Here is a 55688-nt window from a genome sequence, read left to right on the forward strand (position 1 = left end):
CACGGCGCGGGGGCGGGGCCGGCGGGTGGAACGTCAGGCGGAGGCCGCGGGCGCGGCCGTCGCCTCGATGAGGTCGGCGGCCCTGCGCAGGCCGTCGCGGCGGCGGATCTCCTCGCCGGCCTCGGCCAGGCGGGCCCGCAGCGCGGTGTCGCCGAGCAGCCGGTCCAGGGCCGCGACCAGTTCCTGGTCGGCGAAGGCGTAGGTGGACAGGCGCACGCCGTACCCCAGCTCGTCGATGCGCTGGGCGTTGTCGTACTGGTCCCAGAACAGCGGGAGCAGGATCATCGGCTTGCCGAAGTGCAGCGCCTCGGTGGTGGTGTTGTTGCCGCCGTGCGTGATCACCAGGTCGACCAACGGAATGATCTTGGTCTGCGGCACGAACTCCGCGCCCCACATGTTGCCGCCCAGCTTGATCTCCTCGTGCAGCGGGCCCATGGAGACGATGTACCGGTGCGGCGTGGTGGCCAGCACGTCGATCACCCGCTGCATCAGCTCGACGTCGGCCGAGCCCAGCGAGCCGAGGGAGAAGTAGACCAGCGCCCCCTCCCCGCCGGCCAGGGAGGCCGGCACCTCGAACGCCTCGTCGGTCTCGCGCACCGAGGAGTCCAGGCGGTGCCAGGACGGGCCGAGCGGGCGCGCGCCGGTGTAGTCGGCGATCTCGGGGAAGACGTAGAGGTTCAGATCGCCCTCGTGGATGAACTCGAGCTCGGGCAGCGCGGGGGCGCCCTGCTCCACGACCCACTCGTTGAACGCCGCCCAGACGTCGCGGTGGGTGCGGTCGTACTCGGCGCGGAACGCCTCCCACTCGGCGCGGTCGCCGGAGGGCAGGCCGCTGAACACCGGCGGCACGTCCTCGCCCTTCACCTCCAGCGGGTTGCACGAGACGATGCGCACGAACGGCTTGCCGGCCGTCAGCAGCGCGGGGAAGGTGATGACGTTGTCCTCGACGATGACGTCGGGCCGCACCCGCTCGATGATCGCCTTGAGCTGCGGCTCGCAGTACTTCACGCCGTCGATGAGGGCGTCCCAGATCGGCTTGGTGACCGTCTCGAGCTGTTCGCGGGTGGACTTGCGGTACTCGGGCGCGGTGTCGCGGATGAAGTCCTTCCAGAACTGGCCCGCGTCCTGCTCCTCCTCCGCCGGCGGGGCCAGGTCGACCAGATCCTCCTCGAAGCCGAGCGCGGTCAGCTTGCCCTTCCACGACGCCTCGGCCGCGAACACCACGCGGTGGCCGCGGCGGCGCAGGATGTCTCCGATGCCGACGCAGTTGTTCGTCGGCCCGTAGGCGCTCTCCGGCATGAACAGAATGGTGGCCATCGGTACTCCATCGGTTTTGAAGACTGATTCAAATGCTTGACGGGTAGGTGGGTCAACAGCCGGGTTTTCATGGTCTGAAGGCGGTGCTGGGCTTTAGACTCCAAGTTCAACAACGGGGCACAGGGAGGCTGGTATGAGCTCGCGCAAGAGCCGTGCGGACCGGCGGGTCGACCTCATCGAGGCCGCCCGCCGGGCGATCCTGCGTCACGGCACCCAGGGGGTCCATCTCAACCACGTCGCCGAGGAGGCCGGGCTGACGTCGGGCGCGGTGCTCTACCACTACCCCGACCTGAGCGAGCTGCTGGTGGAGGCCCACCACGCCGGCATGGAGCGCTTCTACGAGCTGCGCGTCAAGCGCGTCGCCCAGTGCACCGACCCCGCGCAGAAGCTCATGGTCACCATCCGCTCCGGGCTGCCGGTGGGGCCGGACGACCCGGGGGTGCGGCTGCTCAACGAGCTGGGCGGCGCGGCGGCGCGCAACAGGGTGTACGCCGTGCTGCTGACCACCCTGTACGACCGCCAGGTGGCGATGTACCAGTCGATCCTGGACACCGGGGGGGCGCTCGGGGTGTTCACCCTGGTCGGCGACTCGCTGACGATCGCGAGGAACCTCGTCGCACTCGAGGACGCCTACGGCTACCGCATCACCGCGCGCCATCCGGTCATCGGCCCCGCCGAGGCGGCCGAGCTCATCATGAGCTACGCCAGGACCGTCACCGGCAACGAGCTGGCGCCCGCCGCTCCCTGACGCCCGCGGCGGCCTGCCGTCGTCGAGTCCCGCGAAGAGCGCGCTTCCGTGGCCGGGACGTAGGCCCCGCCACGGGCTGACGTGGGTCACCTGGTTCATCGGGCGATCAGCACGGCGTCGTCCGGCGACCAGCCGAGACCCACCTCGGCGCCGGCCCGCACCTGGCTCGGGCCCTGCGCCGCGACCAGGATGGGCCGGTCGTGGCCGGGCACCCGCACCGCGATGTGCGACACGCCCCCGTAGAAGCTCACGTCCGCCACCACCCCGGTGAGGATGCCGTTCTCACCCAGGCGGACCGACTCCGGACGCACGCCGAGCAGCGCCGGCGCGCCCGCGGCGAAGCCGCCCCGCGCGGGCAGCGTGCCGAGGCCCGCGACCGACAGGCCGTCGCCGGCGACCGTGCCCTCGAAGAGGTTGTTGGCGCCGATGAACCCCGCGACGAACGGCGTCGCCGGGCGCTCGTACAGCCGCACCGGCGCGTCCACCTGCTGGACGCGGCCGTCCTGCATGACGGCGATGCGGTCGGCCAGCGACATCGCCTCCTCCTGGTCGTGGGTGACCACGACGAAGGTGATGCCGACCTCGTGCTGCAGGCGCTTGAGCTCCAGCTGCATCTCGGCGCGCACCTTCTTGTCCAGCGCGGACAGCGGCTCGTCCAGCAGGAGCAGGCGGGGACGCTTGACGATGGCCCGGGCGAGCGCGACCCGCTGCCGCTGGCCCCCCGAGAGCTGGTGGGGCCGGCGGGCGGCCTGCTCGGTGAGGCCGACGGTGGCGAGCACCTCCGCCACCCGGGTCCTGACCTCGGCGCGGGGCAGCTTCTCGCGCTCCAGCCCGTAGGCGATGTTCCTGGCGACGCTCATGTGCGGGAACAGCGCGTAGGACTGGAACATCAGGTTGACCGGTCGGCGGTGGGCCGGCAGCGCCAGCAGGTCGGCGCCGTCCAGCGTGACGGCGCCGGCGTCCGGCGACTCGAACCCGGCCAGGATGCGCAGCAGCGTGGTCTTTCCGCACCCGCTCGGGCCGAGCAGGGCGAAGAACTCGCCCTGGCGGATGTCCAGTGACACCTCGTCGAGGGCGGTGACCGCGCCGAACCGCCGGGAGACGCCCTCGATGCCCACCAGCGTCCGCGGCACGGCAGGGGCGTCGGATACAGCGCTCATGAGAGGGACTCCGTCAGTCGGGTCATCCGCTGGGCGACGATGACCACGGTGAAGCTCACCGCGAGCAGGATCGTCGCCAGCGCGTTGATCTCAGGGGTGACCCCGAAGCGCACCATCGAGTAGATCACGATGGGCAGGGTCGGCTCGGTCGGGGCCGCGGTGAAGAACGCGATCACGAACTCGTCGATGGACAGCGTGAACGCCAGCAGCGCCCCGGCGGCGATGCCCGGCGCCAGGGTGGGCAGGGTGATGCGCGTGAACGTGGTCAGCGGCGAGGCGCCGAGGTCGCGGGAGGCCTCCTCCAGCGAGGTGTCGGCGTGGGTGAGCCGGGTGCGAACGACCGCGGCGACGAAGGCCATGCCGAACACGGTGTGGGCGAGGATCACCGAGTGCAGGCCGAGGGTCATCCGCACGGTGGAGTAGAACACCAGCAGCCCGATGGCCAGCACCAGGTCGGGCAGCACGGCCGGCAGCAGCCCGAGGGCGTCCAGCAGCCGCGAGCGGGTGTGACGGGCCATCCCCACCGCGAGCAGGGTGCCGAGCACCGTGGACAGCACCGTGGTGCCGGCCGCGACGATCAGCGTGTTGACCAGCCCCTGCCGGACCGTCGCGTCCGCGGCCAGCTCGCCGTACCACTTCAGGCTGACGCCCTGGAAGACGTACGGCGACTTGCCGGAGTTGAACGACATCACCACCAGCACGACGATCGGCGTGTAGAGGAACACGTAGGTGGCCCAGAAGGGCACGTAGATCAGGCGGCGCCTAGGCACGACGGCCCTCCGTCCCGCCGTACGCGCGCGAGGCCCACGCCTGCAGGAACAGCAGCAGGACGAGCACCGCGATCACCGCCAGGGCGAGGGTGGAGCCGAACGGCCAGTCGCGCGCCTTGAGGAACTGGTCCCTGATCAGGTTGCCCACCATGATCGAGCGCCCGCCGCCGAGGATCTCGGGGATCACGAAGTTGCCCAGGCACGGCACGAACACGAAGACGCACCCGGTCAGCACACCGGGCACGGTGAGCGGCAGCGTCACCGACCAGAACGTGCGCGCGGGCCGCGCCCCGAGGTTGGCCGACGCCTCGCGCAGTTGCGGGTCCAGCCGTTCGATCGCCGCGTAGAGCGGCAGGATCATCAGCGGCAGGTAGGAGTACAGCAGTCCGGTGACGATCGTGCCCTGGTTGTAGAGCAGCCGCAGGGGCTCGTCGATGAGGCCGATGCCGGTGAGGGCCTTGTTCACCAGGCCGGGCCCGCTGAGCAGGATCACCCAGGCGTAGACGCGGATGAGGAAGTTGGTCCAGAACGGCAGGACGATGGCGACCAGCGCCAGCGTCTTCCAGCGGCGCGGCAGCCCGGCGATCACGTACGCCGTGGGGTAGCCGATCAGCAGCGCCGCCAGCGTCGTCAGCGTCGCGGTCTTCACCGAGCCGACGACGATGTCGAAGTAGAGGGGGTCGAACAGGCGGGCGAAGTTCTCGGCCGTCGCCTCGTACACCACCCCGCCGAACCGCCCGCGCCGGAACACCGTGTAGCTCAGGATCAGTGCCAGCGGGACGAGCAGCAGGACGATCAGGTAGCCGAGGCCGGGGCCGAGGAACGCCAGGCGCGCGGCGGCCCCGCCGAGGGCGCGCGAACGGCGCGGCGCCCGCCCTGTGGAGGGGCGGGGCGCCGCGCCGGGACGCGCGATGTCGTGCTCGGTGGTCAACGCGAAACCGTCACTGGTTGGCGGAGATCTCGGTGGCGAGACGGGTGTACTTGGTCGACGCCTCGCCGAGGTCGACGATCGACTCGCCCTTCAGCAGCTCCGCCGGGGTCATCTGCAGCGGCGCATTGTCCTGCATGAGCTTCTTGTCGTTCTTGGCGACCAGGTCCATGGCGGCCTTGTTCGGCACCTTGTAGAGGATGTTCTCGGCCACCCAGCTGTGGACGAGCGGGTCGAGGATGAAGTTGATGAACGCGTGGGCGGCCTCCTTGTTCTTGGAGGTCTTCATGATCACCATGGTGTCCGACCAGAGGTCGCTTCCCTCCTTGGGCACCACGAACTTGATCTTCGGGTTGGTGGTCGGGCACCAGCCGTCCCACGCCTCCACCAGCGCGGCCTCACCCTTGTCGAGCTTGGCGCCGAAGGTCGTGTCGTCGTAGAGCATGCCGGCCTGCTTGGCCTTCAGGAGCATGTCCTTGGCCTGGGCGAGCTGCTTGTCGTCGGTGGTGTTGATGGAGGCGCCCATGGCCTTCAGGGCGGGGAGCGCCAGCCAGCGCTCGGTGGTCATCATCGTGACCTTGCCCTTGAGGTCGGGAGCCGGGTTCAAAAGATCGTTCCAACTCGTGGGCGGGGTCTTCACCATGTCGGTGCGGTAGCAGATGCCCGTCGTGCCCCAGGTGTAGGGCACCGAGAACTTGGTGCCCTTGTCGAAGGAGAGCTGGGAGGCCTCGGGGTAGAGGTTGGCCAGGTTCGGGATCAGCTCGGGGTGCAGCGGTTCGAGCAGGCCCTGCTCGTTGAGCGCCTGCGCGTACTGGCCCGAGACGAACGCCACGTCGACGCCGCTGTCGGCGCCGGCCGTCAGCTTGGCCATCGCCGTCTCGTTGGTGTCGTGGATCGCGATCTTGAGCGGGAACTTCAGCTTCTGCTCCACCTGCTGGGGCAGGTCCTTCGGGCTGTAGCCGTCCCAAATGGTGATGGTGAGCGACTGCTTGCTCAGATCGGCGTTGGGGTTGAGCTCGTCGGCCGCCGCGCTCGGCGCGGCGCCGTCGGCGCTCGTCGAGCTGCCACCGCCACACGCCGCGAGGGCGAGCACAAGACCGGCGGCGACCGCCGCAGCCGGAAGATGACGGGTGTACCGGGTTCGGGACACGGCCGCTACTCCTTAGGTTCTCAAGGTTCTGTGGTACGAGAAAGACCGCGGTGCCTGACCTTCGCACGGCAGACCAAAGCAGGAGTGTTGCAGCGAATATCAACATGAGCAAGACTTTCCCGGACATTGTTAGCTCGTAGTTTGGTTGCCGAGTTGAATCCGAGTTCAACAGAACCTGACGGCCCGCCGTCGCCGGAGAGAACGCCCGTCGCCGGGGACGGCGCCACGGCGGCGCTCGTCGCGGCCCTGTCGCGGGACGACGACCCGCCCGGCGGCCAGGCGGTTGTGCGCTTCCATCCCCTGCCGCCGGTGCGGGCCACGGCGCGCGAGCGCGGGTTCGACGTCGACCAGACCAACAACTCGGTGGTCGTGGACGAACGGGTGGTGGTCAAGTGGCTCACCCCGCCCCCGCCGCTCCCCCAGCCCGCGCCCCAGATGTTCGCCCACCTCACCTCGGTCGGCTTCACCGCGACCGCCCTGCCCTACGCGGCGCTGACCGGGCGCTCCGCCGGCGGGGCCGAGACGCTGGTCGCCCTGGTCACCGCCTACCTGCCCGAGGCCGCCGACGGGTGGGAGTGGTGCGTGGAGGAGGCGGTGGCCGGGCGCACCGCCTTCGCCGCCGACCTCGGCCGGCTGGCCGCCGGCCTGCACGCCGCGATGGCGACCCCCTCCCCCGCCTTCCCCGAGCCGGTCCGGGTCGCGGACGGCGACGCGGACGGCGGGTGGGCGGCCCGAGCCCGCGACGCCCTGGCGCGGGCGCTCGAGCTGACCTGCGGCGAGGACGGCGCCTGGCTGGCCCGGCACGCCTCCGAGCTGGCCGCCGGCCTGCGCGGGCCCGGCCGGGCGGCCGGCACCCCGCTCATCCGCATCCACGGCGACCTGCACGTCGGACAGACGCTGCGCTGGCGCGAGGGGTACGCCGTCATCGACTTCGACGGCAACCCGACCGTGACCGGCGCCGACCCGTTCCAACCGGCCGCCCGCGACCTGGCCCAGCTCGGGACGAGCCTGGAACACGTGGCCCAGGTGGCGATCCTGCGGCGCGGCGCCGACCCGGCGCAGGCACTGGCCTGGGCCGCCGAGGCGCGCGCCGTCCTGCTGACCGCCTACCGTGAGGGCCTGGCCGCCCACGGCAGGCCGGAACTGCTGGAGGAGTCGCTGCTCGGCCCGTTCGAGATCGAGCAGGAGTGCCGCGAGCTGATCTACGCCGCCCTGCACCTCCCCCGCTGGCGCTACGCCCCCATGGGCGTCCTGCGCGCCCGCTTCCCGCACCGCACCGAGGAGACCGCGTGAACCCCGAACTGTTCCTGGCCGACCTGGAAGCCAAGCCCGCCGCGCTCGCGGCGCTGGCCGCCACGCTGGAGGAACGCGACCCGTTCGAGGACATCCCGCGGGAGGTGCGGCGGGTGGTCTTCCTCGGCATGGGCAGCTCGCGCTACGCCGCCGGGGTCGCGGCGCTGCGGCTGCGCGCCGCCGGGGTGGACGCGGTCGCCGAGTACGCCTCGGCCGCGCTCGGGCACCCGCCGTCGCGCGACACGCTGGTCGTCGCCATCTCGGCGACCGGTGGCAGCCGCGAGACCCTGGACGCCCTCGCCCGCCATCGCGGGCGCTCCACCGTCCTGGCCCTCACCAACACCGCGGGCTCCCCGGTGACCGAGGGGGCCGACCTGGTGGTGGACATGGCGGCGGGCGAGGAGCGCGGCGGGGTCTCCTGCCGCACCTTCCAGCACACGCTGGCGCTGCTGCTCGCGCTCCAGGCCAGGCTGACCGGGGTCAAGGCCGACGTCCCCGGCCTGGTGCGCCGGGCCGCGGAGGCGAACGCCGACCTGCTGGACCGCCGCGGCGTCTGGCTGGCCGACGCGCTGACCCTGCTCGACGGGCCGCACGGCGTCTACGCCATCGCCCCCGCCGAGCGGCTGTCCTCGGCCGAGCAGTCGGCGCTGATGGTCCGCGAGGGGCCGCGCAGGCCGGCCGACGCGTGCGAGACCGGCGACTGGGCCCACGTGGACGTGTACCTCACCAAGACCCTCGACTACCGGGCCATCCTGTTCCCCGGCTCGCGTTACGACGGCCAGGCCATGGAGTGGGTGCGGCAGCGGGGCTCGGCCGTGCTCGCCGTCGGCGGCGCGACGGAGGGCGCGGTGAAGGGGGCGCTGGAGGGGGCGCGCACGCTCAGGTACGCGGGCGACGAGGACGCCGACGTGGCCCTGCTCACCGAGACCCTCGTCGCCGAACTGGTCGCCGCGACCTGGTGGTCCGGCTCGGCCGCCTGACACCCCGGCCGCTTGGCCGCTGATGCGGTGACCCACCTACGTCCACCGGGAGCGGCTCTTCATCCCGCCGTGTGCTGGAGATGAAAGGCGCCGGGTCGGCGGGTCGCGGTGCGGCGATGCCGGCGCCCGCTGCGGCGCCCGAGCCGGTGAACGTTCCTGGACGGCGCACTAACTGGTGCGGCCGTAGGCCGACCTGAGGGTCAGGACGTACTCGACGAGCGTGATCAGGGTGGACTTCACGGCGTCCCGCGAGCGGGCGTCGGTCCGGACGATCGGGATGTGCGGGGCGAGCGTGAGCGCCTCGCGCACCTCCTGCTCGACGTGCGGGTAGTGCCCGTCCCAGCCGTTGACGCCCACCACGAACGGCAGCCCGGCCTCTTCGAAGTAGTCGATCGCCGGGAAGCAGTCGGCCAGACGGCGGGTGTCGACCAGCACGACCGCGCCGATGGCGCCGCGCACCAGGTCGTCCCACATGAACCAGAACCGGTGCTGACCCGGCGTGCCGAACAGGTACAGAATGAGGTCCTGGTCCAGCGAGAGCCGGCCGAAGTCCATCGCCACCGTGGTCGTGGTCTTGTGCGGGGTCAGACCCAGGTCGTCGATGCCCGCGCTGGCGTCGGTCATGACCGCCTCGGTGGTCAGCGGGAGGATCTCCGACACCGCTCCAACGAAGGTGGTCTTGCCGACGCCGAACCCGCCCGCGACGACGATCTTCGTCGACGTCAGCGCCGGGCCGCGGCTAGAGCCTGCGAAGTCCACTGAGAACCCTTTCAAGCAGGTTGTGGTCTGGTTGTCCCTGGTTGAGCCGCGGCAGATGCAGGCGTACCAGACCTTCGTCGGCCATGTCCGCGATCAGCACGCGGGCCACGCCGAGCGGCACCCGCAGCAGCGCGGAGATCTCGGCGACCGAACGCACGGAGTGGCAGAGCACGATGATCGCTTCTTGCTCGGGAGTGAGCAGGGACAAATCATCGCCCATTATGGGGGCCGATGAGACCAGAGTTTCCATCGCGAGGTGGTAGCTCGGCTCGGCACGGCCCCCGGTGACGGCGTACGGACGGAAGAGGGGCTCGTCCTCGGTCCCGTCACCCTCGAGCATCACCGGATCCTGGAGGTCTGCAACTCGGCGCGCAGCGCGGGCGTCAGCACCTGCCCGGCGCGCTCCACCAGCAGCGTCATCTGGTAGGCCACCAGGCCCATGTCACAGTCGGGGGAGGCCAGCACGGCCAGGCAGGAGCCGTCGCTGATCGCCATGACCAGCATGATGCCGTACTGCATCTCGACGACGGTCTGGGTCACACCGCCGCCGTCGAACACGCGGGACGCGCCCACCGTCAGGCTCAGCAGGCCGGCGGCCACCGCGGCGAGCTGGTCGGCCCGGTCCGGCGGGAACCCCTCGGAGTTGGCCAGCCGCAGTCCGTCGGCCGAGACGACGACCGCGTGCGCCACGCCCGGTGTCCCGCTGACGAACTCGGTGATCAGCCAGTCGAACCTGCGTGCCTCGTGACTCAGGTCGATCACGAGCCCTCCTCATCAGTACCGCGTCAAAGTGGTCAGGGGTTGTCGTTGTCGGTGGTGCGGGACGCCTCGGTGATGTCGGCGCGGCCGCGCTGGATGCCCTGCTGGAACCGCGACATCCTGGCGCGCACCTGGTCGGCGGACACCTGCGGCGACGGGAGCGGAGGCGCGGCCGCCGAAGCGGACGGACCGGCGACCGATCCCGGGACAAGGTTGGCCTTCGGCGTCCGCTTCGGCAAGCCCGCGGCGGTGACGCCGCCGAGGGAGGGCTCCTTCGCCGCGTCGGCGGCCTGCCATCCGGAGTCGGCCGTGGAACCCCATGCCGCCGCGCCCGCGGCGGGCGGCTCGGTCTCACGCAGCCCGGCCTCACGGAGCACGGCCTCCCGGCGCCCGGGCTCGCGCGCCTCGGGCTCCCACGTCCCGGACTCCTGCTCGGCGTAGCCGAGCGGTTCCTCGACGTCCTCGGGGCGAGCCGTCTCCGCGCCCGCCGCCTGGCCGGCCGGCGCCTGACCCCGGGCGGCGGCGATCTCGTGCGGGTCGGGACGGCGGAACCACGCCGACTCGAGGGCGGCGAAGATCGGCAGGAACTCGTCGCCATGCTCCAGCAGCGACTCGGCGGGCACCGGCGGCGCCGTCCGCGGACCGGCCGGAGCAGACGAGCCGGAGGGGCTGGAGGGGCTGGACGGGCCGGTGCGCGGGCCGGACGGGCCGGCGGGGCCGGTGTCCGGCTCCAGAGGGCCGGTGCGCGGGCCCGCCGGGCCCGCGTGCGCGCCGGAGGCGCCGGCGCCCGTCCGCAACCCGGAGGCATCAGCGGGCGGGAGGCCGGGCGAGAAGGGCGCGGTCGGCGGGTCGGCCTGGGTGTACCGGCCGGGCGCGCGCACGGGCAGCCCGGTGGACGGACCGGCCGGCCTCCCGAACGGACCCGCGGAACCGGCGGGACCGGTCGCCGGACCGGCGGACGTGCCCGCGGCGCCGGTGGACGGACCGGCCGAGGCGGCGAAGGGGCCGGAGGAATCGGTGGACGGGCCCGCGTGCTCGGCGGAGCCCGCGGGTTCGGTGGGCCACACGGGCGGCGTGACGGGTCCGGACGGCCCAGAGGGCCCCGTGGAGGGGCCCACGGGACCGAACGCCGCCTCGTCGCCCCTGCCGGCGCCGAAGGCGCCTTCGTCGCCGCGCACGGCCCCGAAGAGCGGTTCGTCGTCCCGCGCGCCCTGCCCGCGTCCGGGGCCGGCGGGGACCGGGCCGGCGCCTCCGGGGGCGGCGGCGGGCGCGGGACCGCCGAAGGCGCTCAGGCGCGACCCGGACGCCGGGGTGTCGCCGCCCACCGGCGCCGCGCCCGCGCCGGTGCGGAACGGCTGGAACGGGCTCTGCGAGGAGTACGGCCCGGTGCCGTTCGGCGGCGGCGTGGGCCCGCCACCGCTCGGCGGCGGCGTGGCGCCGTTCGTGAGCGGGCCGGCGCCGGCGGCGGGCTGGGCGCCGCGCCCGTTGAAGGCGGCGAACGGCTCGCCACCGCCATAGGCGCCGTTGGCGGCCAGGTCGGAGCCGCCGAACGCGGGCGAGGGGGTCTCCTGCGCCGCGCCGCGCTGCGGGAGCACCGGCCCGCGCCCGGCGGCCACCGAGATGAGCTGCGGCGGGAACAGGACCATGGCGATGAGCCCGGCGGCGTCGCCGCGCCGGAGCTGCACGCGGATGTCGTGGCGCAAGGCCAGGCGGCCGACCACGAACAGGCCCATGCGGCGTGACACCGAGACGTCCACGACCGGCGGGTCGGCCAGCTTGCGGTTGGTCTCGGTGATCTCCTCGACGGTCATGCCGATGCCGGAGTCGCTGACGGCCAGCAGCGCGCCGCCGCCCTCGATCATGCTGCTGGACACCACCACGCGGGTGTTGCCCGGCGAGAAGGCCAGGGCGTTCTCGACCAGCTCGGCGACCAGGTGGACCACGTCGTTGGCCGCGTGCCCGGCGATGGCCGCGTTGCGGTGGACCTTGACGCTGACGCGCTCGTAGTCCTCCACCTCCGACAGCGACGCGCGGACCACGTCCACCAGCTTGGCGGGCTGGCTGCGCTTGCGCGCGGCCTCGTGCCCGGCCAGGACCAGCAGGTTCTCACTGTTGCGCCGCATGCGGGTGGCCAGGTGGTCCAGCTTGAACAGGTCGGCCAGGCGCGAGCCGTCCTGCTCGCCGCGCTCCAGGCCGTCGATGAGGGAGATCTGCCGCTCGACGAGCGTCTGGATCCGACGCGAGAGGTTGACGAACATCGCGTTGACGTTGCCGCGGAGCTGGGACTCCTCGGCGGCCAGCCGCAGGGCCTGCCGGTGGACCTCGTCGAAGGCGGACGCCACCTCGCCGATCTCGTCGTTGGTCCCCACCACGATCGGCTGGACGTCCGAGGCCTCGGCGACGTCGCCGCTCTCGCGCATGCGCCGCACGACGGCCGGCAGGCGGAACCCGGCGATCTCCAGCGCCTCCGAGCGCAGGCGCCGCAGCGGGCGGACCAGCGAGCGGGCGATGAGCACCGTGGTGGCCAGCACCAGCAGGATCAGGGCGAGGATGAGCACCCCGGCGATGATCGCGTTGCGGCGCTCGGCCGACTCCAGCGCGGAGGCGCGGGCCGCGACCGTGGCGGCCACCTGGTTCTCCACCCGCTGGAACAGGTCGATGGTCTTGGTGCTGTCGTCGAACCACTGCTTGACCGCCGCGGGCCCGCGCGCCCCGTTCGCCTGCACCGGCAGGTTCCGCGAGGCCAGGGCGATCGCCCACGACTTGGTCAGCTCGGCCCTGATCGCCTGCTCGCCCACGAGCGTGGACGACAGCAGCCGGCCGTTGTCGGCCCCGGCCTCACCGCTGAAGGTGGCGACGGCGCTCTTCTGCCGCGACCGGGCGGCGATGAAGTCCTCCAGCTTGTCCGCGGTGAACCGCTGGCCGCGCGCCAGGGTGCCGATGAGCGTGCCGCGCTGCTGGGAGGCCTCTTCCTTGGCGTGGGCGAGGGCGCTCAGGCCACGCAGGTCGCCGACGAGCTGCGGGTCCTCGCTGCTCTGGATGATCTCGTCGTGCAGCCGCAGCAGCGAGGACACGATGTCGGTGTACTTGGCCGCCTGACCGCCCTTGCGGATGACCGGCATGGTGTCCAGGCGGTTCTTGACCTGCTGGGCGTCCTGGACGGCGCGCACGCCGTACTCGGAGTCGATGGTGCCGAGGTCGCCGCGCACCTTGGAGATCGCCGCGTCGACGGCGCCGCGCTGGTCGAGCAGGGCGGCGCGCTGCTGGCGGGTGGTCTGGAACCAGACCGACCTGTCGCGTTCCAACCCCAGTTGCAGGCTGAGTTCGCGCAGATGGGCGGCGATCGTGGCCTCGGCGGCGTTGCGCTGGTAGGCGGCGACGCCGTCGATCGAGGACACGACGCGCAGACCCGCCAGCAGGACGCCGACGAGCGTGGGCACCAGGATGAGCGCCGTCAGGCGCGCGGGCACCCGCCAGTTGCGCGGCGCGAGGCGCCCCGGCCCACGACGGGCACGCTGACCATGCTGGCTGTGCTGGCCGTACTGGCCGCCGGGGCCGCTCTGGCCTGCCTGCCCGCCCCCGTGCCTGCGCCGCTTGGCGCCCGTGCCGGCCTCCGGGTGGGCCCCCGGGTGTGCCGTCTTGGTCTCGGGATCCATCATGCTCACCGCGCCACCCCCTGCGCTCTTCCATGCATGGATGACGGCATGGCTGATAAGGACATAACCGGGACAATTCGACCACAAGGTCACCATTGCCGAGGACCGAACCGGCACACCCAACGTAATTGTTATGAATCGGGGAGCGATCTTGGTCGGCTGACCTGCGGGTTCAGCGCAGGGCGGCGAGCACGTGCTCGCGCACCTGCACCCGCTGCGCGGCGTCCATGATGGGCTGCCCCGATCGGTCGACCACGTAGAAGACGTCCACCGCTTCCGCGCCCAGAGTCTCCACGCGAGCCGCCCTCACGTCAAGGTTGCACTCGCCGAAGGCGCGCCCGATGCGCCACAGCAGTCCCGGACGGTCGTGCGCCCGCACCTCGACGACCGTGGCCGTCTGCGAGGCGTCGTCGACCAGGCTGACCCGCGGCGGGGCCACCGGAACCCGCGCCGGGCGCACCGACCGGGTGCGCCGCGCCAGCCTCTGCTCGATGTCCAGCCGCCCGGCCAGCACCAGGCGCAGATCGGCCTCCAGGGTGGCGGGGTCGGGCGGCGTGCCGTACTCGGGGATGACCGCGAACTCGATCACCGCCGTGGAGGACGCCGACGCGGCCGAGGCCGAGCGCACGACCATGCGGTGCGCCGCCAGCACGCCGGCCGCCCGCCAGAGCAGGCCCGGCCGGTCCGGCGCGACCACGGTGACCGCGCCGCCGTTGACGCGCACCGCGCCGCCGCCGTGCCTGGCCAGCGACGCCTGCTGCGCCGACAGCGAGGGCGCGGGCGCCGGAGGGCTGCCCGACAGGGCCGACCGCACCTTGCGCACCAGTTCGGAGACCAGGGACGCCTTCCAGGTGTTCCAGGCCGCCGGCCCGGTGGCGTTGCCGTCGGCGACCGCGAGGGCGGCCAGCAGCTCCAGCACCTCGCGGGTGCCGACCGCCTCGGCGACCCGCGAGATCGTCACCGGGTCGTCGAGGTCACGGCGGGTGGCGGTCTCGGGCAGCAGCAGGTGGTGCCGCACCACGGTGGCCAGGGTGTCGACGTCCGCGGGAACCAGGCCCATGCGGGCGCCGATGTCCCTGGCGACGATCTCGCCGGTGGTCGAGTGGTCGCCCGGCCAGCCCTTGCCGATGTCGTGCAGCAGGGCGGAGATCAGCAGCAGGTCGGGCCGGGACACCTCGCGGGTGAACGACGCCGCGCCCGTGGCCGCCTCGATGAGGTGCCGGTCGACGGTGAAGCGGTGGACGGGGTTGCGCTGCGGGCGGTGCCGCACCCGCTCCCAGTCGGGGATGAGCCGGACGATGACGCCGGCCTGGTCGAGCTCCTCCCACACCGGCACGGCCGCGCGCCCGGCGCCGAGCAGCGCGACCAGCGCGTCGCGGGCCTCGTCGGGCCAGGGCACCGGCAGCGGCGGCGACTGGGCCGCGAGCACCGAGACGGTGGCGGGGGCGATCGGCAGCCCGGCCTCGGCCGCGGCGGCCGCCGCCCTGAGCACCAGGATGGGGTCGTTCTTGGGGTTGATCCCGCGCGCGAGGACGACCTCCCCGCCGTGCTCGACCACGCCGTCTGCCAGCGGGCGGCGCCCGCGCGGAGCCGGCCCGGACAGCAGGCGGTCCACGGTGCGCCAGGTGGCGTCGAAGGCGTGGGAGATCGTGCGGCCCGCCTCGGCCATGCGGCGCATCAGGGCCTCGGCGTCCAGCAGGCCGAGCGCCCCGGCCACGGCGTCCTGCTCCTGCAGCACCAGGCGGTCGGCGCCGCGGGCGGTGACCAGGTGCAGCCCGTGGCGCACGTCCAGGAGGAACTCGTAGGCCTCGCGGACCCGCGGGCCGGGCGCGGAGGCCACCCACGCGGCGGCCACGGCCTGCATGGCCTGCACGTCGCGCAGTCCCCCGCGGGAGTCCCTGAGGTCGGGTTCGAGCAGGAAGGCCAGCTCGCCGGAGGACTCGGCGCGCTTGTCGGCCGACTCGTGCAGTTCGGCCAGCCTGCGGCGGGAGTCGGAGCGCCACTCGGCCAGCACGGCCTCGCGGGCGGCCCGCGTCAGCTCGGGGTCGCCGGCGATGTGCCGGGCCTGGATCAGCCCGAGCACCGCCTTGAGGTCTTCGCGGGCCACCTTGGTGGCCTCCTCGACGGTGCGCACCGAGTGGTCCAGCCCGAGGCCGGAGTCCCAGATCGGGTACCAGAGACGATCGGCGATGCGGCCGATGTCGTCCTGCCCGTTGTGCAGCAGCACCAGGTCGAGGTCACTGCCGGGGGCCAACTCGGCGCGGCCCAGGCTTCCGACGGCCACCAGCGCGATGCCGGTGCCCGTCAGGGCCGCGCCGGCCCCCGCGGACGGTGCGCCGGTCCCCCCGAGGGAGATGCCGGCGCCGCGTTCGTCTCCGGAGGAGAACCCGCTCTTGGCCCCCCCGAGCCCGATCCGGCCTTCGCGTCCTCCGTGCGGCTGTGGATACGCCGTGCGGAAGAGGTCGGCCAGCCAGCGGTCGATGTCCGCGGCCCGCTCCTTGCGGGCCGCGGCATATGAGCGAGCGTCGCCTCTCATCATCCGGTTAGAGGGCCTCCGGTCCGCGTTCTCCCGTTCTGACCCTGATCACGGTCTCCACGGGCACGGACCAGACCTTGCCGTCGCCGATCTTGCCCGTCTGCGCCGCCTTGACGATGACGTCGATGACGTCCTCGGCGTCCTCCTCCTCGGTGAGGACCTCGACGCGCACCTTGGGCACCAGGTCGACCTGGTACTCGGCGCCGCGGTAGACCTCGGTGTGGCCGCGCTGCCGGCCGTAACCGCTGGTCTCGCTGACGGTCATGCCCTTGACCCCGAACTGCTCGAGAGCGGCCTTGACGTCGTCGAGCTTGAAGGGCTTGATCACCGCTGTGATGAGCCTCATGCGTCTACCTTCTTCGCCACTGATGGGACTGGGCCGTTCACCTTGGCGGCGACGCCGGAGGCGTGAACGGAGCCGAGGTCGTAGCCGGTCTCGGCGTGGGTGGTGATGTCGATGCCGGTGACCTCGTCCTCTTCAGTGACCCTGAAGCCCATCGTCTTGTCAATGATCTTGCCGATGATCCAGGCGAGAATGAAGGAGTAGAGGCCCACGACGACCGGGCCCAGGATCTGGCGGCCGAGCTGGGTGAACCCTCCGCCGTAGAACAGACCCTTGGCCTGCGGGTCCAGGAAGGGGTAGGCGGCGAGGAAGCCCAGGGAGATGGCGCCGAGCGCGCCGCCGACCAGGTGGACGCCGACCACGTCGAGCGAGTCGTCGTAGCCGAGCTTGTACTTCAGGCCCACGGCGTAGGCGCAGACCGCGCCGGCGATGGCGCCGATGACGATCGCCGCCCAGGGGTCGACGAAACCACAGGCCGGGGTGATGGCGACCAGACCGGCGACGGCGCCGGAGGCCACGCCCAGCGTGGTGGAGTGCCCGTCACGGAGCTTCTCGACCAGGATCCACGCACCGGCGGCGACCGCCGTCGCGACCTGGGTGTTCATGAAGGCCAGGCCCGCGGTGCCGTCGACGGCCAGCTCGGAGCCGGCGTTGAAGCCGAACCAGCCGAACCACAGCAGGCCGACGCCCAGCAGCACCAGGGTCAGGTTGTGCGGACGCATCGGGTCCTTGCGCCAGCCGCTGCGCTTGCCGATCACCAGGGCGAGCGCGAGACCCGCCGCACCGGCGTTGACGTGGACCACCGTGCCGCCGGCGAAGTCCTCGATGCCGAGCTGGGTCAGCCAGCCGCCGCCCCAGACCCAGTGGGCCACCGGGAAGTACACGATCGTCGCCCACACGATGGAGAAGACGACCCAGGCGCCGAACTTGGCCCGGTCGGCGATCGCACCGCTGATCAGAGCGACGGTGATGATGGCGAAGGTGAGCTGGAAGGCGGAGAACACCAGGCTCGGCATGCCGGTGCCGTCGTCCTTGGTGGCGGTGTCGACCAGGCTCTGCAGCCCGACGTCCTTGAGCCCGCCGACGAACTTGTTGAGGAAGTCGTTGCCGTTCGTGCCGAACGCCAGCGAGTGACCGTAGATGACCCAGGCGATGGTTACCGTGATGATGCTGACGAACGACATCATCATCATGTTCAGGACGCTCTTGGCCCTGGTCATGCCCCCGTAGAAGAACGCGAGGCCCGGAGTCATCAGCAGCACCAACGCGGTGGCCGCGAGCATCCAGGCTGTGGTGCCGCTATCGATCTTCATTCGATGCGACCCTCCCTTACAAATGGCGTGTGGCCGTTTTCTCCCGCAGTGGGCGCTCCAGGGCTTCATTGACCGGCTGCACACTGACGTTGGGCGAAAGCGTGTTCTTCTGCCGTTTCAGGTCTGGACCTGGCGTGTTTCACGTACGTGAAACTCACGACATCGATGTTTCGGCCACGTTTCGGAGGGTCGCCAGAACGACATCGGCGCGTCCCAAAAGGACGCGCCGATGCGGGTGTTCCAGAAAAGCGCTAGGCGGCCGCCTGGGCCATCTTGCGCAGGCGGGCCAAGGCGTCGCGCTCGATGCGCCGCGCGCGGTCGCGGCCGATGCCGTACCGCTCGCCGACCTCGGTGAGGGTGTGCTCACGCCCGTCGACCAGGCCGTAACGCCAGCGCAACATCTCGCGAGTGCGGCCTTCCAGGCCCTGCAGCCAGTCGTCCAGGCGCTCGCGCTCGAGGGTGTCCATCGCCTGCTGCTCGGGGTCGGCCCAGGTGTCGTCGGCGATCATGTCGCCGAGCTCCGTCTCGTCCTCGTCCCCCACGCCGAGCTGCAGCGACACCGGGTCGGAGGCCCAGCGGCGCAGCTCGCGCACCCGCTCGATCGGCAGGTCGAGGACCTCGGCGAGGTCGGCGTCGGTCGGCTCGGCGTCCAGCTCGGCCATCATGTCGCGGCGCACGCGCATCAGGCGGGTCATCTGCTCACCGGCGTGGGTGGGCAGGCGTACCGGCCTGGCCTGCTCGTGGATGGCGCGGCCGACCGACTGGCGGATCCACCAGGTGGCGTAGGTCGAGAACTTGTATCCCCGGCGGTAGTCGAACTTCTCCACGGCCCTGACCAGGCCCAGGTTCCCCTCCTGGACCAGGTCGATCAGCGGCATCCCCCTGCCGGAGTACTTGCGCGCGACGGCCACCACGAGCCGGAGGTTGGCCTGGATGAACTCGTCCTTGGCCCGCTGCCCCGAGACCGCGAGCCGTTCGAGCTCCTCGTCGAGGGCGCCGGCGATCTTGGGCTCCGGCTCCCCGCTGTCGAGCAGTTGCTCGGCGAACAGCCCCGCCTCGATGCGCTTGGCCAGCTCGACCTCCTGGTCCGCGCTGAGCAGTGGCACCCGCCCGATCTCGGCCAGGTAGGTGCCGAGAAGGTCCCTCTCAGCGGCCTGCTGGTCCTGCGTCCGAATCCCCGTCGGCCTTGCCATCCTGATGGCACCTCGTCTCGCCGCGCCCGCCCTGGTGTGCGGGTGAGCCCGTCGTGCCGGCCGTCCAGTGACCGGTGCGACGCGCTTCCCCCTCTTTGCCGGATCAACGTTCAGTCCAAGGCAAAGATTCCCTAAAGAGATACGACCGGAGAATGGTTTCCGGGCTCCTCCTCAAGGATGACTTCGCATCTGAGAGACACACGGATGCCCGGATAACCGACCGTCAAACAGCGACAAATGGGATCATTCGCGTAGCGCGGAGATGGCGTCGGCCAGCATCGGCCCGACGTCGCCGAGAACGTGGCCGCCCTCGACGACCACCCTGCGGCCGCCGGAGACGACCGAGTGGACGTCGCAGGCCGAAGCGCCGAAGACGACGGTCTCGGCGGGGCAGCCGCTGCCCGCGCCCGCGGTGCGCACCGAGTCCAGCCGCACCGACACCAGGTCGGCCCAGGCGCCGGGGGTGATGAAGCCCGCGTCGGGGTGGCCGAGCGAGGCCTGCCCGACCATCGTGGCCGATCTGAGCAGGTCGGCGGCCGTCCAGTGGCCCCGCTCGCCCGTCGTCAGGCGCTCCCCCAGCTCGACGGCCCGGGCCTCCTCCAGCAGGTCGATCATGGCGTTGCTGTCGCTGCCGAGGGTGACCGGCGACCCCGCGTCGTGCAGCCGGCGGGCCGGGCCGATGCCGTCGGCCAGGTCGCGCTCGGTGGTCGGGCACACGCACACGTGGGTGGAGGACCCGCCGAGCAGGGCCACGTCGACGTCCGACAGGTGGGTGGCGTGGACGGCCGTCGTGCGGGGGCCGAGGACGCCGTGCTCGTACAGCACCTGGACCGGCGTGGCGCAGTAGGTCTCGACGCAGTGACGGTTTTCGGTGCGCCGCTCGGAGACCTGGACGTGCACGGGAGCGGCCCTGCGGTGGCCGAACTCGGCGACCACGGGCATCCGCTCGGGCGGGCAGGCGCGCACCGAGTGCACGGCCCCGCCGACCACCACGTCGCCGCTGCCCGCGTACTCGCCGGCCAGGGCGTCCACCCGTTCGGCCCAGCGGTCCACGTCGCGGTCGCCGAAGCGCAGCTGCGGGCCGCTCGGCGTCGCTCCCATGCCGCCGGTCAGGTAGCAGGCGTCCAGGAGGGTGATGCGCAGGCCGGCCTCCCTCGCGGCCCGGATGAGAGCGTGGCCCATCGCGTTGGGGTCGGCGTACGGCCGTCCGCCCACGCCGTGGTGCAGGTAGTGGAACTCGCCGACGCAGGTGATGCCGGCCAGCGCCATCTCGGCGAAGGTCGCCCTGGCCAGGTCGAGGTAGGTGTCGGGGTCGAGCCGCGCCGCCACCGCGTGCATGCGCTCGCGCCAGGCCTGGAAGCTCTCGGTGCCGCCCTGGGCCTGGCCGCGCAGGGCGCGGTGGAAGGCGTGGGAGTGGGCGTTGGCCAGGCCGGGCACCGTCAGGCCGGTGAGGCGCACGACTCCCCGGGGCGCAGAGACGCCGCGCGAGACCTCGCAGATGCGGCTGCCCTCCACCTGGACCAGGACCCCGGCGACCACCTCGCCGGGATGCAACCAGGCCAGCTCGCACCAGTAGCTAAGGTCGGACACTCCCCCCATCTGTCCAGGAAAAAGTCAACGTATGTCCCGATATATGAATCAATTCATTTGCGTCATATGAAATGTCGGGAAGGGGGATGCCGGGAAGAGATGACGCTCAGGCGACCGGTCCCGCGGAGGGGCGTATGTCGATCTCGGTGATATGCGCGTCCCCGCCCGCCGTCACGGCCGCGACGACGGCCCGCGCCACCGACTCGGGCACCAGATAGCGCTCGGGCTCGAACGCGCCGCCCTCCTGCTCGCGCACGTCCCGCTGCATGTCGGTGTTCACCCGCCCCGGGTACACCGAGGTGATGCGCACGCCGTGCGGCTCCTCCTCCTGCCGCAGCGCGTCGGCGAGGGCGCGCAGCGCGAACTTGCTGGCGGCGTAGGCGGCCCAGCCGGGGTTGGCCCGCCGGCCGGCCCCGGAGTTGATCAGCACCACGTGCCCGCGGGCGGCCCGCAGCGCCGGCAGCAGCAGGCGTGTCAGCTCGGCGACGGCGATCACGTTGACCTCCATCGTCTCGCGCCACGCCCGCACCGGCAGCTCGGCGACCGTGCCGAGCCGCGCCACGCCCGCGCTGTGCACGAGCAGATCGAGGCGCTGGACGTCCGCCGCCGCCTCGGCCACGGCGCGTTCGTCGGTCAGCTCCACCGACCAGGGCCGCGCGCCGAGCTCGTCGCAGACGGCGCGCAGCGCGGTGCCGTCGCGCCCGCCGAGGATCAGGTCGTGCGTGGGGGCCAGGGCCCGGGCGATGGCCGCGCCCACGCCGCGGGAGCCGCCGGTGATCAGTGCGATGGGTCGTGCCGTCATGCGCCTCACCTTAGGCGCAGGAGCGCTCAGGGCTGGAGGAAGACCCCGGTCTGGCCGCTCATGCGCTCGTCCTCCTCCAGCCGGGCCCGGGTGCGCAGCGGCGCCGCCTCGGCCATCGCCGCGAGCAGCAGCATCGCCACCGTCAGCGGCGCCGCGTGGGAACCGCAGACCGGCTCCTCCCCCACCGGCGCGTGCAGCACCACGTCCGCCGGGAACGGCACCTCGGCGCGGTCGGTGATCACCGCCGTGCGCAGGCCCAGCTTGGCGGCGTACTCCAGCGCCTGCACGACCTCCAGCGGATAGCGGGGCAGGACGACGGCCAGCAGCCACTCAGAACCCGCCCGGCGGGCGGCGTGCAGCCCGTCGGTCAGCTCGGAGCCGCCGTGGACGAGCGGCCGCACGTCGGGGTGGATGCGCCGGGCGTAGTAGGCGAAGGTCATGACCGGTCCGGAGGACACCCGCAGCCCGACCACCGGCAGCGGCTCGCACACCGCGAGCGCCGCGCCGAGCCCCCGGATGCGCCCGGACAGGCCGTCGGCGGGCCGGCCGGGCGACGGGACCCCGCCGGCCAGGCGGTCGCGGACGGCCGCGAGGTTGCGGATCTCGCGGTCGATCATCTCCAGCAGGGAGCGTCCTACGGCGGCCCCGTCGCCCGCGGCATGTGGCGGCACGGCGTCGGCGGGACCGTCGCCGTTCAGCACGAGCGGACGGAGCGCGTGGCGGAACTCCGGGTATCCGGCGAAGCCCAGGGCCATCGCGAACCGGGTCACCGACGGCTGGCTCACCCCTGCGCGCTCGGCCAGCTCGACGCTCGACAGGAAGATCGCGTCAGGGAGGTTGTCGCTCAAGTAGTGCGCGATGCGCTGCTGCACGGGTGAAAGACGCCTGTCCCCGATCAGTTGCCCGAGCCCGTCCGCCACCGTCACCTCCAGCCCCCGGGGCGCGCCCCCGCGATCAACAACGCACGAGAGCGCCGTCCTCATCCCCGCCGATCAGGATCGGCCCGCCCGGGAACCCCGTTACGCCCCACCGCCCTGGCCCCGCGCGGCCGGGCCACCGCCGGAACCGTTTTCACGATTCCGCGTCCACGGCCAATCCGAAGTCGCCGCGGCCCCGTATCTCGTCGTGAGGACCCGGCCGGACCTCTTCCACACAAGCCGACACCCGGTCGCGACGCGACCGGTGGCCGAAAGGATTTCGACGACATGGAGCTCCGGATCAACCGGCGAGCCCTGCTGGCCCTGGGCGTCGCCGGGGTGGTGGCCGCTTCCTCACTCACCCTGCTGCGCCCCGAGGCCGGCGGCGCCTCCTCCCATCGCGAGGCGCCGCTCATCGCCGGCGACCCGCGCAACGACAACACCGACGTGTACGCCTTCGTCAGCCCCGACAGGCCCGACACCGTCACGCTCATCGCCAACTGGATCCCGTTCGAGGAGCCGGCCGGCGGGCCGAACTTCTACACCTTCGACACCAGGTCGCGCTACAACATCAAGATCGACAACAACGGCAACGGGCTGCCGGACGTCACCTACCAGTGGACCTTCCGCGACGAGGACCGCCGCGGCGCCTCCACCTTCCTGTACAACAACGGCCCGGTCACCTCGATCGGCGACGAGAACCTGCTGTTCCGCCAGCGCTACACGCTCAAGAAGTTCACGGCCCGCGACGGGTGGACCACGGTGGTCAAGGACGGCGTGGTCGCGCCGAGCAACACCGGCGCCGCGTCGATGCCCGACTACGGCCGGCTGCGCGCCCAGTCGCTGCGCCGGCTGCCCGGCGGCGGCCAGAGCTTCGCCGGGCAGGCCGACGAGGCGTTCTTCGTGGACCTGCGGGTCTTCGACCTGCTGTACGGCGGCGACCTGTCGGAGGTCGGCCAGGACACCACCAGGGGCTACAACGTCCACAGCATCGCCATCCAGGTGCCCAAGGACGAGGTGGCGCTGAAGGGCGACGCCCGGCGCAACCCGGTCATCGGCGTGTGGTCCACCACCGAGAAGTGGAGCCCGGGCGGGTACCGGCAGGTGTCGCGGCTCGGCAACCCGCTGGTCAACGAGGTCGTCGTGCCCGCCGCCCTGAAGGACACCTTCAACGCGATCAGCCCGGACAAGGACGCCGGCATCCCGGCGGTCGTCAAGCGGGTCACCCACCCCGAGCTGCCCAAGCTCGTCGAGGGCATCTACAAGATCCCCGCGCCCAAGACGCCCCGCGCCGACCTGGTCGAGATCTTCCTGACCGGCATCGCCAAGGCCAACGGCCCCATCAAGGCCGACCTCAACTCACAGATCCTGAACAGGGACGCCGACCCCAGGGCGTTCCGGCCCTCGGAGATGCTGCGGCTGAACATGGCGGTGCCGCCGGCGCGCGACCCCAACCGGCTCGGCGTCCTCGCGGGCGACCTGCAGGGCTTCCCGAACGGGCGCCGTCTGGGCGACGACGTCGTGGACATCTCGCTCCAGGCCGTCGAAGGCGCCGCGCTGACCGGCAAGCCGGTCGACGCCCTGGCCGCGGGCGACAAGGTCGACGCCAACGACAAGCCGTCCCAGCCGCACTTCCCCTACATCCCGCTGCCCGGCTCCGCCGCCGTCAGCCAGCGCTGACCGCGCCCCGGCGCACGCCACACCGCTGACCGCGCCCCGGCGCGCGCCATACCGCTGACCGCGCCCCGGCGCGCGCCATATCGCTGACCGCGCCCCGGCGCACCACACCCCTTCGCGACGAGGCCGGCGACCCCCCGCCGCCTCGCCGCGTCCCCCGGCGCCGCCGCCTCCTCCAGTCCTTTCACCGGCCTCCACGGCCGGTGGGGACCGCCACGGCCGTCCAGGAACGATCACGGGAACACCAGGAGAATCACCATGTCCCATCTCGATCGCCATCGCGGCGGCCTGCGCGCGGCGGCCCTCACGGGGGCTGGTGCCCTCGCGGTGGCCCTGGCGGTCACGGCCGCGGCGACCTTGCTGCCCCCGTCGCCGGCCTCGCCCGCCGCCCCCGCCGCTCCCGCCGCCCAGGCCCCCGCGCTCGCCGCGGCGCCGCGCTCGCCCGCGGAGGCGGCCGCGGCCGTGAAGACCCTGACGGTGCGGCTGAGGAGGCTGCCCGAGGACCACCAGGCGTGGGCGTCGCTCGGCGTCGCCTACGTGGAGCAGGCCCGGGTCACCGCCGACCCCTCGTCCTACGTCAGGGCCGAACGGGCGCTGGCCCGCGCGACCGCCCTGGCGCCGGGCGACCCGGCCGTCCTCACCGGCCGGGCCGCGCTCGCCGCCGGGCGCCACGACTTCGCCGACGCGGCCCGCCTGGCACTGCGGGCGATCGCGGCCGATCCCTACGGCGCCGCCGCCTACGGCGTGCTGACCGACGCCCGCACCCAGCTCGGCGACTACGCGGGCGCCACCGCCGCCGTGCGGCGCATGATGGACCTGCGGCCCGGCGTCGCCTCCTTCACCCGCGCCTCCTACGACGCCGAGCTGCGCGGGGACCTCCGCGAGGCCCGGCGGATGCTGTCGGCGGCCCTGGACGACGCGCTCGCCCCCGAGGACGTCGCCTACTGCCGCTACTACCTGGGTGAACTGGCGCTGCGCGCGGGCGACCTGGCGCGGGCCGGGCGGATGTACCAGGAGGCGCTCCGCGCCCTGCCCGGCTTCGTCCCCGCCCTGGCGGGCCGGGCCCGCGCCGAGGCGCTCGGCGGGCGGCTCGGCGACGCCGCCGCCGGGTACGCCGCCGTGGTCGAGCGCCTCCCCCTGGCCCAGTACATCGTCGAGTACGGCGAGGTCCTGCGGAAGCTCGGCAGGGACCCAGCCCCGCAGTGGGAGCTGCTGAGGGCCCAGAAGCGGCTGATGGCCGCGGGCGGGGTCCGCGACGACCTCACCTGGGCCGAGTTCGAGGCCGACCACGGGTCCGCGTCCGAGGCCGTGCGGCACGCGAAGGCCGAGTACGGCAGGAACCCCAACATGGCCGCCGCCGACGCCCTGGCCTGGGCGCTGCACAAGGCGGGCCGGTCCCGCGAGGCTCTTCCGTACGCCAGGAAGGCGACCGCCCGAGGGTGGCGCAACGCCCTGGCCCGCTACCACCGCGCCACGATCGAGCACGCGCTCGGACGCGGCTCCGCCGCCCGCCCGCCCGCCGCGTCCGCCGGCCCGCGCTTCTCCCCCGACCTCCCCGCCCTCGCGAGGCCCTCATGATCGCCCTGGTCCTGGCCGCCGTCGTGGCGGCCCACCCGCTCGGCAACTTCACGGTCAACCACTACGACGGGCTGCGGGTCACCCCGCAGCGGGTCGGGAACACGGCCATCGTCGACTACGCCGAACTGCCGACGCTGCAGAGCGCGGCGCGGGTCGACGCCGACGGCTCCGGCGCGGCCTCCCCCGCCGAGCGGGCCGCGTACGCCGCCGCGGCGTGCGCGGAGCTGTCCCGCGCCCAGCGTCTGACGGTGGACGGCAGGACGCTGCCCTGGCAGGTCGGCGCCGCCTCCTACGCCTACGCCCCGGGGCAGGGCGGCCTGCGGACCAGCCGCCTCACCTGTGACCTGTCGGCTCCGGCCGCCGTCTCCGCCGCGTCCTCGATCGTGTTCACCGACTCCTTCCTCGGCGACCGCATCGGCTGGCGCGAGATCACCGCGGTCCCCGAGGGAGTGCGGTTCGACCGGCCGTCCGTGCCCGCGACGAGCGTGAGCGACCGGTTGCGCTCCTACCCTGCCGACCTGCTCACCGCCCCCCTCGACCAGCGCTCGGCCACCCTGCGCACCATCTCCGCGAACCCGGGCCAGGCGGCGCCCGCTCCCGGCCAGGCGGTGCCCGCTCCCGGATCGGGGACGCCGGCTTCCGGCCAGGCGGCGCCGGCTTCCGGGTCGGGGGCACCGGCGCCCGCCTCCGGCTCCGCGCCGGGCGACGGGGCCGGGGGCCGGCCGCTCGCCTCCCTGGCGGGGCCGTCCCTGCCCGGGCCGATCGGAGACTGGCTGGCCGGCCTGGACCGCACGTTCACCGGCCTCATCGGCGCCTCCTCCCTCACCGTGCCGCTCGGCCTGCTGGCCGTGCTGCTCGCGGTGGCGCTCGGCGCCGGGCACGCGCTGATCCCCGGGCACGGCAAGACCGTCATGGCCGCCTACCTGGCCGGACGCCGGGGCCGCCCGCGTGACGCCCTGGTCGTCGGAGCCACGGTCACCGCCACGCACACCGCGGGCGTGCTCGTCGTGGGCCTGCTGATCAGCGCGCTCTCCGCTGTGGCCGGGGAGTCGGTCCTGTCCTGGCTCGGGATCGCCAGCGGCCTGCTCATCGCCGCCGTGGGCCTGCGCCTGCTGTGGTCCGCCGCCCGCGCCCACCGCGGCTCCCCCGAGAACGACCACGGCCACGGCCATGGACACGCGCACGGCCACGGGCACGGTTCCGGGCATGCGCCGGGAGACGAAGACGCGGGCGAACACGGCGTCGCGGACCGAGGCGCGCACGGACACCCGCACGGACACCCGCACGGACACGGACACGGGCACGGGCACGGACACGCGCGTGGGGGCGGCGGGCGGGCCGGGTTGATCGGGCTGGGGGTGGCGGGCGGCCTGGTGCCGAGCCCGTCGGCGCTGATCGTGCTGCTCGGCGCCGCCGCCCTCGGCCGTACGTGGTTCGGCGTCGCCCTGGTCGCCGCCTACGGCCTGGGCATGGCGGTCACCCTGACGGCGACCGGCCTGCTGCTGGTGAGGCTGGCGAGCCGGCTGGACGCGCTCGCCGCGAAACGCGAGGGCCTGGCGGGCCGCCTCGCCGGCCTCACGCCCATCGGCACCGCCGCGACGGTCGTCCTGCTCGGCGCCGGCCTCGCCGTCCGCGGTCTGACCGGCGCCGTCTGACCAGCACCATTTGACCCGCACCGTCTGAGCGGCACCGTCTGAGCGGCACCGGTCCGACCAGCGCCGTCCGACCAGCGCCGTGCGACCGCGGCTCCGGTGCGAACGGCATCCTGCGCGGGGCCGGGCGCATCTCCTCGCCCGCCTGGTGGGCTGGTCAGGTGGTGAGGGTGGCGGCCAGGACGCCCAGGTGGGTGAGGGTCTCGTCGATGGTGGACGTGAGGGGCTGGACGCAGACGTGGTCGGCTCCGGCGTCGTGGTGGGCGCGGACCCTCTCGCCGATGGCGTCGGCGTCGCCCCAGGCCACGATCGCGTCCACCAGGGCGTCGCTGCCGCCGTCCGCGAAGTCGGCGTCGCCCCAGCCCATCTCGCGCAGGTTGTTGAGGTAGTTCGGCAGCGTCAGGTACAGGGCCATGTACTCGCGCGCGGTGGCGCGGGCCCGGTCGGCGTCGGTGTCCAGGACGATGGCCTGCTCGGGGACGAGCAGGGGCTCGGGCCCGAGGATCTCCCTGGCCTTGGCCGTGTGGTCGGGGCCGACGAAGTAGGTGTGCGCGCCCTGGGTGCGTTCGGCCGCGAGCCTCAGCATGCCGGAGCGCAGCGCGGCCAGGACGCGGGCGGGCCGTTCGGGCAGCGGAGCCTGGTAGGGGGCCTGGTCCATCGCGTCGAGGTAGGCGCGCATGGTCGAGACGGGCTTGCCGTAGTCGTGGCCGCGCACGGCGACCAGCGGCACGTGGCTCACGCCGAGGCCGAGGATGAACCGTCCCGACCACGCCTCGGCCAGGGCGTTGGCGCCCGCGTCCGCCGAGGCCGCGTCCCGGGCATAGAGGTTGGCGATGCCGGTGGCGACGATGAGGCGGTCGGTGGCCGAGAGCAGGATGCCGGAGTTCACCAGGGAGTCCTTGGCGCCGTAGACCTCGGAGATCCACAGGGACCGGTATCCGAGGTCCTCGATCGCGCCGGCCGCCCTGCGGGTGCTCTCCGCGTCCAGGCGGCCGAGGGTGCCGAGCCACACGCCGCTCCTGCCGAGCCGCCGCCTGAGCTCCGCCGGGTCCGGAACCGCCGAGGTGTCCTTGTGCATGCTCGCCTCTCCACGTCCATCCGTTGGTCTGCCGGCCCGCCGGCCTGCTCGATCGTGATCCGTCGACACGTGATCGGGTGGGTCCGCCGGCGCCGCGGGCCCGCCCATGGTGGTGCGGGCCCCGTCACGCTGGAAGCCTCCCCACCGGCGACGCCCGCTACGCACGGTCACGATCTCACTACACTTCGGAAGAGGACGGGCGGGCCTCCGGATGGCACGTCCACTCCTCCCCGCTGCGAGGCGTACAGGACGCGGGCAGCCGCGGAGGCAAGCCGCCGCGAGCCATAGGATCACGGCATGAGGCGGGCACTGATCTGGCTGCACGGCGGGGCGTGGATGCAGCGCGACGCCGGGGAGCGTTCGCGCGGCATCCTGGCCGCCCACGGGCTCGACGTCCACCCGGCGACCTACCGGCTGAGCCATGAGGCCACCTGGCCGGCGCAGCTCGACGACGTGCGCGAGGCGGCGCGCAAGGTCCGCGCCGATCATCCCGGCGTGCCGCTGCTGGTCGCCGGCACCTCGGCGGGCGCCCATCTGGCCCTGCACCTCGCGCTGCGGGGCGTGGACGCGCCCGACGACGTGGCCGGGGTGATCGCCTGGGCTCCTCCGCTGGACCCGCTGGCGGCCGACTGGCCGGAGTGCCGCGACGCCGGCAGCCCGTGGGCGCGGCTGCTCGGCCACGTCCCGGCTCCCGGCGACCAGGCCACCGCCGACGTGACGCCGGCCAACCACGTGGGCAACGGGGTGCCCGTCCTGCTGCTGCACGGCCGGGAGGACGACGTCGTCCCGGCGACGCAGACCTTGGACCTCAGCAACGCCCTGCTGGCCTCAGGCCACCCCGTGACGACCTACCTCACGGCGGGAGGCCACGACGACGACCTCGGCCGCGAGGACGTCCGGCAGGTCGTCGCCTCGTTCCTCGCCCGCCTCCCCGGCTGAGCCCCTGATCGGCCCTCCCCGCTGAGCCCCTGAGCGGCGCCCCTCACGGGGGCGAAGGCCACGGGCACGAAACCGGCCGCCACGCCCGCCGCGGACGCGGCTCGGCGCGCGGCGGCCGGCGGCCGCTCCGGAGCGTCAGTGGCGGACGCCGTACTCGCGGCGGATCTCCCGGGCGACCTCCTCCAGCCGGTCGCGGGTCTGGAGCAGCCGGGCCTCGGCCTCTTCGGTGCGGGCCTCGGCGGCCATGGCGCGGTTGCCGGTCTGCGCGCCGATCTGCCGCTTCGCGCGGGCCTTGAGCTGGCGCATCTTCCACTTGTCCATGAATTTCATCGCGCTTGCCTCCTCACCCGATCAACGTTCGTCCCCGCTCACTCCCCCGTAATCGGCGGGCTATGCGTGGTCGCGGACGGCGCGGGGGACCACCGTGCTCAGGAGGCGGCCGGGCGGACCCGGGTCAGGAGAAGATCGTCCGCCGGACGGCGGGGAAGCGGCGGGCGGTGCGCAGGAAGGTCTTGAAGGCCAGCCTGGTCACGGTGCCGCCGCCGACGAACTGCCGGGCCGCGCGCAGCGAGTCGCGGACGGCGGCGAAGCCGTACTCCCGCATCCGCTCCTCGTAGCCGGCGATCGCCTCGACCGGGTCCTGCCCGCTGGTGAGGGCCCGGCAGAGCAGGCCTGCGTCACGCAGGGCGGTGTTGGCGCCGACTCCGCGCATCGGCGTCATGCTGTGGACGGCGTCGCCGAGCAGGGTGACCGTGGTCGCCGGCCACGGGTCGACGGGCACCGAGGTGCGGATCGGCAGCAGCGAGACGGTGTCGGGGTGGGACATGGTGACCAGCCGGCGCAGGTCGGGGTGCCAGCCCGTCATCATGCCGGCGACGGTGTCGCGCAGGTCCTCGCCGGACAGGGCGGACGGGTCTCGCGGGTAGCGCCGGTGCTGCGCGGCGAACGCCCACAGGACGTAGCTGCCGGTGTTGTCGTACAGGGCGCCCTCCCTGTCGGTGCCGCCGATGGCGCCGCGCGGCGGGGCGGGGGTCTCGCCGAGGTCGTGCGGGGCGCAGAACAGGCCTGCCCCCTTGGGCGGGATGACGTTACTGGCCCGCTGGACCAGGCCCGGGTCGATCAGGTCGCGGGTGCGCGCGGTGAGCGGGAACTTGCCGGCCACGCCGAGGATGCCGGTGTCGACGCGCTGGGCGTGCGGCAGGTACTGCTTCCTGACCCGCGAGTTGCCGCCGTCCGCGCCGACCACGATGTCGGCGACGTCGCTGGTGCCGTCCTCGAAGAACAGCCGGACGCGCCCGCCGTCCTCCCGCTCGTAGCGCTCGAAGGTCTTGCCGAAGCGCACCACCTCCTCCAACCCGGACAGCAGGATCTGCCTGAGCGTGATGCGGCTGACCGAGTGGTGGTCGTCGACGGGGTCGTCGACCTCGGGCACCTGCATCAGCAGCAGTTCTTCGAGCTGTTCGGTGAGGAAGGCCAGGCCCTGGCCGCGCGCGCCGGTGGTGGCGACGAAGCTCTTCCAGAGCCATGGCGGCAGGCAGTCGCGCAGGGCCCGCGCGCCGTTGGGGTCGATGTGGACGCGGTACCCCTGCAGCCGGTCGCCGGGGGTGCGGTCGCGTTCGTAGACGGTCACCTGGGCGCCCGCCTTGTGCAGTCCTTGTGCCAGGCAGAGGCCGCCGACGCCGCCTCCGATCACCGCTATGCGTGGGTTCATGTCTCCAACTATCAAACGTACGGATGATTGTGTCAACCGCACGGATGGAAATCTCATCCTTGAGGATGAGAGTGCTAGCGTGATCCCATGAGACGTGCCCCCGCCGAACGACGGCGCGACCCCGAGCGCACCAAAGAGCGCATCGTGCGGGCCGCCATCGAGGAGTTCGGCGCCAAAGGGTTCGCCGGCGCCCGGGTGAGCGAGATCGCGGCCAGAGCCGGGGTGAACAAGCAGCTCATCTCGTACTACTTCGGCGGCAAGGAAGGCCTGTACCGCGAGCTCACCGACCGCTGGCAGAGCGCCGAGAGCGGCTTCGCCGACCCCGCCGCCCCGCTCCCCGACCTGGCCGCGGCCTACGTCCGGGCCAACGCCGCCAACCGCGACTTCGGCCGCATGATGGTGTGGGAGGGCCTGACCGAGGGCGGCGCCGTCACGCCGGAGCTCGGCGACGACCTGCGGCGCGATCTCGCGGACATGCGGCGGCGCCAGGCCGACGGCGAGTTCCCCGCCGACATCGACCCGGCGTGCCTGATGCTGGCCCTGTTCGCCCTGTCGAGCGCGGGCGTGGCCTTCCCGCATCTGGTGCGGGTGCTGTGCGAGGCCGACCCGGCCTCACCGGAGTTCACCGACCACTATGCCGACCAGGTCAGGCGTCTGGTGGCCCACCTGCGCCCGTGACCGGAGCGGGAGGGGCCGTCACGGGTGCCGGTGCGGCCGCGCGGCCGTCTCGCCCCTCTTCGCCGGCTCGCCTCTCTTCACCGCTTCGGCGGCCTTGCCGCTCCAGACCGAGGGCAGGTCGTGCCGGCCGGACACGAACTCCTGCACGGCGATCTTCGCCCTGATCACCGGACGGCGCCAGCGGATCTCCCGGTGGACCGCCGTGGCCATCTTGGACGCCCGTGGCCGCCGCGAGCCGGGGGCGAAGAACCAGCGCGCCCACGGGGACCCCGGACGCGCGAGCCGCACCGCGCCGACGATCAGCAGGACGGGGACGAACAGCCCGGCCAGGCCGGTCCAGATCTTGCCCTTGAGCAGCGTGACCACGGCGAGCGCGAGGTTGAGCAGCAGGAACAGGGCGGCCGACCATCGGCCGGCCGGAGAGGGCTCGGGCTCCTCCCAGCCGAAGGGGCGCAGGCCGAGCAGCAGGAGCAGCGTCACCGCGACGGCCACGAACACCGCGTCGACCGACGTGCGCCCCTCCTCCGACCAGTAGACGTCGCGCAGGTGCAGGATCAGCGCGAACTCGTCCAGCACCAGCGCCGCGCCGACCCCGAACACCGCCGCGGTGCAGGCGTACCAGCCGGAGGACAGCCCCGCGGTGACCAGCCCGGCGACCCCGCCGAACATCATGAGGATCACGCCGAACACGACGTGGTGGACGTGGACGTCGCCCACGTTGACGTCGCGGAACCAGCCCACCTTGGCCCGGATCAGCCGCACGTTGACGCGCGTGAAGACGAACGTGACGATCAGCGCCGACAGGAAGCAGAAGAGCGGCAGCCGTCCGGTGTCGATGATCCGTTCGTGAAACCAGACTCCCACAGGCATCCCCCAGTACCGATGCTACGTACGGTCCCGGGGTCGTTGATCCACCGGGCCGTGCCGTCCGCTCCCCCGGCCGTCGGTCCCGCTCTCGGCCGGCCCTCTGTTCGACGATCGGGAGGGCGGCGCGGTGCCCGGAGCGGCGCCGGTTCCGGCGGCCGGTCGCGGCGTTCACAGCCGATCGCCGCCGGGGGCGTTCAGGCGAGGAAGGCGCGCAGGAGGGCGGCGGTGCCCTCCAGGTGCTCGACGACGGCCCGCCGCGCGGCCTCGGCGTCCCCGGCGAGGATGGCGGCGACCATCGCGGCGTGCTGCGCGGCGGCGTGGTCGATGTTGGGGCCGAGCACGGGGATGGCGTTCAGCAGGTCGGTGACCCGCAGCCGCGCGTCGGCGGCGGCCGAGGCCAGCAGCGCCGACCCGGTGAGCTCGGCGATGGACAGGTGGAAGGCGGTGTCCAGCCGCCGGTAGTCGGCCGGAGCGGCGTCGTTGACGCCGGCCAGCCTGCGCCGCAGCGTTTCGCGCTGCTCGCCGGTGAGCTCGGTGGCCGCCAGCACCTGGGCGGCGCCGCACTCGATGGCCATGCGGAAGGTGAGCGCGTCGTCCAGCTCGTCCGCGCCCATCTGCTTGACGGCCCTGCGCAGGTCGCCCTGGCGCGGGCGCGGGGGCTGGTAGACGACGAACGCTCCGCCGTACCGGCCGCGGCGCACGTCGAGGTAGCCGGCCTCCTGCAGGGCGCGGATGGCCTCGCGCAGGGTGACCCGGCTGATGCCGAGCCGGGCGGCCAGCTCGCGTTCGGGGGGAAGCTTGTCGCCGGGCGCGACGACGCCGAGCTTGATGGCCTGCAGCAGCCGCTCGACGGTCTCCTCGAAGGCGTTGCCGGCGCGGACGGGCCGCAGGAGCGCGACGAGCTGGTGCCCGTCCATCACGCCCTCCCCTGAAACGGTCCCAATGGTTCGAGATTAGTCCATTCCGCCGCTGGGGCGGGGCGGACCGTTGACGGGGGGCCGCCGCTGGTGCTTGCATGCCTCCAATGGTCTGTTTCCAGACTTTTGCCGGAAGGGGACACGGTGCTCACCGTCGACCAACTGCGTGAAGAGGTGTCCGCCGGGCGGGTCGACACCGTGCTCCTTGCCATCGCCGACATGCAGGGACGCCTCCAGGGCAAGCGGCTGTCCGCGCGCTACTTCCTCGAGGAGGTGCTGCACCACGCCGCCGAGGGATGCAACTACCTCCTCGCCGTGGACATCGACATGAACACCGTCGACGGTTACAGCATGTCGTCCTGGGAGCGGGGGTACGGCGACTTCGTGATGCGCCCGGATGTGTCCACCCTGCGCCGGGTGCCCTGGCAGGAGGGCACGGCCATGCTGATGGCCGACCTGGTCTGGGAGGACGGCTCGGACGTGACGGCCTCGCCCCGGCAGATCCTGCGCGGGCAGACGGCCCGGCTGGCCGAGCGCGGCTGGGCGGCCTACGTGGGCACCGAGCTGGAGTTCGTCGTCTACAACGACGGCTACGAGACCGCGTGGTCCAAGGCGTACCGCGAGCTGACCCCGGCCAACCAGTACAACGTCGACTACTCCCTGCTCGGCGGCGCGCGCGTCGAGCCCCTGCTGCGCCGGGTCCGGCTCGGCATGGAGGGCGCGGGCATGTACGTCGAGTCGGCCAAGGGCGAGTGCAACCTCGGTCAGCACGAGATCGCCTTCCGGTACGCCGAGGCCCTCACCACCTGCGACAACCACGTCATCTACAAGAACGGCGCCAAGGAGATCGCCGCCCAGGAGGGCATGTCGGTCACCTTCATGGCCAAGCCGAACCAGCGCGAGGGCAACTCCTGCCACATCCACATCTCGCTGCGCGGCGAGGACGGCGAGCTGGTCATGGCCGGGAACGGGCCGCATGGGCTGTCCCGGCTCGGCGAGCACTTCATCGCCGGGCAGCTCGCCGCGATGCGCGAGCTGACGCTGCTGTACGCGCCGAACATCAACTCCTACAAGCGGTACGTCCCCGGAAGCTTCGCCCCGACGGCGGTCAAGTGGGGCGTGGACAACCGCACCTGCTCCCTGCGCCTGGTCGGGCACGGCCCCTCGCTGCGCGTGGAGAACCGCGTGCCCGGCGGCGACGTCAACCCCTACCTGGCGGTCTCCGGCCTCATCGCGGCCGGGCTGTACGGCATCGAGCACGAGCTGCCGCTGGAGGAGGCCTGCACCGGCAACGCCTACACGGCGGGCGCCGAGACCGTGCCGTCGACGCTCCGCGACGCCCTGGCGCTGTGGGAGGGGTCGAAGATCGCCAAGGACGCGCTCGGCGAGCAGGTCGTCGAGCACTACGCCAACAACGCCCGGGTCGAGCTGGCCGCCTTCGACGCGGCGGTGACCGACTGGGAGCTGTTCCGCGGCTTCGAGCGGATGTGACATGACCATGAAGATCATCAACCCTGCCACCGAGACCGTGCTCGCCGACGTCGAGCTCGCCGACGTCGCCGAGACCGACCGCGCGGTGGAGCGCGCCAGGAAGGCCTTCCCCGCCTGGCGGGAGGTCTCCCCCGGCGACCGCGCCCGCCTGCTGCGGCGCTTCGCCGAGGTGGTCGACCGGCACGGCGAGGAGCTGGCCGAGCTGGAGCTGGCCAACTCCGGGCATCCGATCGGCAACGCCCGCTGGGAGGCCGGCAACGTCCGCGACGTCCTGCACTTCTACGCGGGCGCCCCGGAGCGCAACCATGGCAAGCAGATCCCGGTGCCGGGCGGGGTGGACATCACCTTCGCCGAACCGCTCGGCGTCGTGGGCGTGATCGTGCCGTGGAACTTCCCCATGGTCATCATGACCTGGGGGGCGGCCCCGGCACTGGCGGCGGGCAACACGGTCATCGTGAAGCCCGCCGAGTGGACCCCGCTCACGGCTCTGACGCTGGCCGAGCTGGCCTTGGAGGCCGGCCTCCCCGAGGGGGTGCTCCAGGTCCTGCCTGGGGCAGGGGAGGTCGCGGGGGCCCGGCTGGTCGAGCACCCGGGCGTCAACAAGATCGTCTTCACCGGGTCGACGGAGGTGGGCAAGCTCATCGCCGCCCGGGCGGCCGAGCAGGTCAAGCGGGTGACGCTGGAGCTCGGCGGCAAGAGCGCCAACGTGGTCTTCGCCGACGCCGACATCGAGCGGGCCGCCGCCACCGCCCCCTCGGCCGTGTTCGACAACAGCGGGCAGGACTGCTGCGCGCGCTCGCGCATCCTGGTGGAGCGTCCGGTCTTCGAGGAGTTCCTCGACCGGCTGGTCGCGACGGTCGGCGGGCTCGTCGTGGGCGACCCGCGCGACCCCGGCACCGCCATGGGGCCGCTGATCAGCGCCGAGCACCGCGACCGCGTGGCCTCGTTCGTGACCGGCACCCCGCGCTTCCAGGGGACGTGCCCGGACGGGAAGGGCTTCTGGTTCCCGCCGACCGTGCTCACCCACGAGTCGCTGGACGAGCGCGCCTACACCGAGGAGATCTTCGGGCCGGTGGTCGGCGTCGTCCCCTTCGAGGGTGAGGCCGAGGCCGTCCAGATCGCCAACGACACCCGATACGGGCTCTCGGGGTCGATCTGGACGCGGGACGTCGGGCGGGCGTTGCGGGTCGCCCGCGCCATCGAGGCGGGCAACCTGTCGGTGAACTCCCACTCCTCGGTCCGCTACTGGACGCCGTTCGGCGGGTTCAAGCAGTCGGGGCTCGGCCGCGAGCTGGGCCCGGACGCGCTGGCCGCCTTCACCGAGACCAAGAACGTCTTCATCGCCCACTGACCGCCGCCGTCCCACCGCCCCGGCCGGGGGCCACGGGAGTCCACCAGCACCAGGGAGTACCTCACCATGCAACGTCTGCGCGACCGCGTCGCCGTCATCACGGGCGCGGCGGGGGGCATCGGCCTCGCCACGGCCCGCCGCTTCGCCGAGGAGGGCGCCAAGGTCGTGTGCGCCGACCTCGACGAGGAGGGCGGCGCGAAGATCGCCGAAGAGGTCGGGGGCGTCTTCGTCCGGACCGACGTGACCAGCGAGGACGACGTCGCCGAGATGTTCCGCACGGCGTTCGACACCTACGGCTCGGTCGACGTCGCCTTCAACAACGCCGGCATCTCACCGCCCGACGACGACTCCATCCTGACCACCGGCATGGACGCCTGGCGGCGGGTTCAGGACGTCAACCTGACCAGCGTGTACCTGTGCTGCAAGCACGCCATCCCGTACATGCGGCGGCAGGGCAAGGGTTCGATCATCAACACCGCGTCGTTCGTCGCCGTGATGGGCTCGGCGACCTCGCAGATCTCCTACACCGCCTCCAAGGGCGGGGTGCTGGCCATGTCCCGCGAGCTCGGCGTGCAGTTCGCCCGCGAGGGCATCCGGGTCAACGCCCTGTGCCCGGGACCGGTGAACACCCCGCTGCTGCAGGAGCTGTTCGCCAAGGACCCCGAGCGGGCGCAGCGGCGCCTGGTGCACATCCCGCTCGGCCGGTTCGCCGAGGCGTCCGAGATCGCCGCCGCGGTCGCCTTCCTGGCCTCCGACGACGCCAGTTTCATCACCGGCGCGGAGTTCCTCGTGGACGGCGGCATCTCCGGCGCCTACGTGACCCCGCTGTAGCCTGGTCGACCATGTCGCGACCCGTCATCGGCATCACCTGCTACGTCGAGCCCGCCGCCTTCACGGTCTGGCGGATGCCGGCGGCGCTGCTGCCGTACACCTACGTCGAGCACGTCGAACGGGCGGGCGGCCAGCCGGTCATCCTGCCTCCGGCGGGCGACCCGGCGTCGCTGGCCGGCCGGCTGGACGGCCTCATCGTGGCCGGCGGCGGGGACGTCGACCCGGCCAGGTACGGCGAGCGCCCGCACCCGCGGACGGGCTACGTCCGCGAGTCCCGTGACGAGGCGGAGTTCGGGCTGGTCAGGGCGGCGCTCTCGGCCGGGCTCCCCTTCCTCGGGGTGTGCCGGGGGATGCAGGTGCTGAACGTCCACCTGGGCGGCACCCTGCACCAGCACCTGCCGGACGTCGTCGGGCACGACGGGCACTCTCCGGCCCCCGGCGAGTTCGGCCACCTGCCGGTGCGCCCGGTGCCGGGCACCGCCCTGTCAAAGGTCCTCGGGGACGACGAGGTCGCCGCGGCCCACTACCACCACCAGGCCGCCGATCGCCTCGGCGACGGCCTCACGGTCGCGGCGACCTGCGAGGACGGCACCGTGGAGGCCGTGGAGCTGGCGGGCCACCCCTTCGCCCTGGCCGTCCAGTGGCACCCCGAGGCGGGCGAGGACGGCCCGCTGTTCGAGGCGCTCGTCGCCGCCGCGACGGCGGGCGATCGGCATTGGTAGGGTGGGCGGGAACACCGATGATCCCGTGCGGGAGAGTGTCCTGACATCCGGTCAGGACCCCTGAAGGAGCAAGTCCTCCCCGCGAACCTCACAAGGCAAAGGACCGCGCGGGCCAGGTGATCTCTGGAAAGCAGGCCCTCTCCGTGGGGCCTCGCCGAAGGTGAAAGTCCGGTAAAACCCGGGCGAAACTCTCAGGCACCGATGACAGAGGGGGAGGATGCTCTCATCCAACCCTGTCTGAGGTGCGCATCATGTCCCGACCCACACCGCTCCGCGAGGTGCACGAGAGCCTCGGCGCGACGCTCACCGACTTCGCCGGCTGGCTGATGCCGCTGCGCTACGGCAGCGAGTCCGCCGAGCACAACGCGGTGCGCACGGCCGCCGGGCTGTTCGACCTCTCCCACATGGGCGAGATCTTCCTCACCGGGCCGCAGGCGGGCGAGGCGCTGGACCACGCGCTGGTGGGCAACCTGTCGACGCTGGAGCCGGGCCGGGCCCGCTACACCATGATCTGCGCGCCCAACGGCGGCGTGCTCGACGACCTGATCGTCTACCGCCTGGCCGCCGAGGAGTACCTCGTCGTGGCCAACGCCTCCAACTACGAGCAGGTGGCGGCCGAGCTCACCGAGCGCACCGAGGGCTTCCAGGCCGAGGTTCGCGACCGGTCCGCCGAGTACGCGCTGATCGCCGTCCAGGGGCCCCGCGCGCAGGAGATCCTCGCCACGCTCACCGACGCCGACCTGCCCGGCCTGAAGTACTACGCGGGCCTGCCCGGCACCGTGGCCGGCGTCGAGGCGCTCATCGCCCGCACCGGGTACACCGGCGAGGACGGCTTCGAGCTGTTCGTCGCCGCGGGCGACGCCGTCACGCTGTGGCAGGAGCTCACCAAGGCCGGCGACTCTCACGGCCTGCGCCCCGCCGGGCTGTCCGCCCGCGACACGCTGCGGCTGGAGGCCGGCATGCCGCTGTACGGCAACGAGCTGAACGCCGGGCTGACCCCCTTCGACGCCGGCCTCGGCCGGGTCGTACGGTTCGACAAGGCCGGCGACTTCGTCGGCCGCGCGGCGCTCGCGCCGCTCAAGGACGTCCCTCCGCGCCGGCGCCTGACCGGCCTGGTCGCGCGGGGCCGCCGAGTGCCGCGCCACGGCTATCCCGTGGTGCTGCTGACTGACGGCACCGTCGTTGGAGAGGTCACCAGCGGCGCGCCGTCCCAGTCACTCGGCAAGCCGATCGCGATGGCCTACGTGGACACCAACGTGTCCGACGGGCTCGCGGTCGACATCCGTGGTACCCATGAACCGGTCGACGTGATTGACCTGCCTTTTTACCGGAGGAGCAAGTGAGCAGCATTCCCGAGGAGCTCAGCTACACCAAGGAGCACGAGTGGGTGGCCGGCCTCGACGACGGCCTCACCGTGACCGTGGGCATCACGGCGTTCGCCGCCGAAGCGCTGGGTGACGTGGTCTTCGTGCAGCTGCCCGAGGTGGGCGGCACCGTCGAAGCGGGCGACGCGGTGGGCGAGGTGGAGTCCACCAAGTCCGTGAGCGACATCTACGCCCCGCTCACCGGCGAGGTCGTGGAGGTCAACCAGGTCGTCGTGGACGACCCGTCGCTGGTCAACTCCGACCCCTACGGCGACGGCTGGCTGTTCCGCGTGCGCGTCGAGGGCCCCCACGAGGACCTCCTCACCGCCGAGGAGTACACCACGGTCACCACCGCCGAGTCCTGAGTCCCGCCGTCCGTTCACCAATCCCCGTCCACCCACGACGACTCTCGCCGGCCGGCCACCCGGACCGGCCGGCGCCACCACCGCATGACCTGTCCCGCGCGTACCCGGCGCATATGGGGGCATCCCTCGCACGACATCGCTTCCAAGGACGGAATGATCAATGGCGATCAGCGTCTTCGACCTGTTCAAGATCGGCATCGGGCCGTCCAGCTCGCACACCGGCGGCCCGATGGCGGCGGCGCACAAGTTCGCCCGCGGCCTGCACCAGGACGGCCTGCTGGAGAAGACCGCCCGGGTCGAGGCGATCCTCTACGGCTCGCTCGGCCTGACCGGCAAGGGACACGGCAGCGACAAGGCGGTGCTGCTCGGCCTGTCCGGCGAGAAGCCCGAGCTGGTCGACGTGGACACCGTCGATGAGCGCCTGGCGAAGATGCGCGACACCGCCACCATCGAGCTGTACGGCACCCGCGAGATCCCCTTCGTCGTCGGCGAGCACCTGGTGTTCGAACGCAAGATCTCCCTGCCCGGCCACCCCAACGGCATGCGCTTCACCGCCTTCACCGCCGAGGGCGAGCAGGTCCGCGAGAAGGTCTACTACTCGGTGGGCGGCGGCTTCGTGGTGGACGAGAACGCCACCGGCGCCGACCGCATCAAGGCCGACGACACCGAGCTGCCCCACCCGTTCACCTCGGGCGCCGAGCTGCTGCGGCTGTGCTCCGAGACCGGGCTGTCGATCTCCGGGCTCATGCTGGAGAACGAGAAGGCCTTCGGGCGCACCGAGGCGGAGATCAGGTCGGCCCTGCTGAACCTCTGGAACGTCATGTCCGAGTGCGTGCGCCGCGGCACCGCCAAGGAGGGCGTGCTCCCCGGCGGCCTCAAGGTCAAGCGGCGGGCCAACCAGATGCTGCGGCGCCTGCAGAGCGAGTCCCCCGAGAAGGACCCGCTCCAGACGATGGACTGGGTCACCCTGTTCGCCCTCGCCGTCAACGAGGAGAACGCCGCCGGCGGCCGCGTCGTCACCGCCCCCACCAACGGCGCGGCCGGCATCATCCCCGCCGTGCTGACGTACTACGACCGCTTCACGCCGCTGTCCGACGACGACGGCGTCATCCGTTTCCTGCTCACGGCCGGCGCGATCGGCGTGCTGTTCAAGGAGAACGCCTCCATCTCCGGCGCCGAGGTCGGCTGCCAGGGCGAGGTCGGCTCGGCCTGCTCCATGGCCGCGGCGGGCCTGACCGAGGCGCTCGGCGGCACCCCCGAACAGGTCGAGAACGCCGCCGAGATCGGCATCGAGCACAACCTCGGCCTGACCTGCGACCCGATCGGCGGCCTGGTGCAGATCCCGTGCATCGAGCGCAACGCGGTCGCCTCGATCAAGGCCATCACCGCCGCCCGCATCGCCCTGCGCGGCGACGGCCGCCACTTCGTCGCCCTCGACAAGGCCATCAAGACCATGCGCGACACCGGCCGCGACATGCTCGACAAATACAAAGAAACCAGCCGAGGCGGCCTCGCCGTCAACGTCATCGAATGCTGACGACCGACTCCAGGACCGCACCGGCTGTATCGGGTTCGGGAATTCACGGAAAACCGACGAGCGATTACCGCCATCCACCACTCATGTGCACGCGCCGGATCGAGTAAATCCGCCATGTGCAATGAGTCAGGTCGGCGAGTAAGAGGGATATCACCCGTGAGTAAGATACCGGCACCTGTGTGACGGCACCGGCCGCCTGACGGTCGGATGAGCAGGGGAAATACTTCTCTCGTCCAACCGGCCCGGCGCACCTCCGGCAGCGGCGCGCCGGTAGGCGCGATGTACCCGCATCTCTCTTCCATCCAGATGGTCTTGCTGGAAGATCGCGTATCGATTACATTGAAGACGCGTCCACGGTCGGCCATTTCACCGACGGCTGCGGGGTTTACAGGAAAGGGGGAACATGAATCGCCTTTTCCGGGTGTTCATGGTCAGCGTCTTCCTGATCACAGGTGTGCTCGTCGCATCTGGCACCGCAAATGCGGCGGGTTCTTGCAGTGCCATCCAAGGACAGTACATGACCTTCAAGGCGGGCACACCCGTGCACAATCAACCTAGCGGTTCTTCCTCGTTGTGGGGCACGCTCGGATACCAGCAGCCGCTTTGGGCCACCGGTTCGTGCATCAGCTCCGCCGGCAATCAATGGTGGCGCGTCGATGTAGGCACCAACGGGTACATCTACGACGCCTACCGGGTTTACTGACACCCCATCTCACGCGCTGCAGAAGCGCCTATGACAGGCTGTGCAGAAGGCACGGCTTCGGTGCGCCTGGAGAGTGAACGCCCGCCGACCGCATTCGGCACCCACGAAGGCGCGTGACCGGCGGCCTTCCACCTCTCGCGACGACCTGCCCCGCGTCTGCGTGGTCGACGCCCCTCTGCTCTGATGCTCGCCCGGCTACAGCACTACGGCTTACCGGCCCTGGCCGAGCGCGACGACCGCGTCCGGGGGCGCCGAAATTGATTCGGCGTGTCTCCGAAACTTTCATCTGGTGGGCCTGACCGCGAGCAGTGGGATATGGCCGTTGAGCAGCCATAGGCCTTGCCTGGCAAGGTGGCGACTTTCGGAAGCTTTCGGTGGGCGTTGACAGGGCGGCGGGATCGGGCGAACACTGTCGCCGCTGACAGGCTCAACCGCTGTCGATCCGGGTCGCCTGCCACGACCAGGGCTTCCGGTCGTCGGCCGACGATGACCGGCCGGCCTCCGCGTCGTACGACGCCGCGCGCCGTGGCCGTCATCCCGGTCACCGGCGGCGTCCCCGCCGGGTCCTGCCACGCCGCCTGGCCCGCGCCAGCCTTAACGAGGAGGAAGCGCGCACATGAACGACGTCCCCATCCGCCCGCCGGTCCGTCACCGTAGCCACACCAGAGTGCTCATCGGCCGTGCCTGCACCATGGTGCTCTCGCTCGTCTCCGCCATGACGTTGCTCCTGCCGGGCACCGCCCACGCAGCCATCACCAGCAACCAGACCGGCACCAACAACGGCTACTTCTACTCGTTCTGGACCAACGGCAGTGGATCGTCGTCCATGACCCTGGGTAACGGCGGGAACTACAGCACCTCCTGGAGCAACGTCGGCAACTTCGTCGCCGGCAAGGGGTGGAAGCCCGGCGCGCGCAGGACGGTGACCTACTCCGGCAGCTTCAACCCCTCCGGCAACGCCTACCTGGCGCTGTACGGCTGGACCAGGAACCCGCTGGTGGAGTACTACATCCTGGACAACTGGGGCACCTACCGGCCCACCGGCAGCTTCAAGGGCACCGTCACCACCGACGGCGGCACCTATGACATCTACGAGACCACCCGGTACAACGCCCCCTCCATCGAGGGCAACAACAGCACCTTCAACCAGTACTGGAGCGTCCGTCAGTCCAAGAAGACCGGCGGCACCATCACGGTCGGGAACCACTTCGACGCCTGGGCCCGCTACGGCATGAACCTCGGCAGCCACGACTACCAGATCCTGGCCACCGAGGGCTACCAGAGCAGCGGCAACTCCAACATCACCCTGGACGGCTCCAGCCCGTCGCCGACTCCCACGCCGACGCCGACGCCGACGCGCACTCCCACGCCCAACCCCACCCCGTCGGCCACGCCTTCGCCTTCTCCCAGTGGCGGGAGCGGCCCCTGCCGGGTGTCCTACACCAAGAACGAGTGGAACAACGGCTTCACCGCCAACCTCACCGTCACCAACACCGGCGGCAGCGCGATCAACGGCTGGACGGTGACCTGGTCCTTCTCCGCCGGGCAGCAGGTCACCAGTTCGTGGAACGCCGACGTCAGCCAGAGCGGTTCGACGGTCACCGCCCGCAACGTGTCCTACAACGGCTCGCTGGCTCCCGGCGCGAACACCACGTTCGGCTTCCAGGGCACCCACACCGGCAGCAATCCCAACCCCACGGCCTTCAGCCTCAACGGCTCGGCCTGCACCAGCGGCTGACCTGAACGGCCTCAGCGAGACGAACGTGGGGAGCGGGCGGTGGAGCCCGCTCCCCACGCGGTTTCACGACGGAGAGGCGGCGTTCCGGCGTTCCAGGGCGGCCGCGGTGCCGTCGATGAACGCGCGCAGCCCGTGGTCGAAGGCGCGCTCGCCGAACGGGCCGCCGCCGTCCCGGACGGCCGCCAGCAGGATGGCTGGTATGTCGTCCTCCGTCGCATCGGCGGCCGCGGCCGGCCGCTCAGGCTCGGTCTGCTGTTGCAGGACCGAGCCGATGACGTAGTGGCTCAACGCCGTGATGGTGTGCAGGGCCAGCGCCGGGGTGAAGCCCCGGGCGACCATGGCGGACAACTCTTCCTCGAACAGCCGGAGCGTCACCGGGGACCTCCCCCGAGCGCCTGCGACGATGCGCGCGCCGTCGCGGTGGGACAGCAGTGAGGCACGGTACGCGCGGGCGCGGCGGTCCAGCCAGTCCTGCCAGGACTCTTCCTCCCGGGGCGGCCCCATGCCCGCCGCCCGGATGATCTCGTCCCCCATCGCGTCCAGCAGTTCCTGCTTGGTGCGGACGTGCCAGTACAGAGCCGGTGACTGGACGCCCAGCTCGGCGGCGAGCCGGCGCACCGTCAGCCCGTCCAGCCCCACCTCGTCGAGCAGGCGCAGCCCTGTCTCGACCAACGTCTGACGGCTCAGGCCGGGCCGTTTGTCGTTCGCTCGCATCGTTGACACCTTAGCAGCGCTAAGTTACCTTATCGCTGCTAAGGAGAACTGAGCACTGCTAAGGAGCGCCCCGCTCCCCCCAGCTTGAGGAGGCACCGTGCTCGTCACGACATCGGCGGACGGCACCGACGTCCGCGCCTACGACGAGGGCAAGGGTCCGGCCGTCGTGCTGCTCGGCCCCGGTCTGGACGACGGCACGCGCTGCCGGCGCCTCGCCGGCGTCCTGGGGGCCCGCTTCCGCGTCCTGCGCCCGCACCGCCGCCAGTACCGCATGGACCTCAAGTCCGATCCCCGGCTCGGCGGATCCCCCTGCACGATCGCCGAGGAGGTGCAGGACGTCATGGCGGTAGTGCGGGCGGTCGGCGAACCGGTCGTCCTCTACGGCCACTCCGACGGCGGCGTCGTCGCCCTCGAAGCCCTGGCCGCCTCACCGTCGTCGTTCGCCGGGGCGGTCGTGTACGAGCCCGCCGCCGTCATAGGGCCGCCGCTGAGTGGCGAGGACGGGCACATCCTCATGCAGGCCCGGGCCGCCCTCGCGGCGGGGCGGCCCGGCAAGGCCATGGCCGTCTTCCTGCGCGGCTCGGTGGGGATGCCCGGCCGGCAGGCCTCACTGGCCGGGCTCGCGGTGGCGCTGATCCCCAGGTACCGCAGGCTCATCCCCGGCCAGCTCGACTCCCTGGACGCACTCGACCGGCTCGGGGTGCGGCTCGACACCTACGCGACGATCAAGGTGCCGACCGTGCTGCTCGGCGGCGACCGCAGCCCCGCTCACCTCGGCGAGCGGCTCGACGCCATCGAACGCGTCATGCCGCACGCCGAGCGCGTCATCATGCGCGGCCGCGACCACGGCGCCGACCTGAGAGACCACGAACAGGTCGCCGGGATCATCCAGCGGCTCGCGGACAAGGTGCTCCACCCCTCGACGGGCTGACGCTGCACGGAGAACTCGAGCGCACCCCCCGGTTCTCCGTCACGGCCGCGCCAGACGGCGCATTCGTCACCGCCCGCCACGACGGCGAAGGCCCGACCGTGATGTCGCGGCTCGCCTGCCGTCATCGTTCCGCGTCGTCGCCGTCCGGGGCGTGGCGTTGCGTCAGTTCGTCCTTGCGGCGCAGGAGGGCCGTTCTCGCGCGGCGGGCGGCGCGGAGGTTGACCACGGCGAGGACGCCGAGGACCAGCAGCATGACGATCGCCGAGGGATCGATCTTGTGCCGCAGGGTGGTGATGACCAGCGCGCCGATGGTCAGCGTCAGCCACGCGCCCAGTCCCATCCAACCCGCCACGACGCGGTCCCGGGCGAACAGCGGCGCCCGGCGCGTCACCGCCCAGCCGCCGAACGCCGCCCAGCAGAGCCCGATCGCCACCAGCACCGCGAAGGCGGCCTTCGTCTGCGGTGGCAGCCCCGGCTCGGTCGCCCACAGCACGCCGATGAGCCCGCTCCCCGCGAGTCCCGCGCAGGCCAGGGTCACGTATCCGATGCGCCGCCGCAGCGACAGGGGCGCGTCCAGCCGCTTGAGCACGTCCTCCGGCCTCATCCCTCGTACCCCTTCTTCACGAGTTCTTCCTGCAACAACCTTCGCGCCCGGTTGAGCCGTGACTTGACCGTTCCGACCGGGACGCCGCAGATCTGCGCGCACGCGTCCAGCGACAGGTCCTGGAGGTAGAACAGCAGGAGCACCTCCCGCTCTCGCAGCGGAAGCGCCGCCAGCGCACCGCCGAGGGTCTCCCGGTCGACGACGTCCTGCGCCTCGTCCCGGCCGGGCAGGTCGTCCACCTGCTCGGCTTCCGGCCGCGCGTACGCGTCCCGCAGCCGGTTCATCACCGCGCGGCGTGCGATGGTGAACAGCCACGGCGCGAACCGGTCCGGCCGCCGGAGTCGCGGCAGCCCTTTGAAGACCGCCAGCCAGACCTCCTGGACCACGTCATCGTCGTGGCCGGCGAGCATCCGCCCGACGTACCGTTCGACCGCGCCGTGCCAGGCCCGTACCAGCTCGGCGAACGCCTCGCGCTCGCCGAGCTGGCAGCGCACCACCAGCAGTTCATCGCTCATCCGCCCTCCTTCGCCCGTTCAGTCGGCGCCCGGGCCGCGGAGGTTCATACCGGCCAGGAAGCACTTTGACCGCGCCTTGTCGGCGGATGACCATGACCGGTGCCACTGGGGGGAAGGTCTGGAGTGCTCGGCGAATCACTCGAAAGCCACATCAACGGGGGGAACCATGGCGGTCACCGCAGAAATGTCGAAGCTGCTCGACAAGGAATACGAGAGTAAGAGCCTCGCGGACCTGGTCAAGGCTCCCGTATCCGCGCTGTCCGGCGTCAGCGAGAACGACGCGAAGCTGCTGCAGGAGGCCTTCCGCATCAAGACGGTCGGCGACCTGGGACGCAACAAGTTCTTCCGCGCGGCCACCGCTCTGGTGGACCTGGCCGACAGCATGAAGTAGGCGACCGACCTCCGTCGCAAGGTAGGGCCAGCCAGCCCGCCCCAGCACGCCCGCGGCTGGCCTTACTCACCCCTGGAGAAACTCACCCCCGGAGAAACGCCCCCACCGCGGACCCTTCACCACCGACGGAACGACGCTCACACCTCGCCGTTCTTCACACCGGCCAGGAAAGCGTCCCACTCGACGGGAGTGACGACGATCGCCGGGACGGCGGTGTTCTTGCTGTCGCGCAGGCCCCGGAGCCGCAGGTGGTCGATCGCCACCTCCACACATTCCCCCTGGGCTGCGCTGTGGCTGCTTTTACGCCACTCTGCATCTCGAAGCTGCTGCATCACTTTGCTGCACCCGCTCACACGTCGCCGCTCTTGATGCCGATCACGAAGGCTGCCCACTCCTCCGGGGTGACCACCAATGCCGGAGTGGTGCGACTCTTGCTGTCGCGAACCGCCCGTAGCCGGGGAACATTCGACGCCACCTCGACACACTCTCCCTGGTCAGCGCTGTAGCTGCTCTTGCGCCACTGTGCATCTTGGAGCTTCTGGATCATTTTGCTTCACCGTTTCCTCTAGAAGCCGAAGCGACTGGCTGAACGGGAGGGCTTCCGCCCGGAGCGCGTCGTACCGAAGGACGAGTTCAGCGATCAAGAGCCGGTCGTCGAAGGTGCGCCCGAAGGGCTGGGCGTCCGTATAGGCGGCATAGGGAGACCCATTCCGTTCGGCGATGATGAACCCGCCCGCCAGCCCGCAATGCGCCCGGACCGCGCTGGGCACGATCTGGATGGTCACTCGAGGATGCCGGGCGATCTCAAGCAGGTGCCTGAGCTGCTCTCGCATGACCTCTATATCACCGATCATCCGGTGGAGCACGGCCTCATCCATGACCACGTTGAGCACGGGCGGCCGGTCACGTTGCAGGATCGCCTGCCGCTGCATCCGGTTCGCCAGTCGTTTCTGCAACTCCTCATCCGTGATCCCTGGAGTGGCGGCGAGGATCTCGCGAGTGTACGCCTGGGTCTGTAGCAGCCCCGGGACGATGGTGGGCTGCCAGGTCCGCAGACCGGTCGCCTGTTCTTCCTCCTCCAGCCAGGGGCGGAGGTATTCGGGGGCCTTGTTCCAGGTCGTGGCGGTGTAGAGGCGGACCATGGTGCCGTCGAGGCCGAAGATCTGGTCGCAGAGCTCGGCGAAGCGGCGGGACGGCGGGCGTTTGGCCAGCTCGATCATGTTGACCATGGAGTCGGAGAAGCCCATGCGGTCGCCGAGCTGGGCCTGCGTCAGCGCGGCGGCCTGCCGGTAACGGCGCAGTTCGAATGCGAACACCGCGCGCGGAGACTCGTGCGGGTCTATTTCTTTTTGGGGGGACAAATCTCACCTACCCATGCAGAACGGATTGTTCCGGCGACCAACGATTTCCCTCACCTGAAGTGTGGACGGGGTGTTCCCCCGTTCCGCTACCGATGGTAGGTCCTCGTTGACAGCCTGGTGAAGCGAAGTCACCAGGAAGCGCGGAATTTCCCGCCGGAAAGCGAAAAGGCGAGCGCATGAGGATAGGAAACCTGCTGGGCGTCATCGAGCTGGCCGGTATCCCTGAGTCGGCCTCATTGGCCCGCGAGTACGTCCGGGATAAGCTCGGCGACGGCCACCCGGCTCTTGATGACGTGACGCTCCTGGTCTCCGAGGTCGTCACGAACGCCGTCGTTCATTCGGACTCGCGAAACGGCGGGACGGTCACGCTGGCCATCGCCGACTGCCACGATCTGGTCCACGTCGACGTGGTGGACGCCGGCGGCGACACGGTGCCACACGTCCGTGGAGAGCTGTGCGCCGAGGGCGGACGCGGAATGATGCTCGTCGAAACGCTGTCCCACCGCTGGGACGTCCACGAGGACGCCGCCGGGCGCACGGTCTGGTTCCAGGTGAGATATACCCGCACGCACGAGTGACGGCGTTTCCGCTATTCCCCTACCGCTCTCAAGGCCCCCTGCGACCACTCTTACGGCCCACGTGGAATGCGTCGACCGTACCGCCGTTCCGTGCGCGCGTAACGGTCGTTCAATACGAATCAGAGGGTCACGAGCGGCCGTCCCCATTGCCCCCGGCGGGGACGGCTTTTCTCCGATCGGCACGAGCGACATCGACCAGAAAGGCCCCACGCCGATCGGCCGGCTCAGGAAAGGCCGCGCGAAATTCGCGGTGATCGGCCGGTCACGCGGCCGGCGATGTAGCATGCCACCGTGTTCGTATGCCTCCGGGCGTCGCGCGGACGGTGCGGCCGTGCGTGCGAGAATGCCTGTGTCACGGTGCGGGTCGATGGCTGACGGCCGCGCCCACGATTTCGCGGTGCGGGCGGACGCCGGCTCCGTCCCGACCGGTCTCGCCCCATTCGACCGGCGGGTGATCGCGGTCGGCGGCGTCGTCTTCGCCGTGCTGATGGCGCTTTCGCCCCGGTACGGCTTCCAGCGCGACGAGCTGTACTTCCTGGACGCCGCCCGCCATCTGCAGGCGAGCTACGTCGACCAGCCCGTTCTGGCGCCGCTGCTGGCCCGGGTGTCCCTGGACCTGTTCGGCGTGTCGCTGCCCGGTCTGCGCGTGTGGCCCGCGCTCGCCGCCTGGGCCACGGTCGTGGTCGGCGGGCTCACCGCCCGTGAGCTCGGCGGCGGCCGGCGGCCGCAACTGCTGGCGGCGGTGGCCGTGGCGACCATGCCGGTCCTGTGGGCCGCCGACCACGTGGCGAACACCACTCCGTACGCCGTGCTGGCACTGGCCGCGCTGGCCCTCGTCGTCGTCCGCATCGGACGCACCGGCGACCCCCGCTGGTGGCCGGTCGCCGGGCTGGCGCTCGGGCTCGGCGTCGCCGACAACCACCAGCCGGGCTTCTTCGCCGTGGCGCTCGTGGTCGGCGCCCTGTTCGGCGGAGGTCGCCGGCTCGTGCTCAACCGCTGGTTCGCGGCCGGCGCCGCGATCGCGGTGGCGTTCGTCGTTCCCGACATCTGGTGGCAGTCGCAGCACGAGTGGGCGACGATCGCCATGACCCGTCAGCTCAACCGGGAGAACGGCGGCCTGCTCAACATCCCCGTCTGGGCGATCGGCCAACTGCTGCTGGTGTGCCTGGCCCTGGTGTGGGTCTGGCCGGTCGGGCTGCGCCTGCTGTGGCGCTCCGAACGGCCGCTGTGGCGGGCGCTCGTGTGGGCCTACGGGCTGCTGTTCGTCCTCTACGCCCTCACGACCGGCTCGAAGATCTACTACCTGGCCGGTGCGTACGTCTATCTGCTCGCCGCGGGCGCCGTCGCCGTCGACGGATGGCTGTACGCCCGGCGGCTCCGCATCGGTGCCGTCGCCGTGGCGACCGCGCTCCTCACCGTCGTGCTCGCGCTCGGGCTGTTACCGATCCTTCCGCTCCCCCGCGCCGGCTCCGGCCGCACCATCGACTCCACCTTGGCCGAGACCGTCGGATGGCCCGAACTCGTCGACACGGTCCGCGACGTGTGGAACGCCCTGCCGCCCGGCCAACGGGCCCAGGCCGTGATCTTCACCGAGAACTACAGCGAGGCGGGCGCCATCAACGAACTGGGCAGGGGCACGGGGCTGCCCACGGCCGTGAGCGGCCACAACAGCGTGTGGTGGTGGGGGCCCGGCGACCCCGACGCCACCACCGTCGTCGCCGTCGCGTCCGGCAGCAGCGGTCCCGGCTACGCCGGTTACCTCGGCGGCTTCTTCACGACCGTGCGCGAGGCGGCCACCATCTCCAACCCGTACGGCGTCCGCAACATCGAGGCCGGCGGCCACGTCTACGTCTGCACCGGACCCCGCCTCCCCTGGTCCCGGTTGTGGCCCCGCCTCCGGCACTACGACTGACAGCGAGCCCGTCGATCCAGGTCCGGCTCCGACCGCGGCGAGGTGTCAATCGAGGGCTTTGAGCAGTTCCTGCGAGAGAGGGGCGGCGGAGGCGGGGTTCTGGCCGGTGTACAGGTTGCGGTCCACGACCGTGTACGGCTTCCAGTTCTCGCCGCGGGTGAAGTCGACGCCCAGGTGGATCAATTCGTCCTCGAGCAGCCACCTGGCCTTGGACGCCAGACCGACGGCTTCCTCCTCGTCGTTGGTGTAGGCCGTGACCCGGTAGCCGGCGAAAGGCGAGGCCCCCTTTCGCCGCGTGGCCAGCATCGCGGCCGGCGCGTGGCAGACGATGGCCAGGGGCTTGCCCGTGGCCAGGGCCGCGGTCAGCAGTCGGCCGGCGTCGGCGTCGTTCCACAGGTCTTCCATGGGGCCATGGCCCCCGGGGAGGTAGACGGCGTCGAAGTCCTCCAGGCGGACGTCCGCCAGTTCGATCGGCCGCCGCAGCTCCTCGGCCGACCGCAGGATCTCCTCCTCCCGCAGGGCGACCTGCTCCCCGCCGGCCATCGAGGGGCGCAGGCTCATGACGTCCACGTGCGGCACCACGCCACGGGGGGTGGCCACCACGATCTCGTGGCCGGCCTCGGTGAACGCGCTGTACGGGGCCGTGAACTCCTCGGCCCAGTAACCGGTCGGGTGCCGGGTGCCGTCCTTGAGCGTCCAGTAACTCGCTCCGGTCACCACGAAGAGAATCTTGGCCATGAGGGAATCGCCCCCTCGATCGCACCTGGTGATATGGCAAACAATGTGACCTATGTAACTTTATATGCCGTTCGTCGGCGCCGCGGCGGTGGAGCCGGCGATCGGGTGGCCAGGCGCGCCCGCCGGGTCGGGATGTGGACAACCGGCGAGGGCGGTTCGGGGAGCGGCCTAGCATGAAGAACCCGTTGTCCGCCTGAGGAGGTGCCGGTGCTGCCGGGCATGGCTTCGAGCACGGCCGGGTCCACGGCCGCGACGGCTTCCGAAGGCCGTCCGGCGTCCGCGGGGCCGGCCACGCGCATCCGCCGGGTGCTCCTCGCCGCGCGAGCCCACTGGGTCTTCTTGCTCGCCCTCGCCGCCGGGGCCGTGCTCCGGCTGGTGGCCATGCTGGGATACCGCCCGGCGCTGTGGTTCTGGGCCGACTCCTTCGTGTACGTGAACGCGGCGGTCCGTCTACAGCCGCTGGAGTCCCGCCCCACCGGCTACTCCTTGTTCCTGTGGGCGTTGCGCCCCTTGCAGGGCTTCGCCGCCGTGATCGCCGTCCAGCACCTGCTCGGGCTGGCGATGGCGGTCTGCGTGTACGCCGTGCTGCGACGCCGCGCCCGGCTGCCCGGCTGGGGGGCGACGCTCGCCGCCGTCCCCGTGCTGCTGGACGTGCACCTGGTCCAGCTTGAGCACCTCGTCATGGCCGACCTGCTGTTCACCTTCCTGGTGACGGCCGCGGTGACGGCGCTGCTGTGGCGAGAACGGCCCACGGTGGGGACGGCAGTCGTGGCGGGGCTGTTGCTGATGGCGGCCACTCTCACCCGCACCGTCGGGCTTCCCGTGCTCATCGTCGTGCTCGTCTGCATGCTCATCGCACGGGCCGGGTGGCGTCCGCTGGTGGCGTGCGCGCTCGCCGCGATGGCCGGCATCGGTGGCTACGCCGTGTGGCACCACAGCGAGCACGGCGTCTACGGTCTGGGCCAGAGCAACGTCTGGCTCTGGGCGCGCACGATGAGCTTCGCCGACTGCGCGCGCATCCACCCGGCCGGGGAAGAGCGCGTGCTGTGCCCGTCCGATCCTCCCGGACGGCGGCCCGCTCCTCCGTCCTACATCTGGGAGGCCGGCTCACCGCTCGCCAAGGTGCGCAAGGACGCCGACCGCGAGCGGCTGAGCGGCGCGTTCGCCAAGGAGGCCATCATGGCGCAGCCGGTGGACTTCCTGGTGACCGGCCTCAAGGACGCGCTGTGGAGCTTCGAGTGGACCCGCCGGGTCTATCCGACCCCCGGCCCGCAGAGCGCGTACGTATTCCCCGACTCGGTGAAGCCGTTCACCAGCAAGATCGCCTCGTCGGGGCGCAGCGCTCCGCAGCTCACGGCGGCCTACCAGGGCGGCAGGGCCGACACCCGGCTCGTCGAACCGTACGCGGGGCTGCTGCGGGCCTATCAGTCGCAGGGGTTCCTGCGGGGCCCGTTCCTCGCGGTCATCCTGCTGGCCGGGCTGTTCGGCGTGCTGGCGCGATGGCGGCGGCTGGGCGGTCCGGTGCTGCTGCCGTGGGCGGTGGCGATGACGTTGCTCCTGCTGCCGCCGCTGATCGCGGCGTTCGACCATCGTTACGTCGTGCCCGTCATCCCCGTCGCGTGCCTGGCGGCCGGCTTGGCCTTCCAGAACCTCCGCGTCCGGCGTACGGCAGATACGGCAGATACGGCAGATACGGCAGGCTAACGTGACCTAGGCTCATCTATGTCGGCGCACTTATGCTTCCGGCATGGACGAGCGCCAGCGTTACGAACGCGCCACCGCCGAACTCGACCCGCCGTTCGCGATCCTCGACCTCGCGGCGTTGCGGGAGAACGCCGCGTCGATGGCCCGCCGCGCCAAGGGCAAGTCGATCAGGGTGGCCAGCAAGTCCATCCGCTGCCGGGCGATTCTGCGGAGCGTCCTGGAAATGGACGGCTTCGCCGGCGTCATGGCGTTCACACTGCCCGAAGCGCTGTGGCTGGCCGGTGAAGGGTTCCGCGACATCCTGGTGGCCTATCCGACGGCCGACCGGCAGGCGCTGGCGGCCCTGGCGGGCGATCCCCGGGCCGCACGGGAGATCACCGTGATGATCGACTGCCCGGAACATCTCGACCTGATCGAGGCGGCGACGGCCGGCGTGCCGTCCCGCCAGGAGATCCGCCTCTGCCTGGACATCGACGCGAGCTTCCTGGCGTTCGCCGGCCGGATGCGCGCCGGCGTGCTGCGCTCCCCGGTCCGGGAGCCCGGGCAGGCCGCGGACCTGGCCGCCGAGGTGGCCAAGCGTCCGGGGTTCCGGCTGGTGGGCCTGATGGCGTACGAGGCGCAGATCGCCGGAGTGGGCGACCGGGTGCCGGGCCCCTACGGCCGTGCGCTGCGCATGGTGCAGGCCAGGTCGCGGCGCGAGCTGATCGTCCGCAGGGGACGCGTCGTCGAGGCCGTCCGGCAGGTCGCCGACCTGGAGTTCGTCAACGGCGGCGGCACCGGTTCGGTGGAGAAGACCACCAGGGAGAAGGCGGTGACCGAGATCGCCGCCGGGTCGGGGTTCTACCACCCGCGCCTGTTCGACTTCTACCGCGGCTTCACCGGCCGCCCGGCCGCGCTGTTCGCGCTGCCCGTCGTGCGCCGGCCCGCCCCCGGGGTGGTCACCGTGCTCGGCGGCGGGTACCACGCCTCCGGCTCCCCCGGCGTGTCGCGCCTCCCGCAGCCGTACCTGCCGGCCGGGCTGAGCTACGACGGGCGCGAGGGCGCGGGCGAGGTGCAGACCCCGCTGCTGGGCCGCGCGGCCCACGACCTGCGCATCGGCGACCGCGTGTGGTTCCGCCACGCCAAGGCGGGCGAACTGTGCGAGCGCTTCGACGCCCTGCACCTGATCGAGGGAGACCGCCTGGTCGACACCGTCCCCACCTACCGAGGCGACGGCAAGACCTTCCTCTGACCGGCCCGCGAACCGCTTACGGCCCAGGGGTCAGCGGCGGGTGCGGCGCCAGAGGGTGTAGGCGGCGCCGGCTATGACGATGGCGCCGACGCCGATGAGGATCGGGGCCAGGTTGCGGGCCGGGGGCTCGTCCTGCCAGCCGTCGTCCTCGCCGTAGGCGCCGTACTGGGCGTACCCCCGCGGGTGACCGGCGCCGCCGATCATGTCGCGGGCGGTGGTGACCAGGTGCTCGGCATTGGCCTTGATCCTGGCGACGCCGCGCCCGGCGACCCGCTTGGGGCTGACGCGGTCCACGATGGCGTCAACGGTGACAGCAAGCTCCGCCCGGGTGCGCTCGATTTCCCGCTCGAGCGCCTCGGGATCGGTGTCGGCCATGACGATCCCCTTCTCTGTCTCCCGGGCGAGCCGCCCTCGCCCGGCTCGCCGCTACATTGCAGCGATCAGTCTGTCAGGTCGGGTGACCGCCCGGCACGCTGGGCGTGCCGGTAGGTTGTTCCCGTGACGCAGACGAGACTCGAGCCCGGCGACGCCGCACCCGACTTCACCCTGCCCGACTCCGAGGGCGAGGCCACGAGCCTTGAGTCCTTCCGCGGCAAGCGGGTCATCCTCTACTTCTACCCCGCGGCGATGACGCCTGGGTGCACCAAGCAGGCGTGCGATTTCCGCGACAGCCTCGCCTCGCTCACCGCCGCGGGCTTCGTCGTGCTGGGCGTCTCCAAGGACAACCCGCAGAAGCTCGCGAAGTTCGCCGAACGTGACGCGCTCACCTTCCCGCTGCTCTCCGACCCCGAGCTGGCCGTCCACCAGGCGTACGGGGCGTACGGGGAGAAGACCATGTACGGCAGGACGACGGTCGGCGTGCTGCGTTCGACCTTCGTCATCGACGCCGACGGCAAGGTCGAGAAGGCGCTCTACAACGTGAAGGCCACGGGTCACGTCGCGCGCCTGCGAAAAGATCTCGGTCTGGCCTGACCGGCACGGCCGGGCGCGTGCTCAACTAGGATGGCGCCAGCCGCAGGCACGGGGTCGTAGCCCAACGGCAGGAGGCACAGGTTTTAGGTACCTGACAGTGTGGGTTCGAATCCCACCGACCCCACCCCGTCGCTCGTCCACCTCCCCGGGGGAACGATCACCATGGGCGCCACTTTCGCAGACGTCGTCACCTCCGCGCCGAGCACGTGGGGTGCGGCGAACGCCACCAGCGCCGCGATCGTGTTCCCCCTCGGCTGGCCCGTCGCCCTGCTGCTGCTGTCGGTGGTGTCCGACCCGGCCCAGATGTGGCACGCGGGCGACCGGTACGCCGAGGTCGCCACGCTCGTCCGGCAGGCCGGCGAGCAGATGACCGACGCCGTGACCCGTCGCGCCCACGCCGACCACTGGGCCGAGAAGGGCCGCGACGCCTTCATGGCCAACCGGCTGCGGCCCTACCAGACGGCGCTCGACCAGGCGGCCGGCATGTACGACGAGATGGACGGCGCGCTGAAGGCGAGCGCCCTGGCCTACACCGGGCTCGGCATGTCCTCGGCGATCATCGGGTCCTCGCTGCTCAGCTTCGTGGCGCCCTACCTCGCCGCCGCGGTGGTGCCGGGCATCGGC

General features: G+C 71.9%; 54 protein-coding genes, 1 tRNA gene and 1 riboswitch (1 of these 56 running past the window's edge). Of the genes, 26 read left to right on the forward strand and 29 right to left on the reverse strand.

The window, feature by feature from the left end:
* Positions 1-33: 33 nt before the first annotated feature.
* Positions 34-1317: a glycosyltransferase gene (locus ABZU32_RS34335; protein WP_354929069.1), complete on the reverse strand. Its 1284-nt coding sequence runs from the start codon at positions 1315-1317 to the stop codon at positions 34-36.
* A gap of 133 nt (positions 1318-1450) precedes the next feature.
* Here ABZU32_RS34335 and ABZU32_RS34340 point away from each other — a divergent pair, with 133 nt between their 5' ends.
* Positions 1451-2065, forward strand: a complete 615-nt coding sequence (locus ABZU32_RS34340; protein WP_354929072.1) for a TetR family transcriptional regulator — start codon at positions 1451-1453, stop codon at positions 2063-2065.
* Positions 2066-2160: 95 nt separating this feature from the next.
* Here the strand turns inward: ABZU32_RS34340 and ABZU32_RS34345 are convergent, their stop codons facing one another.
* The 4 genes from ABZU32_RS34345 to ABZU32_RS34360 are packed head-to-tail and all read right to left on the reverse strand — an operon-like array spanning position 2161 to position 6073.
* Complete coding sequence (locus tag ABZU32_RS34345) at positions 2161-3225, reverse strand: ABC transporter ATP-binding protein (RefSeq protein WP_354929075.1); 1065 nt, start codon at positions 3223-3225, stop codon at positions 2161-2163.
* Positions 3222-3995 carry an ABC transporter permease gene (locus ABZU32_RS34350; protein WP_354842151.1) on the reverse strand — a complete coding sequence of 258 codons (774 nt, stop codon included), beginning with the start codon at positions 3993-3995 and terminating at the stop codon, positions 3222-3224. Before ABZU32_RS34350 ends, ABZU32_RS34345 begins: the two co-directional genes overlap by 4 nt.
* Complete coding sequence (locus ABZU32_RS34355) at positions 3988-4926, reverse strand: ABC transporter permease (protein ID WP_354842148.1); 939 nt, start codon at positions 4924-4926, stop codon at positions 3988-3990. The genes ABZU32_RS34350 and ABZU32_RS34355 overlap by 8 nt, the downstream gene beginning before the upstream one ends.
* 10 nt (positions 4927-4936) lie before the next feature.
* A complete protein-coding gene (locus tag ABZU32_RS34360) occupies positions 4937-6073 on the reverse strand; it encodes a spermidine/putrescine ABC transporter substrate-binding protein (protein ID WP_354929078.1) in 1137 nt (378 codons plus the stop codon).
* A gap of 153 nt (positions 6074-6226) precedes the next feature.
* Between ABZU32_RS34360 and ABZU32_RS34365 the strand changes: the two genes are divergently transcribed.
* Both ABZU32_RS34365 and ABZU32_RS34370 read left to right on the forward strand, forming a co-directional pair.
* Positions 6227-7366 carry a hypothetical protein gene (locus ABZU32_RS34365; protein WP_354929081.1) on the forward strand — a complete coding sequence of 380 codons (1140 nt, stop codon included), beginning with the start codon at positions 6227-6229 and terminating at the stop codon, positions 7364-7366.
* Complete coding sequence (locus ABZU32_RS34370) at positions 7363-8346, forward strand: SIS domain-containing protein (RefSeq protein WP_354929084.1); 984 nt, start codon at positions 7363-7365, stop codon at positions 8344-8346. The genes ABZU32_RS34365 and ABZU32_RS34370 overlap by 4 nt, the downstream gene beginning before the upstream one ends.
* 168 nt (positions 8347-8514) lie before the next feature.
* Here the strand turns inward: ABZU32_RS34370 and ABZU32_RS34375 are convergent, their stop codons facing one another.
* The 11 genes from ABZU32_RS34375 to ABZU32_RS34425 form a co-directional block, all read right to left on the reverse strand.
* Complete coding sequence (locus ABZU32_RS34375) at positions 8515-9072, reverse strand: ATP/GTP-binding protein (RefSeq protein ID WP_354929215.1); 558 nt, start codon at positions 9070-9072, stop codon at positions 8515-8517.
* Positions 9073-9085: 13 nt separating this feature from the next.
* Complete coding sequence (locus tag ABZU32_RS34380; protein WP_354842137.1) at positions 9086-9445, reverse strand: DUF742 domain-containing protein; 360 nt, start codon at positions 9443-9445, stop codon at positions 9086-9088.
* Positions 9445-9858, reverse strand: coding sequence for a roadblock/LC7 domain-containing protein (locus ABZU32_RS34385; RefSeq protein ID WP_354842378.1), 414 nt, complete (start codon positions 9856-9858; stop codon positions 9445-9447). The genes ABZU32_RS34380 and ABZU32_RS34385 overlap by 1 nt, the downstream gene beginning before the upstream one ends.
* Positions 9859-9899: 41 nt before the next feature.
* Positions 9900-13523, reverse strand: coding sequence for a nitrate- and nitrite sensing domain-containing protein (locus ABZU32_RS34390; RefSeq protein ID WP_354929218.1), 3624 nt, complete (start codon positions 13521-13523; stop codon positions 9900-9902).
* 169 nt (positions 13524-13692) lie between these two features.
* A complete protein-coding gene (locus ABZU32_RS34395) occupies positions 13693-16059 on the reverse strand; it encodes a [protein-PII] uridylyltransferase (RefSeq protein ID WP_354929087.1) in 2367 nt (788 codons plus the stop codon).
* Positions 16060-16063: 4 nt separating this feature from the next.
* A complete protein-coding gene (locus tag ABZU32_RS34400; RefSeq protein WP_354842131.1) occupies positions 16064-16402 on the reverse strand; it encodes a P-II family nitrogen regulator in 339 nt (112 codons plus the stop codon).
* The gene (locus ABZU32_RS34405) at positions 16399-17712 is read right to left on the reverse strand and encodes an ammonium transporter (RefSeq protein ID WP_354929090.1); all 1314 of its coding nucleotides are present in this window, start codon (positions 17710-17712) and stop codon (positions 16399-16401) included. The genes ABZU32_RS34400 and ABZU32_RS34405 overlap by 4 nt, the downstream gene beginning before the upstream one ends.
* Before the next feature lie 251 nt (positions 17713-17963).
* On the reverse strand, positions 17964-18905 hold the full coding sequence (locus tag ABZU32_RS34410) for a sigma-70 family RNA polymerase sigma factor (protein ID WP_354842125.1): 942 nt from the start codon (positions 18903-18905) through the stop codon (positions 17964-17966).
* Positions 18906-19148: 243 nt separating this feature from the next.
* Entirely contained in the window at positions 19149-20495 is a 1347-nt protein-coding gene (locus ABZU32_RS34415; RefSeq protein WP_354929093.1) for a formimidoylglutamate deiminase, read from the reverse strand.
* Positions 20496-20601: 106 nt separating this feature from the next.
* On the reverse strand, positions 20602-21297 hold the full coding sequence (locus ABZU32_RS34420) for an SDR family oxidoreductase (RefSeq protein ID WP_354929096.1): 696 nt from the start codon (positions 21295-21297) through the stop codon (positions 20602-20604).
* Between the two features lie 26 nt (positions 21298-21323).
* Positions 21324-22169 carry a MurR/RpiR family transcriptional regulator gene (locus tag ABZU32_RS34425; protein WP_354929099.1) on the reverse strand — a complete coding sequence of 282 codons (846 nt, stop codon included), beginning with the start codon at positions 22167-22169 and terminating at the stop codon, positions 21324-21326.
* Positions 22170-22502: 333 nt separating this feature from the next.
* Between ABZU32_RS34425 and ABZU32_RS34430 the strand changes: the two genes are divergently transcribed.
* From ABZU32_RS34430 to ABZU32_RS34440, 3 genes are all read left to right on the forward strand, one after another.
* On the forward strand, positions 22503-23894 hold the full coding sequence (locus ABZU32_RS34430) for a DUF4331 domain-containing protein (protein WP_354929102.1): 1392 nt from the start codon (positions 22503-22505) through the stop codon (positions 23892-23894).
* Between the two features lie 255 nt (positions 23895-24149).
* Positions 24150-25469, forward strand: coding sequence for a tetratricopeptide repeat protein (locus tag ABZU32_RS34435; RefSeq protein ID WP_354929105.1), 1320 nt, complete (start codon positions 24150-24152; stop codon positions 25467-25469).
* On the forward strand, positions 25466-27124 hold the full coding sequence (locus tag ABZU32_RS34440) for a High-affinity nickel-transporter (protein WP_354929108.1): 1659 nt from the start codon (positions 25466-25468) through the stop codon (positions 27122-27124). Before ABZU32_RS34435 ends, ABZU32_RS34440 begins: the two co-directional genes overlap by 4 nt.
* Before the next feature lie 154 nt (positions 27125-27278).
* On the opposite strand, the gene ABZU32_RS34445 is transcribed toward ABZU32_RS34440, so the two are convergent.
* Entirely contained in the window at positions 27279-28199 is a 921-nt protein-coding gene (locus ABZU32_RS34445) for a TIGR03620 family F420-dependent LLM class oxidoreductase (RefSeq protein WP_354842105.1), read from the reverse strand.
* A 297-nt stretch (positions 28200-28496) separates the two neighbouring features.
* Here ABZU32_RS34445 and ABZU32_RS34450 point away from each other — a divergent pair, with 297 nt between their 5' ends.
* Positions 28497-29138 carry an alpha/beta hydrolase gene (locus ABZU32_RS34450; RefSeq protein ID WP_354929111.1) on the forward strand — a complete coding sequence of 214 codons (642 nt, stop codon included), beginning with the start codon at positions 28497-28499 and terminating at the stop codon, positions 29136-29138.
* A gap of 135 nt (positions 29139-29273) precedes the next feature.
* Here the strand turns inward: ABZU32_RS34450 and ABZU32_RS34455 are convergent, their stop codons facing one another.
* The gene (locus tag ABZU32_RS34455; RefSeq protein ID WP_354842100.1) at positions 29274-29468 is read right to left on the reverse strand and encodes a hypothetical protein; all 195 of its coding nucleotides are present in this window, start codon (positions 29466-29468) and stop codon (positions 29274-29276) included.
* A 124-nt stretch (positions 29469-29592) separates the two neighbouring features.
* Complete coding sequence (locus ABZU32_RS34460) at positions 29593-30849, reverse strand: FAD-dependent monooxygenase (RefSeq protein ID WP_354929114.1); 1257 nt, start codon at positions 30847-30849, stop codon at positions 29593-29595.
* 87 nt (positions 30850-30936) lie between these two features.
* On the opposite strand from ABZU32_RS34460, the gene ABZU32_RS34465 reads away from it, so the two are divergent.
* The gene (locus ABZU32_RS34465) at positions 30937-31527 is read left to right on the forward strand and encodes a TetR family transcriptional regulator (RefSeq protein ID WP_354929117.1); all 591 of its coding nucleotides are present in this window, start codon (positions 30937-30939) and stop codon (positions 31525-31527) included.
* A gap of 18 nt (positions 31528-31545) precedes the next feature.
* Here ABZU32_RS34465 and ABZU32_RS34470 read toward each other — a convergent pair whose 3' ends face one another.
* A complete protein-coding gene (locus ABZU32_RS34470; protein ID WP_354929120.1) occupies positions 31546-32391 on the reverse strand; it encodes a hypothetical protein in 846 nt (281 codons plus the stop codon).
* Between the two features lie 197 nt (positions 32392-32588).
* The gene (locus ABZU32_RS34475) at positions 32589-33311 is read right to left on the reverse strand and encodes a GntR family transcriptional regulator (RefSeq protein WP_354842088.1); all 723 of its coding nucleotides are present in this window, start codon (positions 33309-33311) and stop codon (positions 32589-32591) included.
* 144 nt (positions 33312-33455) lie between these two features.
* Here ABZU32_RS34475 and ABZU32_RS34480 point away from each other — a divergent pair, with 144 nt between their 5' ends.
* The 9 genes from ABZU32_RS34480 to ABZU32_RS34520 all read left to right on the forward strand — a co-directional run bounded on the left by ABZU32_RS34480 (position 33456) and on the right by ABZU32_RS34520 (position 43413).
* A complete protein-coding gene (locus ABZU32_RS34480) occupies positions 33456-34802 on the forward strand; it encodes a glutamine synthetase family protein (RefSeq protein ID WP_354929123.1) in 1347 nt (448 codons plus the stop codon).
* Between the two features lies 1 nt (position 34803).
* Positions 34804-36153: an aldehyde dehydrogenase family protein gene (locus tag ABZU32_RS34485; protein WP_354929126.1), complete on the forward strand. Its 1350-nt coding sequence runs from the start codon at positions 34804-34806 to the stop codon at positions 36151-36153.
* 66 nt (positions 36154-36219) lie between these two features.
* On the forward strand, positions 36220-36984 hold the full coding sequence (locus tag ABZU32_RS34490; RefSeq protein ID WP_354929129.1) for a 3-oxoacyl-ACP reductase: 765 nt from the start codon (positions 36220-36222) through the stop codon (positions 36982-36984).
* An 11-nt stretch (positions 36985-36995) separates the two neighbouring features.
* Positions 36996-37706 carry a gamma-glutamyl-gamma-aminobutyrate hydrolase family protein gene (locus ABZU32_RS34495; protein ID WP_354929131.1) on the forward strand — a complete coding sequence of 237 codons (711 nt, stop codon included), beginning with the start codon at positions 36996-36998 and terminating at the stop codon, positions 37704-37706.
* An 18-nt stretch (positions 37707-37724) separates the two neighbouring features.
* Positions 37725-37822, forward strand: a riboswitch (glycine riboswitch).
* Between the two features lie 135 nt (positions 37823-37957).
* Positions 37958-39049 (forward strand): glycine cleavage system aminomethyltransferase GcvT, encoded by a 1092-nt coding sequence (gene gcvT, locus ABZU32_RS34500; RefSeq protein ID WP_354929134.1) that lies wholly within the window; start codon positions 37958-37960, stop codon positions 39047-39049.
* A complete protein-coding gene (gcvH, locus tag ABZU32_RS34505) occupies positions 39046-39435 on the forward strand; it encodes a glycine cleavage system protein GcvH (RefSeq protein WP_354842072.1) in 390 nt (129 codons plus the stop codon). Before gcvT ends, gcvH begins: the two co-directional genes overlap by 4 nt.
* A gap of 160 nt (positions 39436-39595) precedes the next feature.
* A complete protein-coding gene (locus ABZU32_RS34510) occupies positions 39596-40972 on the forward strand; it encodes an L-serine ammonia-lyase (protein ID WP_354929137.1) in 1377 nt (458 codons plus the stop codon).
* Positions 40973-41375: 403 nt separating this feature from the next.
* The gene (locus ABZU32_RS34515; RefSeq protein WP_354929140.1) at positions 41376-41675 is read left to right on the forward strand and encodes a hypothetical protein; all 300 of its coding nucleotides are present in this window, start codon (positions 41376-41378) and stop codon (positions 41673-41675) included.
* Between the two features lie 616 nt (positions 41676-42291).
* Complete coding sequence (locus tag ABZU32_RS34520) at positions 42292-43413, forward strand: glycoside hydrolase family 11 protein (protein WP_354929143.1); 1122 nt, start codon at positions 42292-42294, stop codon at positions 43411-43413.
* 63 nt (positions 43414-43476) lie between these two features.
* On the opposite strand, the gene ABZU32_RS34525 is transcribed toward ABZU32_RS34520, so the two are convergent.
* A complete protein-coding gene (locus tag ABZU32_RS34525; protein ID WP_354929146.1) occupies positions 43477-44127 on the reverse strand; it encodes a TetR/AcrR family transcriptional regulator C-terminal domain-containing protein in 651 nt (216 codons plus the stop codon).
* 97 nt (positions 44128-44224) lie between these two features.
* On the opposite strand from ABZU32_RS34525, the gene ABZU32_RS34530 reads away from it, so the two are divergent.
* Entirely contained in the window at positions 44225-45058 is an 834-nt protein-coding gene (locus tag ABZU32_RS34530; protein WP_354929149.1) for an alpha/beta hydrolase, read from the forward strand.
* Positions 45059-45179: 121 nt separating this feature from the next.
* On the opposite strand, the gene ABZU32_RS34535 is transcribed toward ABZU32_RS34530, so the two are convergent.
* Both ABZU32_RS34535 and ABZU32_RS34540 read right to left on the reverse strand, forming a co-directional pair.
* The gene (locus ABZU32_RS34535) at positions 45180-45662 is read right to left on the reverse strand and encodes a hypothetical protein (RefSeq protein WP_354929153.1); all 483 of its coding nucleotides are present in this window, start codon (positions 45660-45662) and stop codon (positions 45180-45182) included.
* Complete coding sequence (locus tag ABZU32_RS34540; protein ID WP_354929156.1) at positions 45659-46177, reverse strand: sigma-70 family RNA polymerase sigma factor; 519 nt, start codon at positions 46175-46177, stop codon at positions 45659-45661. The genes ABZU32_RS34535 and ABZU32_RS34540 overlap by 4 nt, the downstream gene beginning before the upstream one ends.
* Before the next feature lie 166 nt (positions 46178-46343).
* On the opposite strand from ABZU32_RS34540, the gene ABZU32_RS34545 reads away from it, so the two are divergent.
* The gene (locus ABZU32_RS34545) at positions 46344-46568 is read left to right on the forward strand and encodes a hypothetical protein (RefSeq protein WP_354929159.1); all 225 of its coding nucleotides are present in this window, start codon (positions 46344-46346) and stop codon (positions 46566-46568) included.
* A 137-nt stretch (positions 46569-46705) separates the two neighbouring features.
* Here ABZU32_RS34545 and ABZU32_RS34550 read toward each other — a convergent pair whose 3' ends face one another.
* Genes ABZU32_RS34550 through ABZU32_RS34560 form a run of 3 tightly spaced genes read right to left on the reverse strand, consistent with a single transcriptional unit; the run spans position 46706 to position 47884 of the window.
* Positions 46706-46900, reverse strand: coding sequence for a DUF397 domain-containing protein (locus tag ABZU32_RS34550; protein ID WP_354929162.1), 195 nt, complete (start codon positions 46898-46900; stop codon positions 46706-46708).
* Positions 46901-46917: 17 nt separating this feature from the next.
* Positions 46918-47115, reverse strand: coding sequence for a DUF397 domain-containing protein (locus ABZU32_RS34555; RefSeq protein WP_354929165.1), 198 nt, complete (start codon positions 47113-47115; stop codon positions 46918-46920).
* Entirely contained in the window at positions 47063-47884 is an 822-nt protein-coding gene (locus ABZU32_RS34560; RefSeq protein ID WP_354929168.1) for a helix-turn-helix transcriptional regulator, read from the reverse strand. Before ABZU32_RS34560 ends, ABZU32_RS34555 begins: the two co-directional genes overlap by 53 nt.
* A 221-nt stretch (positions 47885-48105) precedes the next feature.
* Between ABZU32_RS34560 and ABZU32_RS34565 the strand changes: the two genes are divergently transcribed.
* Entirely contained in the window at positions 48106-48507 is a 402-nt protein-coding gene (locus ABZU32_RS34565) for an ATP-binding protein (RefSeq protein WP_354929171.1), read from the forward strand.
* A gap of 367 nt (positions 48508-48874) precedes the next feature.
* Positions 48875-50419 carry a glycosyltransferase family 39 protein gene (locus ABZU32_RS34570; RefSeq protein ID WP_354929174.1) on the forward strand — a complete coding sequence of 515 codons (1545 nt, stop codon included), beginning with the start codon at positions 48875-48877 and terminating at the stop codon, positions 50417-50419.
* 45 nt (positions 50420-50464) lie between these two features.
* Here the strand turns inward: ABZU32_RS34570 and ABZU32_RS34575 are convergent, their stop codons facing one another.
* Positions 50465-51157 carry a type 1 glutamine amidotransferase domain-containing protein gene (locus ABZU32_RS34575; protein WP_354929176.1) on the reverse strand — a complete coding sequence of 231 codons (693 nt, stop codon included), beginning with the start codon at positions 51155-51157 and terminating at the stop codon, positions 50465-50467.
* Between the two features lie 207 nt (positions 51158-51364).
* Between ABZU32_RS34575 and ABZU32_RS34580 the strand changes: the two genes are divergently transcribed.
* Together ABZU32_RS34580 and ABZU32_RS34585 are read left to right on the forward strand one after the other, a co-directional pair.
* Positions 51365-52861 carry a hypothetical protein gene (locus ABZU32_RS34580; protein ID WP_354929179.1) on the forward strand — a complete coding sequence of 499 codons (1497 nt, stop codon included), beginning with the start codon at positions 51365-51367 and terminating at the stop codon, positions 52859-52861.
* Positions 52862-52904: 43 nt separating this feature from the next.
* On the forward strand, positions 52905-54092 hold the full coding sequence (locus ABZU32_RS34585; RefSeq protein ID WP_354929182.1) for an amino acid deaminase/aldolase: 1188 nt from the start codon (positions 52905-52907) through the stop codon (positions 54090-54092).
* Between the two features lie 30 nt (positions 54093-54122).
* Here the strand turns inward: ABZU32_RS34585 and ABZU32_RS34590 are convergent, their stop codons facing one another.
* Positions 54123-54467 carry a DUF3618 domain-containing protein gene (locus ABZU32_RS34590; protein WP_354842029.1) on the reverse strand — a complete coding sequence of 115 codons (345 nt, stop codon included), beginning with the start codon at positions 54465-54467 and terminating at the stop codon, positions 54123-54125.
* A 123-nt stretch (positions 54468-54590) separates the two neighbouring features.
* Here ABZU32_RS34590 and bcp point away from each other — a divergent pair, with 123 nt between their 5' ends.
* From bcp to ABZU32_RS34605, 3 genes are all read left to right on the forward strand, one after another.
* Positions 54591-55064, forward strand: coding sequence for a thioredoxin-dependent thiol peroxidase (gene bcp / locus ABZU32_RS34595; protein WP_354929185.1), 474 nt, complete (start codon positions 54591-54593; stop codon positions 55062-55064).
* A gap of 50 nt (positions 55065-55114) precedes the next feature.
* Positions 55115-55188, forward strand: a tRNA-Leu gene (locus ABZU32_RS34600).
* Positions 55164-55688, forward strand: partial view of a hypothetical protein gene (locus ABZU32_RS34605; RefSeq protein WP_354929188.1) — the 5' end (the start) only. Its footprint extends 633 nt past the window's final position; the window shows 525 of its 1158 coding nt (coding positions 1-525); the start codon lies at positions 55164-55166; its stop codon lies off the right edge, out of view. Before ABZU32_RS34600 ends, ABZU32_RS34605 begins: the two co-directional genes overlap by 25 nt.

This window comes from Sphaerisporangium sp. NPDC005288, assembly GCF_040607475.1.
GTDB classification, from domain to species: domain Bacteria; phylum Actinomycetota; class Actinomycetes; order Streptosporangiales; family Streptosporangiaceae; genus Sphaerisporangium; species Sphaerisporangium rhizosphaerae.

Bases quoted from the DNA above. Each gene is read 5' to 3' on its own strand.
- ABZU32_RS34445 (WP_354842105.1), bottom strand. From the start codon at position 28,199: ATGCACAAGGACACCTCGGCGGTTCCGGACCCGGCGGAGCTCAGGCGG.
- ABZU32_RS34535 (WP_354929153.1), bottom strand. From the start codon at position 45,662: ATGAGGCCGGAGGACGTGCTCAAGCGGCTGGACGCGCCCCTGTCGCTG.
- ABZU32_RS34395 (WP_354929087.1), bottom strand. From the start codon at position 16,059: ATGATGAGAGGCGACGCTCGCTCATATGCCGCGGCCCGCAAGGAGCGG.
- ABZU32_RS34485 (WP_354929126.1), top strand. From the start codon at position 34,804: ATGACCATGAAGATCATCAACCCTGCCACCGAGACCGTGCTCGCCGAC.
- ABZU32_RS34455 (WP_354842100.1), bottom strand. From the start codon at position 29,468: ATGAAATTCATGGACAAGTGGAAGATGCGCCAGCTCAAGGCCCGCGCG.
- ABZU32_RS34430 (WP_354929102.1), top strand. From the start codon at position 22,503: ATGGAGCTCCGGATCAACCGGCGAGCCCTGCTGGCCCTGGGCGTCGCC.
- ABZU32_RS34435 (WP_354929105.1), top strand. From the start codon at position 24,150: ATGTCCCATCTCGATCGCCATCGCGGCGGCCTGCGCGCGGCGGCCCTC.
- ABZU32_RS34490 (WP_354929129.1), top strand. From the start codon at position 36,220: ATGCAACGTCTGCGCGACCGCGTCGCCGTCATCACGGGCGCGGCGGGG.
- ABZU32_RS34460 (WP_354929114.1), bottom strand. From the start codon at position 30,849: ATGAACCCACGCATAGCGGTGATCGGAGGCGGCGTCGGCGGCCTCTGC.
- ABZU32_RS34495 (WP_354929131.1), top strand. From the start codon at position 36,996: ATGTCGCGACCCGTCATCGGCATCACCTGCTACGTCGAGCCCGCCGCC.
- gcvT (WP_354929134.1), top strand. From the start codon at position 37,958: ATGTCCCGACCCACACCGCTCCGCGAGGTGCACGAGAGCCTCGGCGCG.
- ABZU32_RS34390 (WP_354929218.1), bottom strand. From the start codon at position 13,523: ATGATGGATCCCGAGACCAAGACGGCACACCCGGGGGCCCACCCGGAG.
- ABZU32_RS34440 (WP_354929108.1), top strand. From the start codon at position 25,466: ATGATCGCCCTGGTCCTGGCCGCCGTCGTGGCGGCCCACCCGCTCGGC.
- ABZU32_RS34405 (WP_354929090.1), bottom strand. From the start codon at position 17,712: ATGAAGATCGATAGCGGCACCACAGCCTGGATGCTCGCGGCCACCGCG.
- ABZU32_RS34450 (WP_354929111.1), top strand. From the start codon at position 28,497: ATGAGGCGGGCACTGATCTGGCTGCACGGCGGGGCGTGGATGCAGCGC.
- ABZU32_RS34400 (WP_354842131.1), bottom strand. From the start codon at position 16,402: ATGAGGCTCATCACAGCGGTGATCAAGCCCTTCAAGCTCGACGACGTC.
- ABZU32_RS34420 (WP_354929096.1), bottom strand. From the start codon at position 21,297: ATGACGGCACGACCCATCGCACTGATCACCGGCGGCTCCCGCGGCGTG.
- ABZU32_RS34380 (WP_354842137.1), bottom strand. From the start codon at position 9,445: ATGCTCGAGGGTGACGGGACCGAGGACGAGCCCCTCTTCCGTCCGTAC.
- ABZU32_RS34410 (WP_354842125.1), bottom strand. From the start codon at position 18,905: ATGGCAAGGCCGACGGGGATTCGGACGCAGGACCAGCAGGCCGCTGAG.
- ABZU32_RS34540 (WP_354929156.1), bottom strand. From the start codon at position 46,177: ATGAGCGATGAACTGCTGGTGGTGCGCTGCCAGCTCGGCGAGCGCGAG.
- ABZU32_RS34575 (WP_354929176.1), bottom strand. From the start codon at position 51,157: ATGGCCAAGATTCTCTTCGTGGTGACCGGAGCGAGTTACTGGACGCTC.
- ABZU32_RS34520 (WP_354929143.1), top strand. From the start codon at position 42,292: ATGAACGACGTCCCCATCCGCCCGCCGGTCCGTCACCGTAGCCACACC.
- ABZU32_RS34475 (WP_354842088.1), bottom strand. From the start codon at position 33,311: ATGGACGGGCACCAGCTCGTCGCGCTCCTGCGGCCCGTCCGCGCCGGC.
- ABZU32_RS34545 (WP_354929159.1), top strand. From the start codon at position 46,344: ATGGCGGTCACCGCAGAAATGTCGAAGCTGCTCGACAAGGAATACGAG.
- ABZU32_RS34465 (WP_354929117.1), top strand. From the start codon at position 30,937: ATGAGACGTGCCCCCGCCGAACGACGGCGCGACCCCGAGCGCACCAAA.
- ABZU32_RS34525 (WP_354929146.1), bottom strand. From the start codon at position 44,127: ATGCGAGCGAACGACAAACGGCCCGGCCTGAGCCGTCAGACGTTGGTC.
- ABZU32_RS34590 (WP_354842029.1), bottom strand. From the start codon at position 54,467: ATGGCCGACACCGATCCCGAGGCGCTCGAGCGGGAAATCGAGCGCACC.
- ABZU32_RS34345 (WP_354929075.1), bottom strand. From the start codon at position 3,225: ATGAGCGCTGTATCCGACGCCCCTGCCGTGCCGCGGACGCTGGTGGGC.
- ABZU32_RS34555 (WP_354929165.1), bottom strand. From the start codon at position 47,115: ATGATCCAGAAGCTCCAAGATGCACAGTGGCGCAAGAGCAGCTACAGC.
- ABZU32_RS34585 (WP_354929182.1), top strand. From the start codon at position 52,905: ATGGACGAGCGCCAGCGTTACGAACGCGCCACCGCCGAACTCGACCCG.
- ABZU32_RS34515 (WP_354929140.1), top strand. From the start codon at position 41,376: ATGAATCGCCTTTTCCGGGTGTTCATGGTCAGCGTCTTCCTGATCACA.
- ABZU32_RS34340 (WP_354929072.1), top strand. From the start codon at position 1,451: ATGAGCTCGCGCAAGAGCCGTGCGGACCGGCGGGTCGACCTCATCGAG.
- ABZU32_RS34335 (WP_354929069.1), bottom strand. From the start codon at position 1,317: ATGGCCACCATTCTGTTCATGCCGGAGAGCGCCTACGGGCCGACGAAC.
- ABZU32_RS34510 (WP_354929137.1), top strand. From the start codon at position 39,596: ATGGCGATCAGCGTCTTCGACCTGTTCAAGATCGGCATCGGGCCGTCC.
- ABZU32_RS34570 (WP_354929174.1), top strand. From the start codon at position 48,875: ATGGCTGACGGCCGCGCCCACGATTTCGCGGTGCGGGCGGACGCCGGC.
- ABZU32_RS34550 (WP_354929162.1), bottom strand. From the start codon at position 46,900: ATGCAGCAGCTTCGAGATGCAGAGTGGCGTAAAAGCAGCCACAGCGCA.
- ABZU32_RS34565 (WP_354929171.1), top strand. From the start codon at position 48,106: ATGAGGATAGGAAACCTGCTGGGCGTCATCGAGCTGGCCGGTATCCCT.